This window comes from Paraburkholderia dioscoreae (assembly GCF_902459535.1).
Classification (GTDB): Bacteria; Pseudomonadota; Gammaproteobacteria; order Burkholderiales; family Burkholderiaceae; genus Paraburkholderia; species Paraburkholderia dioscoreae.
The window spans coordinates 1256068-1313738 of sequence record NZ_LR699554.1 but is presented as its reverse complement, the minus strand read 5'-3'; the positions used below and the strand labels follow the sequence as shown (position 1 = coordinate 1313738).

Here is a 57671-nt window from a genome sequence, read left to right as displayed (position 1 = left end):
GCGAGCGCGCTGGCAGGCGCGCGCGCCGTCGCGGTAAAATCCCGGCATGCCCAACACGCCGCCTCCTGTCCCACCGCTGCCCGCCGACTCCGGCGACCCGGCCAGCATCACGCCGCGCAACGAATACACCGTCGACGAACTCGCGCGCGTCACCGACACCACCGTGCGCAACGTGCGCGCCTACCAGGACCGGGGACTGCTCGCACCGCCGGAAAAGCGCGGCCGCGTCGGCGTGTACGACGACACGCACGCATCGCGTCTGAAGCTGATCAACCATCTGCTCGCTCGCGGCTATACGCTCGCCAACATCCAGGATCTGATCATGGCCGTCGACGAAGGCCACGATCTGCGCTCCATCCTCGGTCTGGAAACGGCGATCGGCGGCCGCTGGTCGCGCGAGCGGCCGAAAAAATACTCGCTGATCGAACTGCTGCAAATGTTCGGCGACAAAGCCTCGCCGAGCGCGCTCGGCAAAGCGGTCGATCTCGGCCTGCTGGAACGTCACGGTCTTTCCTTCGTATCAGGCAGCCCGACCGCGCTGGCCGCCGGCGCCACAATGGCGAAGGAAGGCATTCCGCTTGCCGACCTGCTCGACGCCGTGGGCATCGCGAGGCCGCATTTCAACGCGGTTGCCAAAGCACTGGTCGATCTGGTGGTGCGCCAACTGGACCGCTACGACGCCGACGCACTGCCGCCGCCCGCCGATGTGCCCGCTCTGGTCGACGCCATCTGGCGCGTACGGCCACTGGCAATGGTGCTGGTGGAAAGCGAAATGAACCGCGCTCTCGAAGAAGCGTCCGGCGATTATCTCGGCGACCGCGTCGCAGCCATCATGGCAAAGAAACTCGGGCATCCCGCCGAAAGCACGACCGCCTCGAAGAAGAAAGACAAAACGAAAAAGTAACTCTGCGTGCGGTCCCGGCCCGCGTTCGTACTTATGCAGTCGTTACGCACCGCTCGCGCGGCGAGTACGGACGAAATCGTGCGCTCGCAGCAAATCGTCGCGGACGCGTTCTACGGCGCCAATCTGATCCCGCAGAAAATCACCGTGAAAGACAGCGTCTGGCAGAACCGGGAAGTCGCGGCGGCGCTGGCCGCCAAGTGAATCGCCGCGTGCATCCGGGCCTAGAGGGGCGCGTCTAACCGCCTCCTTGCGTCATCCGTTACCAGCCTATATTGTTACATCAAACAATGTAACAGTTAATAGAGTAAATAAAGGAGACGGATCGGATGAACGCACGCATGCCCCACGACAGCGCGGCGCCCGGCGCGTCCGCGCCCGTCGAGACCGACATCGCCATCATCGGGTCCGGCTTTGCCGGCCTCGGTATGGCGATCCGCCTGCGCCAGGCCGGCATCTGCGATTTCATCGTCGCCGAAAAGGCCGATTCCGTCGGCGGCACGTGGCGCGACAACCACTACCCCGGTTGCGCGTGCGACGTCCAATCGCACGTCTATTCCTTCTCCTTCGCCCCGAATCCGCGCTGGAGCCGTATGTTCGCGCGCCAGCCGGAAATCCGCGCTTACCTGGAAGACTGCACGCAGCGCTTCGGCGTCCAGCGGCATCTGCGTTTCGGCCATGAACTCGCGAGCGCGATCTACGACGAGACGCGCCACCGCTGGCAACTGAGCTTCGCGAACGGCCAGCAATGGTCGGCGCGCGTGCTGATCTCGGGCATGGGCGGCCTGTCGCGCGCGGCCATGCCGACCATTCCCGGCATCGAAAACTTCAGGGGCAAAACGTTCCATTCGCAGCACTGGGATCACAGTTATTCGCTGGCAGGCAAACGCGTCGCCGTGATCGGCACCGGCGCGAGCGCGATCCAGTTCGTCCCGCAGATCGCGCCGCGCGTCGCGCATCTCGATCTGTTCCAGCGCACGCCGCCTTGGATCATGCCCAAGGCCGACCGCCGCGTGAAGCCGCTCGAACAATGGCTGTTCACGCACGTGCCGGTCACGCAGAAGATCATGCGCTCGGCGCTCTACTGCATGCTCGAATCGCGCGCATTCGGCTTTGCGATTCATCCTTCGCTGATGAAGACGGCACAGAAAGTCGCCGAGAAGCATCTGCGCCGCCAGGTGCGCGATCCACAATTGCGCGCCAAGCTCACGCCCAACTATACGATGGGCTGCAAGCGCATTCTGATTTCGAACGACTACTTCCCCGCCCTGTCGCGCCCGAATGTTTCGGTGACGACCACCGGCATTGCCCGTATCGAGGAAGACGCGGTCGTCACCGCCGACGGCGCGCGCCACCAGGCCGACTGCCTGATCTTCGGCACCGGCTTTCAGGTGGCCGACCCGTTTCCGCGCGGCGTGGTGCGCGGGCGCGGCGGCGTCGATATCGTCGATACGTGGCGCGACGGCGCGCATGCGTATCTCGGTACGGCATTGCCTGGTTATCCGAACTTCTTCATGATCGTCGGACCGAACACCGGTCTCGGCCATAACTCGATGGTGTTCATGATCGAGTCGCAGGTCGAATACATTCTGCGCGCACTCAAGACGATGAATGCGGAACGCGCCGATGCGATCGAAGTGCGGCCGCAAGTCGAGCGTGCCTACAACGAGCAGATCCAGCAGAAACTCGGCCGCGCGATCTGGTCGACGGGCGGCTGCAAGAGCTGGTATCTCGATCCGAAAACCGGCAGGAACACCACGCTGTGGCCGGGATTCGCCTACAAATTCCGCCAGGCCACCAGTACGTTCAGCATGGGCGATTACCTCGCGTATTCGCCCGCACCGCAGCCGGCAAGCGCGCCGGTGGCCTCGCCGCAACTTGTGCATGCTCACGGCAGCGCAACGGCGTCGGCCGAAGCGACCTGAGAGGACATAACCATAACGACAAGGCACGGTTCAGAGAGGACAGCATCAATCTTGCATGGGATGAGAGACAAGCCAATGAAGAACTTTACCGACAGAGTGGCCGCGATCACCGGCGCAGGCTCGGGCATGGGCCGTTCGCTCGCGATTCAGCTGGCGCGCGAAGGCTGCCACCTCGCGCTCGCCGACCGCAATGCCGCGAGCCTCGCTGAAACCGCGCAGCTTGCACAGGCCGCGGCACCGCAGATCGTCGGCGCGCCGCTGCGCATCACCACGCGCGTGCTCGATGTCGCGGACCGCGCCGCCATGTTCGACTGGGCCGCCGAAACAGCCGCGCAGCACCAGCGCGTCAATCTGGTGTTCAACAACGCGGGTGTCGCGCTGTCGAGCACTATCGAAGGCATGGATTACGCCGATCTGGAATGGATCGTCGGCATCAACTTCTGGGGCGTGGTGCACGGTACGAAGGCGTTTCTGCCGTATCTCAAGGCTTCCGGCGCGGGGCATATCGTCAATACGTCGAGCGTGTTCGGGTTGTTCTCGCAGCCGGGCATGAGCGGCTACAACGCGACCAAGTTCGCGGTGCGCGGCCTTACCGAAGCGCTGCGCCAGGAACTCGATTTGATGAAGTGCGGCGTTTCGGCGACTTGCGTGCATCCGGGCGGTATCCGCACGGGCATCGCGCAATCGAGCCGTATCTCGTCGAATATGGTCGGCTTCATGCTGGAAACCGAACAGCAAGGCAAGGACGACTTCGAGAAGTTCTTTATCACCACCGCCGACGAAGCAGCGCGCGTGATTCTCGACGGCGTACGCAAAAACAAACGGCGCGTGCTGATCGGGCGCGATGCGCGGGCCGCGGACTGGCTGGCGCGCACATTGCCGGCGGCCTATCAGGCATTGGTGGTGATGCAAACGCGCCGGATGAAACGCATCGCGGAGAAACGCGCGCGCCGCGCCGCGCAGGTGGACGGCAGGCGCGCTTGAGGGGCCGGCCATCAAGCAGCAGGCAGCGCCCTGCACGCCATTCGATCAGAACGCACAGCAACACATAAAGCATCTCAAGGAGAAAGGCCATGATGCCGGTTCGCCGCGACCTCCGTTTCAACTTGCCGCAGGAACGTGCCTGCGATTGGCACGTGCAAGGCTCGCATGTGACACACTTCTTCAATGCGCTTTCGCTACTGTTCCCGGCCGGCGAGCGTTTCTTCATGGATAGCGTGCGCCACTACCGCGACCAGATCGACGACCCTGTACTGAAGAAGCAGGTGCTCGGCTTCATCGGCCAGGAAGCCATGCATACGCGCGAGCATGTGGAATACAACGATCTGCTGCAGCAGGCAGGCTTGCCCGCGCATAAGCTCGACAAACGGCTTTGGGTGATTCTCAACTTCGGCCGCAAGATCCTGCCGCATTCGTATCAGCTCGCGGTGACCGTCTGCCTCGAACACTACACGGCGATGCTGGCGGGCCTGCTGCTGCAGGACGCGACACGCATCGGCGGATCGGTTGAGGGCTATACGCAGATGTGGACCTGGCACGCGCTCGAGGAAACCGAGCACAAGTCCGTTTCATACGACGTGTGGAACGCCGTGCTCAAGCCGGGGCTCGGCCGGTATCTGCTGCGCACGGGCACCATGCTCGCCACCACCGTGACGTTCTGGCTGATCGTGTTCGACTACCACGTGCGGCTGATGATCGCCGACCGCAAACGCGGTGGCAATCTGCGCGGCATGTGGCGCGTCGTGAAGTATCTGTACGGCCCGCGCCACGGCGTATTTCCGCGCATCGCCGGTGAATGGCTGAGCTTTTTCCGGCCCGGCTTCCATCCGTGGGATCACGACAACCGCACGCAACTGGCTCGCATCGACGGACTGGTCGCCGCGGTCGATGCCACCAACGCGGCCACGCCGAACGCCCGCAAGGCCACGCGGCGCGGCGTGCAGGCGGCCGCGTGATACGCGACACGCTTTCGGTCGAAGCCGGCGGCGTGCGGCTCGCGGTCTACGTGAGCGGACCGCGCGACGCGCCGCCGATCGTGCTGGTGCACGGTTACCCCGATTCGGCGGCAGTGTGGGAACCGGTGCGCGCGCAACTGGATGCGCACTATCGCGTGATCGCCTACGACGTGCGCGGCGCGGGCGCGTCCGAAGCGCCGGCCACGCGCCAGGCTTACCGGCTCGAACACCTCGCCGCCGACCTGGCGGCGGTTGCCGACGCGACGTGCGGCACACGGCCGTTTCACCTCGTCGGGCACGACTGGGGCTCGATTCAATGCTGGGAAGCAGTGACCGACCCGGCGTTCAAAGGCCGCATTGCGTCGTACACGTCGATCTCGGGGCCGTGTCTCGATCACGCGTCTTTCGACCTGCGCGGCAACGGCGGCGGCGGCGCTCAAACCGCACATCAGAGAACAAAGCGCCCGTTCGGCAGAGGCGTGCGGCAAACGCTCAAGTCCTGGTACATCTTCTTCTTTCATTTGCCGTGGCTGCCGGAGTTGGTGTGGCGCGCGGGCGGCGCGCGCCTGTGGCCGCTGTGGCTGCGTGTGACCGAACGCGTGCGGCCGGCGCCCGACCCGGTGCAGATGCGCAATGCGATCAACGGCCTGAATCTCTACCGCGCCAATTTCATCGACAAACTGCTGCACCCGCGCGCGCGTCATGCCCACGCGCCGGTGCAATTCATCGTGCCGCTACGTGACCGCTATGTCGGGCCAGCGCTATCGCTCGGACTGGAAGGCTGGCTCGGCGCGTACGAGCGCTTCGAGATCGATGCCGGCCATTGGGTCGTGCTACGCGAACCCGAACGGATCGCGGCAAGCATCGAGCGCTTTGTGGAGCGGCACCGGGCTGATCACGGCGGCTCCGCCGCATCAACCGTCAATGCTCGCGCGGCAGGCGTGTGAACAACGTCGGATAGTCGATCACGAGACCGTCTTCGTCCACCTTCAGGTCCGCCGTGAAGTCGCGGAAGATGCCCTCGTAGCGATACTCGCGATGCAACGCGATGCACGAATAGGCCTGCCCGGCGCGCGTGACCTGTAAATCCGGCGTGGAAATATACGCCACTGAAATGGGGCGACGCTCGCCTTCGGCCAGTTGCAAACGGCGGATCGGCAACGTGTTGGTGAACGGCGTGGCCGCAATATCGATGTCGATGCAACCTTCGATCGCGCTCAGCACGAGCCCGTGACCATCGCGCCAGTGACCGTCGCCATCGCCATGCAATTCCAGTTCGCCGCCACCGACGATCTTCAGCCACGCATAGCGCGTGCGCCATTGCGCGTCGCAGCGCACCTTGTAGTGCAGCCCATATGGCTTGCCATAGCGCTGCCCAACGACGACGCTTTCTGCGACGAAACCGTCCTCATGCGAATCGAACGCCAGATGTTCGATACCGTCGCCCTCTTCCGATGCCCACCGTAATTCGCGCATCTGCCTGTCTCCTCGTGAAGCGGCACGCCGGTGCGCCGGTGCGCCGCCGATGCACATATCGTAGCGCGAAAGCTTTCGGCTCGCCGAGGCGAGCTTGCCATTGTGGACATGTGCGATGCTCGGCGGCGTGGCTTTGTCGGTCATGCTGCAGGCGGCGGCCGCCTGTTTCGGCTGGCCGGCCATGACGGCGCCCTTCGTCCTCACGACGTGGAGTGTGCAATGGCTCAAGCGCCCGCCCGGCGCACGGTGCATCCACGGCCGAACCGGCGCAACGCACGGACACCGGGCGCGCCACGACGACCCCGGTTCCAGCCAGACGCATGAGTCAGGCGTATTCAAACACGCATCGCGTGGCGGCGCAGTCACACGCCGCCACCAGGTTACACCATCAGAACTTGTGGATAATGCCCACGCCCGCGGCAAACTGACTGCGTGACGAGGACGGCGCACCGTTCTGACCGTCACCGATATCAGCCGTCGCGTTGATGATGCTCACGCCGTTCGTGGCCAGCGTCTGGCCGCTCGCGCGTTGATACGCTTCGAGCGCGTACAGACCCGTGCGCTTGGAGAGGCTGTAGTACTGCGAAAGGTTGAACTGCTGGTAGCGAGCCGAACTCGAAATGCCGTTCGCTTCAGTTGCGCGCGTATAGCTATAGCCTGCGGCCAGATCCAGCGCCGTCAAAGGCTTGAAGTGCAGCACGGCGCCGCCCGTGTTGAAGATCGCCGTAGTACGGAACGGCGAGTTGATGCCCGGAATATATTGCACGTTCGAGTACGAGAACGAAACATCCCACTGCGCGTTGAATGCATAACCGCCGGTCACCGCCACGCGCTGCTGCGCCTGTGCGCGTTGATAGCCGTTATTGATGCCCGACACGCCCGCCTGCGCACCCGCGTTCGATGTCGTGGAATCCGCGCCCCATGCGCCGCCGCCAGGCGTCGAGTTGTTGATGCGCTGGAAGCCCGCTGCAATGCCGAACGGACCGTTCAGGTACTGCAATGCCGCGCTCCACGTCGAACCCGCGTTGAAGCTGCCCGGCACGCCGCCGAGCGAATACGAACCGCTCACCGTCAGGCCATACATGGTCGGCGACGTGTACACCAGCGAGTTATTGGCGCGATACAGAGTATCGAGAGAATCGATATCGCCCGGGTGTGCGCCGTAGGCGCCCGTGAGCCACGTGGTCGGGCTATACGGCGCCAGCAGCGTGTAATACGACGTATATTGGCGGCCTGCCGTCAACGTGCCGTAGGTGGCGTTCGCCACGCCGACATAAGCCTGGCGGTTGAACGCGAGGCCGGAAACGGACTGCGCGCCGGTCGCGCTGTTAAAGCCTTCTTCCAACTGGAAGATTGCTTTCGTGCCGCCGCCCAGATCCTCGGCGCCCTTCAGGCCGAAGCGGCTGCCGGCCCAGACGCCGTTGACCATCTTCACCGCCGAACGGCCGCCGGAGGTCGAACCAAGCGACGTCTGGCTGCTCTGATAGCCGATACCGGTATCGATGATCCCGTACAACGTCACGCTGCTCTGAGCGTGCGCGCCGAGGGCGACCAACCCAAGGGCGGAGGTTGCTAATGCCTTTTTCATTTCTGCTCCTCTTTAAAAAGTTGTTCTTTGTTGCTGCATGGTTCGAGCGCCACTAAATTCCCCAAAAGGGACTTTCATACAGGCGTCAATTAAGGATTTCAAAATACCGGGTGGCCATTGATGAGGCTAGGCAGCCACGTGGAAAACATCGGCACGTAAGTCACGATGTTGATCGCGCTGAAGATCGCCAGGTAATACGGCCACGCCACCTTGGTAGTTTCACCAATCGACACATTGCCGATCGCACAGCCGATGAACTGCACCGATCCGATCGGCGGATGCACCAGACCCAGTGCGCAGTTCAGCAGGATCATGATCCCGAACTGCACCGGACCTACGCCCGCGTGCATCGCCATCGGCAGGAACAGCGGCGTGGTGATCAGGATGTGCGCCGCCATATCGACGAACGTACCGAGGAAAATCTGGATCAGGTTGATGTACAGCAGCATCAGCCAGGGCAAGCTGGTCGCGCCGTCGAGCATGTGTTCGATCGCATCCGGAATCTCCAGATAAGCCATCTGGTAGCGCAACATGTTCGACACGCCGATCAGCAGCAGCACCACGCCGGTAGTTTTAGCCGCCTTCGAGAGCGCATGAAACAGCTTCTTCATCGTCATCGAGCGATACACGACGATCGTCAGCACCAGCGAATAAAATACGGCTATTGCGGCGGCTTCCGTCGCGGTGGCAATACCCTTTGCCACGCAAACCAGAATGATCGCGATCACCATCAGGCCGGGCAATGCGCCGAGGAACGTGCGGGCCACGGCGTACCAGCCTGGGAATCGCTGCAGTTCGGTCGAACCGTCCGGGCGACGCGGATAGCCGTATTTGACTGCTTGCCAGTACGCGGCGAGCAGCACGAACCCCATCACCCATAACACCGGCAACAGACCGGAAAACAACAGATCGCCGATCGACACTCCGCTCATCGGGTGTCCATTCAAGGTGCCGGTAATGCCCTGGGCCGCGAATGCATAGATGATCATGTTGGTCGACGTCGGCATCAGCGCGCCCGCCAGCGACGAGTGTGTCGTTACGTTGACCGCGTAGGCCGCACTGTAGCCTTCACGCTTCATCAGCGGGATCACCACGCCGCCCATTGCCGACGTATCCGCCGAAGGCGAACCGGAGACCCCGCCGAACAGCGTGCATGCGACCACGTTGGCCATACCGAGGCCGCCGCGAAAATGCCCGACCGTGGCTTGCGCGAAACGCAGGATGCGATCCGCGATGCCGCCGTGCAGCATCAGTTCACCTGACAGAATGAAAAACGGAACCGCGAGGAATGAAAAGCCGTTGATTCCCGAAATCATCGACTGCATGGCGGTGGCCGCGGGCAAGCCCTCGTACAGATAAGTCAGGACACACGAGAGCCCTAGCCCGAAGGAAACAGGAACGCCGAGAACGAGAAAAACGAGAAAACTGACGGAGAGGATGGCGAGTTCCATGATGGCTCTATTTTTGTTTCTGTGCGAAAAGCGCCAGAAGGTTCTCTACCGAGAACATTGCAATGCAGACGCTGGCAATGACCGGAATGCAATAACGCAAAGATTCAGGCAAGCCGATAATGGGAATCCGGTCTTCCGCGGTCGCCTCGACCATCTGCAGACAGCCGAAGAAAACCGCGGCCGCGAAGACGATCAGGCAAATGTGCTGAAACGCCGTCGCGACGAGTTGGCCCTTCGGCGGCAATTTCTTTACGAGCGAATCGAGTCCGATATGGCCGCCTTCGCGAACCTTGAGCGCGGCGCCGAACATGGCGATCACGATCACCAGCAGGAGCGCGATGGGCTCGACGAAATCCGGCGCATCGCTGAAGACGTAGCGCATCACGACGCTGTAGATCACCAGCAGGCTGAGCACGGCGAGACTTAGCGACGCTACGATAACCAGCGCGCGGAACAGAAAATCATTTGGGCGCTTCATGAAGCTCATTGACCCCATCCTTGCATACGACCGACCTGTCTTTAATAATCAGCAATCCTGTTCGATCCTTCGGTTCGGTAAGCACGCAGCGGCCGGGCACGCGAGTCTTCTCGCCGCCCCTTCCGCCGCTGCGATACCTCCACTCAGCTGAACCTTATTTGACGGCCTGAATCTCGTCGACGAGCTGCTTCATTTGCGGGGTCTTTTCGTACTTCGCCCAGACCGGCTGCATGGCCTTGACGAACGCAGCGCGATCGATCTGCGACGAGGCGACAATGGTCGCGCCGCCCTTCGTGACCGTCTTGCTCGCGTCGGCTTCGCGCGCGGTCCACAGCTTTTCGTAGTACGGCACCGAGTCGGCGGCCGCCTTCTTGATGATGTCCTGTTCCTGCGGTGTCAGCGTGTCCCACACCTTCTTGGAGAACACCAGCACTTCGGGGGTCATCGAATGCTGGGTTTCGGAATAGATCGGCGCGACTTCGAAGTGCTTGGTTTCTTCGTACGACGGCAGGTTGTTTTCAGCGGCATCCACCAGACCCGTCTTCAGGCCCGTGTACACCTCGGCGAACGGCATCGGCGTGGGCGTGCCGCCCATCGCCCTGATTTCGTCGACCATCAGATCGGACGGCTGCACGCGGACCTTCAAGCCCTTCATGTCAGCGGGCGAATGAATCGGCTTCTTCGTATAGATCGAACGTGCGCCGCTCTCGTAGAACGTCAGCGCGATCATGCCCTTCGCCTTGAAGGCGTCGAGAATCTTCTGGCCTTCCGGGCCGTACATTACTTTGCGGAAATGGTCGATATCGCGGAACAGGAACGGCAGCGACGGAATCATCGATTCGGGAACGATTTCGTTGAAGGCCGCACCGTTGGCGCGCGCCATGTCCAATGCGCCAATGCGCACCTGATCGATCGTGTCGTTTTCCGAACCCAGCGCGCTATTGCCAAAGACCTTCACGGAATCCTTGCCGCCGGTTGCCTTGTTGATCTGCTCTCCCATGTATTTCACGGCCATATTGGTCGGATACGTGTCGCCATGCACGTCCGACACGCGGAACACTCGCGCTTGCGCCGACACGGTGCTGAAGGCCAGCATCGAGGCTGCGACGATCATCGAAACACGGGAAGAGGCGAACTTCTTGTTCATCGTGAGATTCCTTGAAAAATTGACCATCCAATCGATTGCGGAAGGCCGCTCGCGGATGCGATATGGTTTTGCTGCGTCTCCGGCGTTACGCTTGCCACCGTTCGCGGTCACGCACGCTTTGCCGTGCTGGTCTGTGCAACGTCCCCGGCGCAGATGCTCAGCACTCCTGTCAGACAATCCGACTCTTTTACTTTTGCTTCAACTGCTTCGGCGTGCGTGTCGTGGGCGATTGGTCCCGCACGTTCACGCTGCCGTGTTCATACCGGTAACGCGAAATCTATAGAAAGGAATTCGTTTGGGCTCATATGTTGTACGACGACATATGAAGTCTATAAAAGGCGGTTTGAGTTGTACAGACGGTATTTACCCGCACCACGAAGCACCCGGCATCGATGACCGAATCAGGCTGGCACAGAGCCACACGTCAGCCAGCACGGTGCTGTCGAGGCAAACGGGGATCCCCGTCTCGCACGGTTTTGCTAGATAGAATGGTGGAACGACCGTAGTCTTTACACCACATTGTTGTACGATGAGTGATGAATTTACGACGAGTAAACAAAGGGCGCCGGGCATGACGAGATGCCCGGCGCCCTTCTCGCCAACGCTCCGCTTACAGCTCGCCCGCGAATTCCGGCTCGGGTAAGCCGGTGACACCGGGGCGCACGGCGAACAGATGGCCGTCGTGCTCACTCGCGTTCGCCGCGGGACGAATCGACGTCACGAACAACGTATCTAGCTCGCGCCCACCGAAAGCGCACATCGCCGGCTTGATAGCCGGCACGGCAATCCGCCGGTCCAGCTTGCCTTGCGGTGTGAAGCGCAGCAACAGGCCCGCGTCGTTGGCGCAAATCCAGTAGCAGCCGTCGGCGTCCACCGCGGCTCCGTCGGGACGGCCCGCATGATGATTCAGATCGGCAAACACGCGGCGGTTGCGCGGCTCGCCGGTCTCGCCGTCGTAGTCGAATGCCCAGATCTGCCGACGCAAAGGATGCGAGTCCGACAGATACATGGTCGTGCCGTCCGGCGACCACGCGAGACCATTCTGCGTGATGAGCCCGTCGACGACCGGCGCGGAGAGAACGCCGCGCGCATCGAATCGATAGAGCGCACCGGCCGGGTTGGCCGCCGCCATGTCCTGCACCATCGTGCCGGCCCAGAAGCGCCCTTGCCGGTCGCAACGGCCATCGTTGAAACGCATGTCGCCGCATGCGAAGTCGGGCGCGGCGAGCTGGCGCCCTGTCACCTGCACGGCTTCGCCGCTGGCCGTGGCCTCAGTGAGCGTAACGGCGAAGAGCCCCGTCTCGCAACCGGCCAGCACCGTGCCGCGATGATCGAACGCGATGCACGCCACTTTCTCCGGCAACAGCCATTCGGAGCGTTCGCCCGAATCGATCCGCAAGCGCACGATCTTCTGCGCCGGAATGTCCACCCAGTAGAGCGCCTGTTCCGCTATGCGCCACACCGGACTTTCGCCGACCGAAGCCGGCGCCTGCCCCACCGCGCCCACGCGCTCCACTCGCGGATTCGCCGCGGCGCTCATCGCTTCGGCTCCATCGGGCCGGCGAGCACGAACGGGCCGCCTTGAAAACGCTGCGTCGGATCGTCGAGTTCGACCGTGGGTGCCGTGACCGGAAATAGATGCTCGAATTCGACCGAACTGTCCTGCGGACGAAAGCCAAGGAACGCGGCTTTGGTGTTGTCCACCCACTTGGTCCGGTTATCCGACACGCCGTAGACGATCGCATGACCCACGCGATTGGTGAACAGCGAGCAGCGCACCAGTTCGATGAAGTCGCGATAGCTCAGATAGGTCACGAGCATGCGCGGATTTTTCGGTTGCTCGAACGACGAGCCGATGCGCAGGCACACCGTCTCCAGACCGAAGCGATCGAAGTAGTAACGCGACAACGATTCGCCGAAGCACTTGGTCACGCCGTACAGGCTGTCGGGCCGCAGCGGCGCGTCGATATCGACCACCTCCGTCACGGGATGGAAACCCACCGCGTGATTCGAACTCGCATACACGACGCGCTTCGCGCCCTGCTTCTGCGCGGCCGAATAGAGGTTGTACAGGCCGCGAATATTCGCTTCGAGCAGCTCTTCGAACGGCGCTTCGACAGAAATGCCGCCGAGGTGAATCACCGCATCCACGCCTTCGAGCAGCGCGTGAACCGCGGCTTGGTCCGCGAGATCCACAGTCGACGCTTCTTCGTGCGCCGCCACGTCGCCGAGCGGCGCGATATCCGTGACGCGCACGATATCGGCCCACGCGGCGAGCGCGCCGCGCAACTGCTTGCCGAGGTTGCCGGCCGCGCCGGTGAGCAGCAGACGGCGGAAAGGTTTTTGTGCCGCGCTGCGGTCGAGGTTCGAGTCAGTCATGTTTCTATGTTGGTGTGAGTGCGATCAGATCGGCGTGATGAAGCGGAACCTGCGGATCGGGCGACCCATCAGGTCACCGGCGCCGGATTGAACAGCACCAATGCATTGTGGAGCTTGAGTTTTTCCGCGCAGGTCTGTTTGCGGCCGCTGGCGACGTCGAGCATCAGACGGAACAGTTCCCAGCCCACGTCTTCGATGGTCGCCGCGCCGGTCGCGATGGTGCCGGCGTTGATATCCATCAGGTCATGCCAGCGGCGCGCGAGATCCGAGCGCGTCGCGACCTTGATGACCGGCACTTCGGCGAGGCTATACGGTGTGCCGCGGCCGGTGGTGAAAACATGCAGGTTGATACCCGCAGCTACTTGCAACGTACCGCAGATGAAATCGCTCGCCGGCGTCGCCGCGTAAATCAGGCCTTTCTGCCTGACCTTTTCGCCCGGCGACAACACGCCGGAAATGGCCGAATTGCCCGACTTGATGATCGACCCCATCGCCTTTTCGACGATGTTCGACAAGCCGCCTTTCTTGTTGCCCGGCGTGGTGTTGGCGCTGCGATCGGCACCGCCGCGCTTCAGATAATCGTCGTACCACTGCATCTCGCGGATGATCGCCGCGGCGACGTCCGCGTTGGCCGCGCGCGCCGTCAATTGATCGACGCCGTCGCGCACTTCGGTGACTTCGGAGAACATGACCGTGGCGCCGGCACGCACCAGCAGGTCGGTCGCGTAGCCCACTGCGGGATTCGCGGTCAGTCCGGAGAACGCGTCGCTGCCGCCGCATTGCACGCCGATCACCAGATCGGACGCGGGGCAAGTCTCGCGCCGGCGATTGTTAAGGCGCTGCAGATGACCATCGGCCATTTTCATGATCGACTCGATCATCGACTGGAAGCCGACATGCGCGTCGTCCTGCAGCACCACGACGTCACCGTTCAGATCAGCCTCGATATCGCCGATGTCCGCGACCTCCGCCACATTGGCAGCCGCGGCGATCGGAATCGTGCCGGGCGGCATCAGGCGCTCCGGCTGCAGCTTCTCGCAGCCGAGGCTGACCATCATCACCTCGCCGCCGAAATTCGGATTCAGGCTGATATTGCGCACGGTGCGGATCGGCACCATCGCGTCGGGCGCGTCGATCGCGACACCGCAACCATAGGTGTGGCCGAGGCTCACCACGTCGTCGACATTGGGGTACTTCGGCAGCAACTCGGCCTTGATGCGGGTGACCGCATGCTGCACGACATCGGCCACGCATTGCACCGTGGTCGTGATGGCGAGAATGTTGCGCGAGCCGACCGAGCCGTCCGCGTTGCGGTAGCCCTCGAACGTGTAGCCCTCGAGCGGCGGCATCTCCGGCGCCCTGATCGTGGCGATCGGCAGATCCTCGAGCCCCGGTGGGCTCGGCATGCGGATCACGTGTTCGTTGATCCAGCTGCCTTTCGGCAACGGCTTGAGCGCATAACCGATCACCACGTTATAGCGGATGACCTCGTCGCCCTCGGCCAGATCGGCCAGCGCGACCTTGTGCCCTTGCGGCACGCGCTCGCGCAGCGCGAGACCATCGGGAAATACGGCGCCCTCGCCCAGGCCGCCGTCGTTGACGACGATCGCGACATTGTCATTGGGGTGAACGCGAATGTAGAGCGGAGATTGTTCCATTGCATCGATCCTTATGGCGCTGCACGCCTGGTGCGCCGACTATTCATACGTCATCCTACAACATGAAAGATTGCGCGGACGTTCCGTATTTACCCTATGACGGGCATTATGCCGCTAAATGATCGTTGAGTTAGCCGATTTGTTGTTGTACGATGACGTATAAGAAATCTCCGTTTCTACCCATCGAACCACTCGCGAACCATCCCGACGCACTGGATACTCATCATGACGACACCGCAGGAACTGAAGCAGATCGTTTCCGAAGGCCTCCTGTCCTTCCCCGTTACCGACTTCGACGAACAAGGTGATTTTCGCGCCGACACCTATGCCGAGCGCCTGGAATGGCTCGCGCCTTATGGCGCTTCGGCACTGTTCGTTGCCGGCGGCACGGGCGAATTCTTCTCGCTCACGCACAGCGACTATTCGAACGTCGTGCGCACGGCCGCTGAAGTCTGCAAAGGCAAGGTGCCGATTCTCGCCGGCGCGGGTGGCCCGACGCGTGTCGCGATCGCCTACGCACAGGAAGCCGAGCGTCATGGCGCAAACGGCATTCTGCTGATGCCGCACTACCTGACGGAAGCCTGCCAGGAAGGCATCGCGGCGCACGCGGAAGAAGTCTGCAAGTCCGTGCCGAACATGGGCGTGATCATTTACAACCGCGCGAATTCCAGGCTTAACGCCGATATGCTCGAAGGGCTGGCAGAGCGCTGCCCGAACCTGATCGGCTTCAAGGACGGCGTGGGCGAGATCGAGAACATGGTGTCGATCCGCCGCCGCCTTGGCGACCGTTTCTCGTATCTCGGCGGCCTGCCGACCGCCGAAGTGTATGCCGCGGCGTACAAGGCGCTCGGCGTGCCGGTGTATTCGTCGGCGGTGTTCAACTTCATTCCGAAGACCGCGATGGACTTCTACCGCGCGATCGCCGCGGACGACCATGCCACGGTCGGCAAGCTGATCGACGAATTCTTCCTGCCGTACCTGGCGATCCGCAACCGCCGCGCGGGCTACGCGGTCAGCATCGTCAAGGCAGGCGCGAAGCTGGTCGGCCATAGCGCCGGTCCGGTCCGCGCGCCGCTGACCGATCTGACGGAAGAAGAAATGGCCAGGCTGGACGCGCTCATCAAGACGCTCGGTCCGCAGTAATCCGGCTGGGGCGCATCGGACGCAGACAACACCCGGCGGCCTTGCGAGCGAAGGCCGCGCAAACGGCACCGCAAAGAGCGCCCGGCACGGCAACGTCGCCGGGCGTTTTTGTGCTGCACGAATGTATCGACAAGGTCCGCGACTGCTAGTTGCGCCGCGACGGCGCCTCGACGCCAGGGAGCCCGCTCCCATGCATAAGAAATTCAGGAGATGACCATGGAAATGAGCCGCGCGGCGAGTGCCGCCCACGTCGCGAAGCGCACCCGAGTCCGCTACGCCATCCTGCTGCTGATCTTTCTGATCACGACCTTCAACTACGCGGACCGCGCCACGCTGTCGGTCACCGGTTCGGCCATGCGAGCCGAGTTCGGTCTCGACGCGATCCGCATGGGCTACATTTTCTCCGCGTTCAGCTGGGCGTACGTGCTGTCGCAACTGCCAGCCGGCTGGCTGCTGGACCGCTTCGACGCGCGCCGCGTCTACGCGGCGAGCATCTTCTTCTGGTCGTTATTTACGTTGCTGCAAAGCTCCATCGGCTTGCTGGGCAGCGCGGCCGCCGCCGTCACCGCGCTGTTCGCGCTGCGCTTTGCGATGGGCGCGGCCGAATCGCCGGCCTTCCCCGCCAATGCCAAGGTGGTAGCGAGCTGGTTCCCCACCAACGAACGCGGCACGGCATCGGCCATTTTCAATTCGGCGCAATACTTCGCCGCCGTGGTGTTTACGCCGTTGATGGCGTGGCTCACTCACGCGTTCGGCTGGCACATGGTGTATGTCGTGATGGGCGTGATGGGATTGCTGCTCGCGCTCACCTGGCTGAAGGTGATGAAGAACCCCGCCGACCATCCACGTGTGTCGCGCGCCGAACTGGAGTACATCGAACAGGGCGGAGGCGTGGTCAACGGGCCGAAGAAAGCCCGAGCCATCGACAGAATCGAAAATACCGGCGGCTGGTCTCTGGTGCGCCAACTGCTGAGCAACCGCATGCTGCTCGGTGTCTATCTCGCGCAGTACTGCATCAATGTGCTGACCTACTTCTTCCTCACCTGGTTTCCGATCTACCTCGTGCAGGCGCGCGGCATGACCATTCTGCAAGCGGGCCTCGTGGCTTCGCTGCCGGCGATCTGCGGATTCTCCGGCGGCGTGCTCGGCGGCATTCTGTCCGACGGGCTGATCCGTCGCGGCCATTCGCTCACGATCGCGCGCAAGGTGCCGATTGTCGGCGGCATGCTGCTGTCGGTGTGCATCATCGGCTGCAATTATGTGTCGACCGATTGGGTCGTCGTCGCCCTCATGTCGCTCTCGTTCTTCGGCAAAGGCATTGGGGCGCTCGGCTGGGCCGTGGTCGCCGATACGTCGCCGAAGGAAGCACTCGGCCTGTCCGGCGCGATCTTCAATATGTTCGGCAACGTGGCCGGCATCGTGACGCCGATCGTGATCGGCTATCTCGTCGCGAAAACCGGGTCGTTCAACGGCGCGCTGGTATTCGTCGGTATCAACGCGCTGCTCACGGTGTTCAGCTATCTCGTGATCGTCAAAGACATCAAGCGGGTGGAACTGCGCCGGCGCTAGTCACGCGGCGGTTATCGTACTTCTACGCGATGGTGCGATCTGGCCGCCATTGCGGCGCAAGACGCCTTGAACGGCGCGCCGATGCCAGTCCGCACGCCGGCTCGCAAAATGATTCGGCGTCTATATAATCAGTCATCAGACGACGGTATAATCAAACGCATGAAGTCTCTGCAACTATCTGATTCGAGGGGCGTTTTCGATGGCTACACCACTGGCATCCGCGGCACCGCCACGACGCGCTCGTAATCTTGCCGAGTTCGTCGTCAGCTACGTCACCGAGCAGATTGCGTCGAACGCCTTGAAACCCGGCGACAAACTACCCACCGAGTCCCAGCTCATGGTCACGCTGAGCGTGAGCCGGACCGTCATTCGTGAAGCCATCTCGCGTTTGCAGGCGGGCAAGATCATCGAGACGCGGCATGGTATCGGCAGTTTCGTGCTGGAACCGCCGCGCGAAAAACTGGGCATCGACATGGTGCCGGCCACCACCTTGCGCGACGTGCTGTCGATCCTGGAACTGCGCATCAGCCTCGAAACGGAATGCGCGGGGCTGGCCGCCCAGCGCGCCAAGCCGGACGACCTCGCGCGCATGCGCACCGCGCTCGATGCGATCGAAGCCACGCGCCACAACGGGCTGGACAGCGTCGACGCCGATCTGCAGTTTCATATCTCAGTGGCACGCGCTACCGGCAACCGCTATTTCGTCGATATCCTCACGCAAATGGGCAGCGCGCTGATTCCGCGTAACCGGCTCGACTCCGCAGGCATTGCGCGCGCGGAACCGGACGCGTATCTGTCGCTCGTGAACCTCGAACACGAAAGCATTCTCGAAGCGATCACCCGGCACGACGCGGAAGGCGCGCGCGCGGCCATGCGCATGCATCTGTCCAACAGCCGCGAGCGCTTGCGGCGTGCGAACGAAGCGGCTGAAGCGAATAGCTGAGTCGATTCGTCACCGCGAAGTCATCGCGCGGTGGCCGTGAACACAAAAAGAAATGGCCGAGATCGAATAGACCCCGGCCATTTTTCATTTCACACGATCACCGATCGCGAATCACCCGGCACTCAGCTGCGCGTGATCTCGCCATCGCGGCGGCGCCACAGGTTCAGCGGGTTGCCGTCGGCGAGCGCCTCGGGCAACAGATCGGCCGGGAAATCCTGATAACACACCGGGCGCAGGAAGCGCTCGATCGAAGTCGTGCCGACCGAAGTCGCACGGCTGTCGGATGTAGCCGGGAACGGGCCGCCATGCACCATCGCGTGCGAGACCTCGACGCCCGTCGGGAAGCCGTTCACCAGAAGCCGGCCGGCTTTGCGTTCGAGAATCGGCACCAGCTTCTTCGCCGCCGGCAAATCGGCGCTGTCCATCTGCACCGTGGCGGTCAACTGACCGGCGAAATGTTCGGCGACCGTGAGCATTTCCTGCTCGTCCCTGCAACGCACGATGGTCGACGCCGGGCCGAACACTTCGTCTTCCAATGCGGGCGTGGCGAGGAACGTCGGCGCATCGGTCACGAACAGCGCCGCGCGAGCCTGCGTCGGGCCGGTTCCTTCGACGCCGTGCGCCACGGCCTCCACGCCTCTCGTCGCGGCCAGCTTGCCCTCGCCCTCTTCATAAGCGGCATGGATGCCGGACGTCAGCATGGTTTGCGCGGGCTTGCCGCTCAGCGCGTCGGACGCGGTTGCAACGAAGCCCTTGAGCGCGTCGCTGTCGATTGCAATGGCGAGACCCGGATTGGTACAGAACTGACCGGCGCCGAGCACCAGCGAATCGACGAAGCCACGCGCGATGCTCTCGCCGCGCTGAGCCAGCGCATTCGGCAGAAGGAACACCGGATTGATGCTGCTCATTTCCGCGTAGACCGGAATCGGCTCGGCACGCGCCGCCGCCACGCGCATCAGCGCGATCCCGCCCGCGCGCGAACCCGTGAAGCCCACCGCCTTGATCGCCGGATGCGCGACCAACGCCTCCCCCACAGAGTTACCGGCACCGACGATCAGCGAGAACACGCCTTCAGGCAAGTCCATTTCCTGCGCGACACGCTGGATCACCCGTCCGACCATCTCCGAGGTGCCCAGGTGAGCGCGGTGCGCCTTCACCACCACCGGGCAGCCGGCCGCGAGCGCCGCGGCGGTGTCGCCACCCGCTACCGAAAACGCGAGCGGGAAATTGCTCGCGCCGAACACGGCGACCGGGCCGAGCGGAATCTTCTGCATACGCAGATCGGAACGCGGCAACGGCTTGCGCTCCGGCAGCGGCGAATCGAGCGTGGCGGCGAGCCATTGTCCGGCGCGTACGACTTGCGCGAACAGTTTGAGCTGGCCCGTCGTGCGGCCGCGCTCGCCTTCGAGACGCGCCTTTGGCAAGCCCGACTCCTGGTGCGCCCGCTCGATCAGCGCATCGCCCAATGCCGTGATGCCGTCGGCGATGCGCTCGAGAAATTCGGCGCGCACTGTCAGCGGCAACTGACGGTACGGATCGAAAGCCTGCCGCGCGAGCTCACAGGCCTCGCCAACGTGGGCGACAGAGCCGCTGCCGAAAACCGGCTCCGCGATGTCCGATCCCGTGACAGGATTGAACGCATGCAATGGTTCTTCCTCGCCGCGTACCGCTTTGCGACCGATCAGCATTTCGCCGGTGATAGACATTTCGCATTCCTTGGATAGAGACCTAAGATATAGGTCATCCTACAACATATCGAGATGTGCGCGCAACCGAAACGCTTGTCTGGCGAGGAATTCGGGTTTACGTGGCCGCCACCAGCGGTAAGGCCAATGCCAATCTGAAAACCTAGATATACGACGACCTATAACAAACTTTGACGGTCGTTGGAGCTAGCCGATCCATCGTCGTTCGAGGAAAACAGCCCATGCCTGCCCTCACGCCCTATCAGCCCTTACCCAATAGTTTTCGCCGAGCGGTGCGCGGTGGCGAAACCCTGATCGGCTGCTGGGCGTCGCTCGCCAGCCCGATCGTGACTCACTTGGCCACCGCGCTCGCCTGCGTCCAGCGCGGCTCGGGCGTCCTGTCGGCGCCTTTCGCCAGCAGGCACACCACCGCCGCCGCGATAATGTCGAACACCGCCAGCACGACGAACAACGGGCTGTAGCCGATCTGCGTGACCAGCACGCCGAACAGCGCCGTGAACGCCGCCGCGCCCAGATAGCCCGCCATGCCGCCCATGCCAGTCGCAGTAGCGACTTCATTCTTGCCGAACATATCGGCCGTAATTGCATACAGCGCACCCGACAAGGTCTGATGCGCAAACCCGCCGACGCACAGCAGCGCCACCGCCGCATACGGGCTCGCCACCAGACCGACGCAGGCCGGCCCGATCATGCACAGCGCGCCGACCACGAACACCATCTTGCGCGACGTGAAGAGCGACACTTTGGCGTACTTGTGAAACAGCGGACTCAGATAGCCGCCCAGCACGCAGCCGATGTCAGCGGCCAGAAACGGCATCCACGCATACAACGCGACTTCCTTCAGATTCATGTGACGCTCGGTCATCATGTACAGCGGAATCCACGCGTTGAAAGTCTGCCAGGCCGGTTCGGAGAGAATGCGCGGAATGCCGATTGCCCAGAAGTCGCGGCTGCCGAGCATGGCGAACCAGCTGCGCTTCGCGGCGCCGGCGTCGCTGTGCTTTGCTTCCTGGCCGCTGAGAATGTAGTCGCGCTCGGCGTCGCCCAACAGCTTCTGCTTGCGCGGATGTTTGTAGAGCACCATCCACAGCACGCTCCAGATAATCCCGGCCACGCCGACGATCACAAAGGCCAACTGCCACTCGCCATGCAACAGCGCCCAGACCACCAGCGGCGGCGCCAGCAGCGCGCCGATCGACGAGCCGATGTTGAACCAGCCGATCGCCACCGAACGCTCCTTGGCCGGGAACCATTCGCTCGTCGCCTTGACGCCGGCCGGAATGCCGGCCGCCTCGGCAAGACCGAGCACACCGCGGAAGAACGCGAGGCTGCGCCAGCCGGTCGACCACGCCGCCGCCGCGCACGCCAGCGACCATGCCAGGGCGAACGCCGCAAAGCCGATCTTGGTGCCGATGGTGTCGATCACATAGCCGGCGACCGGCTGCATGAATGCATAGCAGAGCTGCCAGGCCACGACCACGTGCGAATACTGCTCCGTGGTGATGTGGAGGTCTTTCATCAACGTCGGCGCGGCTACCGACAGCGTATTGCGCGCGAGGTAATTGATGATGAGCCCGGCCGCGACCAGGCTGACCATCCACCAGCGGATGCCCTTGATCTTCATTACTGCGTCTCCTCGTAATTCTGGACCGCTCAAACAGGCCGCGTGGCGGAAGCGGCCAGGCCGTCCGGGCCGGCGTCATCGCGCGAATAATCGATGCCCACAAAGCCGCCACCCTGGAAGCGCTGGCCCAACGCGTCGAGCGGATTCGGGCGCGCGAGAATTTCTTCGGCGTAGACCTCGGCGTTTTGCGCCGGCTGATAGCCCAGACGCTCGGCGCCGCTGTTGTCCCACCAGCTGCGCGTATTGGCCGACACGCCCCAGATGGTCAGGAAGCCTATGTTCTCCGCCTCAACACAACGGTCGAGAAAATGCAGCAGATCGCGATGACCGAACCAGGTGCTCAGATGGCGGGGCTCGGTCGGCCGCTCGAGGCAACTGCCGATGCGCACGCAAACACTCTCGATGCCGTGCTTGTCCCAGTACATTCTCGCCAGCGCTTCACCCCACACCTTGCTCAGGCCGTAAAAACCGTCCGGGCGCAGTTCGCAGTCGAGGCTGAGATGCTCGGTAACGGGATACATGCCGATGGCGTGATTCGAACTGGCGAACACGATGCGCCGCACGCCTTGCCGGCGCGCGCCCTCGTACACTTCGACCAGCCCGCGCAGATTGTTTTCGATGATCTCGGGCAGCGGACGCTCCACGCTCGTACCCGCGAAATGGATCAGAACGTCGACACCTTCGAGCAGCCGGTCCACGACCGCGGGGTCGCGCAGGTCGCCGTGCATCACGTCCTCGCCTTCCACGAGCGGCACGAGGGCCTTCGAGCCCGCGGCCGAGCGCAGCGGCGTGCCGCGCGCGACCAACGCAGCGCGTACTACTGAGCCTAGCTGGCCGCCTGCTCCACTCAGAGCAATCTTTTTCATAGGGTTCCTTTGCTGCACCGCGCGCGATCGAACTTGGATACTGCAATCGCTTCGGTCATGACGGCATGCTCTGCCGAGCTTAAAATAGTTGTACGATAACGTACTATCATCGATGCGGAAGCTAAATTCAATTAGGCACTTACCCTTATTTCAGCCTCGACACATCCAATTCTCTCCTTGCAAACAACGCACTATGCCAATTTAATTTATGTGACGTCATATAACTTGAGGTATGCTTTTCCATCTGAATTGGGCACATGGGAGCCCCCGCGTGCCAGCCCCGCACTGCCGTCCCTCAAGGGCGCGTAGACCTGAACGCAAACGCTCACGCGCGAGCCGAGCCGCCAGCGATGAACCGGCGCCGCGCCTTCTTCGATTCCGTCGATTCCATTTGCCAGCCCCGCACACCACCCATGCTCACAGCCCACTGTTCCGTGCAATCCGTCGCCCTGCCGGCTGAATCGGGCGTCGCCCGTCTATACCAGGCACCGGACCTCGCCGACGCATACGCGGTCCGCCTGCCCGACAATGCCATCGACGATCCGGAATCGCTCGCGCGCTTCGTGTTCGGGCATCAGGCAGCGTGGGTCGCGAAGCTGATGGGATTGCGCGATGCGATCGTCGCGCGTTTCGGACTGAAGACCTCGACGCAGTTGCGCACTCGCGATCCGGCGAACGCAAAGGAGCGCGTCGACATCTTCAGGATCTACACGCGTAGCGCACACGAGATCATCCTCGGCGAAAACGACCGTCATCTCGACTTCCGCGTGTCGCTACTGCAGCAAAGCCGAGACACCCGCGAAGGCCGCTCGCGCTATCTGATCCTGTCCACCGTCGTGCATTGCCACAATCGACTCGGCCGCTTCTACATCCTCGCGATCGCGCCGTTCCACCGGCTGGTGGTCCGCTCGTCGTTGCGACGAGCGGCGCGCGTCGGCTGGCCGACTGTCTGAGCAGTCCGGGACGCGGGCACCTCATCAAGCATGGCCTGCGATTCGGCCTGCGATTCGGCCTGCGGTTCGGCCTGCGGTTCGGCCTGGAGCGCGGCTGGGCACGCCGGCCCATCCACCGCCCGCCGCACCCGTAACGTCAACGCATTACTACGATCCGATGAACTCCAGCAGATCGGCGTTCACCTTGGGTGCCTCGACGGTGCACATGCCGTGCTGTCCGCCCGGATAGACCTTGAGCGTGGCGTTCTTCACGATCTTCGCGGTCAGGCGGCCGGCGGCGTCGATCGGCACGATCTGGTCGTCGTCGCCATGCAGCACCAGGGTGGGCACGTCGATCTTCTTCAGATCCTCCGTGTAGTCGACTTCGGAGAACTGCTTGATGCAGTCGTAAAGCCCCTTGATCGAGCCGGCCATGCCCTGGACCCAGAACGAATCGATCACGCCCTGCGACACCTTCGCACCCGGACGGTTGTAGCCGTAGAACGGCAGCGCGAGATCCTTGAAGAACTGCGAACGGTCGTCTTCCACGCCCTTGCGGATGCCGTCGAACACCTCGAGCGGCGTGCCGCCAGGATTGCTTTCGGTCTTCAGCATCAACGGCGGCACCGCGCCGATCAGCACGGCCTTGGCCACCCGCTGCGTGCCATGCCGGCCGATGTAATGCGCGACTTCCCCGCCACCCGTGGAATGGCCGACGAGCGTGGCGTCCTTCAGGTCGAGGTGTTCGATCAGCGCCGCGAGATCGTCGGCGTAGGTGTCCATGTCGTTGCCGTCCCACGGCTGTTGCGAGCGGCCGTGACCGCGCCGGTCGTGTGCGATCACGCGAAAACCTTTGCTGCCCAGAAACAGCATCTGCGCGTCCCAGGCGTCCGCGGTCAAAGGCCAGCCATGCGAGAAGACGACCGGCCGGCCCTTGCCCCAGTCCTTGTAGAAGATTTCCGTACCGTCTTGCGTCTTGATCGTGCTCATCTGCGGACTCCTTTCAGGTGAAGTCTGCCGTTGCCGGCAGGTGGATGAAGCGTGCTCTCAAACCATTCGCGTGGCAGGCGGCACAGCATGCGTTACACCACACGCCGATGACGGATTCGCGACACACCCAGGCAATCAGACCGGAGGGTCGGCTTTGACTATTTCGAAGCGGATAACGGGAAAAAATACGGGAATGGCTATACGGCTTATGCGTGTGAGTAGCATGCGCTCTTTTGAAAAACGCTGCCGTCTGGCTACCGGCAAGTCAAAACGCTCGACCACGCCCCTGCGACGTTGCTGCGCCGCGGTCGATTGCCGCAGCTCCGGCCCGTCGCGCGCCGACGCCGTGCGCGAAGGCAATCAGGAAAACTTGATGCCCATCAACGGTTTGCTGTCTCAAAAAAGAAAATCAGCATAAAACAAGGTGGTTTTTTGACGCACATCGCACCGCAGCAAAGTTTCCCCTCATCCCCTACTCTTGCGCCATCTGCCCAGCGCAGTGCGCACCGACAACGGTCGACGCGCGTAGCCCGCCTTCGCGGTCATCACGCACTTCACGCTCATGAACTCCGCTCTATCGGCATTCGATCTCGCCCGCATCCAGTTTGCGTTCACTGTCTCGTTCCACATCGTTTTTTCCGGCGCTCAGCATCGGTCTCGCCAGCTTCATTGCCGTCCTCGAATGGCGCTGGCTGAAAACCGGCAAGGCGTACTACAAAGACCTTTGCCTGTTCTGGTCGAAGATCTTCGCGGTGGCCTTCGGTATGGGCGTCGTGTCCGGCGTCGTGATGAGCTATCAATTCGGCACCAACTGGTCGGGCTTCTCCAGTTTCGCCGGCCCCGTCACCGGGCCTCTTCTCATGTACGAGGTCATGACCGCATTCTTCCTCGAAGCGGGCTTCCTCGGCATCATGCTGTTCGGCTGGCAGCGCGTGAGTGCGCGCGCGCACTTCGGCGCCACGCTGATGGTGGCGATCGGCACGCTGATCTCGACCTTCTGGATTCTCGCCTCCAATAGCTGGATGCAAACGCCGCAAGGCTTCGAAGTCGTGAACGGCCGCGTCGTGCCGCTCGACTGGTTCAAGATCGTGTTCAATCCGTCGTTCCCGTACCGGCTCGCGCATATGGCGCTCGCGGCGTTCATCGTCGCGGCGCTGGTGGTGGCGGCGGTGGGCGCGTGGCATCTGCTGCGCGGACGGCGCGATCCTGCCGTGAAGAAGATGTTCTCGATGGCGCTCTGGCTGCTGCTGATTCTCACGCCGATCCAGGCTTTCGTCGGCGATCAGCATGGTCTGAACACGCGCGAATATCAGCCGGCCAAGATCGCCGCGATCGAAGGCCTGTGGGACACCGAAAAAGGCGGCACCGCGCTGAACCTGTTCGGCATTCCCGACATGCAGGCGGAAACCACGCGCTATGCCGTGTCGATTCCGCATCTCGGCAGCCTGATCCTCACGCATAGCTGGGACGGCGAGATTCGCGGCCTCAAGGAATTTCCGCCGCAAGACCGGCCGAACTCGACCGTGGTGTTCTGGAGCTTCCGCATCATGGCGGGCCTCGGCGTGCTGATGATCCTGATGTCGGTCGCCGCCTGGGTGCTGCGCCGCCGGGGCAGCCTGTTCGAATCGAAGTGGTTCCAGCGCGTGGCCGTGGCGATGGGCCCGACGGGCTTCATCACTCTGCTGGCCGGCTGGGTCACGACCGAAGCGGGACGTCAGCCGTGGGTCGTGTACGGCGTGATGCGCACCTCGCAGGCCGTGTCGCCGCTGACCACGCAGCAGGTCGGCATCTCGCTGATGGCCTTCGTAGTTGTGTACTTCCTGGTGTTCGGCACCGGCATCTACTACATGCTCAAGCTCATGCGCACGGGCCCCGCTCTGCCGGGACACACGCCGCATGGCGCGCCGGAACAACGCTCACCGAACCAGACCGCGCGCCGCCCGCTCTCCGCCGCCGATCACATGATCGACGCCGCCTGAACCCACCCTGCTTCAGCAGCTACTTGCGATAGAGAAAGAACATGGACGTAACCGTAGTGTGGGCCGCGATCATCGCGCTGGGCCTTTTCATGTATGTGGTGCTGGATGGCTTCGATCTGGGCATCGGCATCGTCTTCCCGTTCTTCCCCGATGAGAAAGAACGCGACCTGATGATGAACACCGTCGCGCCGGTATGGGACGGCAACGAAACCTGGCTGGTGCTCGGCGGCGCCGGTCTGTTCGCGGTATTTCCGGCGGTGTATTCGACCGTGCTGTCCGCGCTGTATCTGCCGCTGATCTTCATGCTCGTGTGCCTGATCTTTCGCGGCGTGTCGTTCGAGATTCGCGCCAAGGCCAATCGCACGAAGCATCTGTGGGATCTGGCGTTCATCGGCGGCTCGGCAGGTGCGACGTTCTTTCAGGGCATCGCGCTGGGCGCGTTCCTGCAAGGCATTCCCGTGATCGATGGTGCGTATGCGGGCGACGCCTTCGGCTGGCTCACGCCGTTCAGCCTGCTCACGGGTCTCGGACTCGTCGTCACGTACGCGCTGCTCGGCTGCTGCTGGCTGGTGGCGAAGACCGAAGGCGATCTGCAGCGCCGCCTGCATCGCGTGGTCTGGCCGCTGACGATCGTGCTGCTCGGCTTCATCGCGATGGTGAGCCTCTGGACGCCGCTGCAGGATCCGAATATCGCGCAACGCTGGTTCCACGACGGCCTCTTCTACCGTCTGCTGCCGGTGCCGTTCCTCGTGGCGGTCTGCGCGTTCTTCATGTATCGCGCGGTGCGTGAGCGGCATCACAACACGCCGTTCGCGCTCGCGCTGCTGCTGGTGCTGCTCGGCTACGCGGGGCTGCTGGTGAGCCTGTGGCCGTATGCGATTCCGTCGAGCATGACGCTGTGGGAAGCGGCCGCGCCGCGTTCGAGCCAGATGTTCACGCTGGTCGGCGCAGCGGTGATTCTGCCGATCATCATCGCCTATACGACGATGGGTTACTGGGTATTTCGTGGCAAGGTGCGTCATGGCGACCAACATCACTATCACTAAGCAGGCCGGCTCCGGCGCAACTCGAAGCGGGACTCACGGCGCATCGCCCGCGCCGTCGCGCAAACTGCCGGGCTGGCTGTGGTTCATCGCGCTGTGGTGTTTCGGCGTGGGCTCGGCCATGTCGCTCGGTTTCGCATTCAAGATTCTGATGAATGCGACGTTATTTGCAATCAAATAGCAACTGCTTTCGTGTGATTCGATCCGGTGCGCATAACCTTCGGAATCCTGCATGGCCGGCTTCAAAAAAGGGGCGTTCGGCTCGTCTACCATGCAAGCCGGAACCTATGCGCGGGAGACCTGCCTTAGACATCATGCAGTGCATCGGACCAGATGGCGATTTAACAAATAAGCAGTCACATAAGCGGCAAACCCGAAGGTGCGCCGCGCCACCGGTCGGGCATATGATCGCGGGGTGGGCAGCAATGATGCGATTCACGAGGCTAGAAGTAAAACGAGACCCTATAACGGCGGCAGCCCACATTGGGCTGGCCCGACTCGCGGAGCCATCATGAAGTTTCTCGTAGCCGACGACCATGAACTGATCCGCGAAGGCGTCAAGGGCATGCTGCGCGGACTCGATCCCGACGCCCAATTCGACGAAGCCGACAACTGGGAAACGCTCGCGACCCTCGCGCGTCCCGACGCCGATCACGATCTTGCCATCGTCGATCTGCATATGCCCGGCATGAGCGGCGCCTCGTCGCTCGAAGTGCTGCTGAAGGCGAACCCCGCGCTGCCGCTCGTCGTCCTCTCAGCGGAAGAATCGCCCGACGAAATGCGCGCGGTGCTGGCCGCCGGCGCACTCGGCTTCGTGCCGAAGCGGCAGCCCGCCAGCGTCATGCTCAAGGCGATCGAACTGGTGCTCTCAGGCGGCGCCTACGTGCCGATGGAAGCCCTCAGCCTGCTAGGCACGCGTGACGCGCAGGCCGAAGCGGGCGCCAATCCGTCGCTGCAAGGCATGGTTGCGGGCGGCGCGCAAGCGCCCAGCCAGGCCGGCGCCGCGCTGACGGAACCCATCGCGCAGATTCAGGCGTTGCAGCCGCACCAGCAGCATCTGCTGGAAAACCTGTCGCCGCGTCAGCAGGACATCATGCGGCTCGTGCATCGCGGCTGGACCAACAAGATGATCGCGCGCGAGCTGGGCGTCGCGGAAGGCACGGTGAAGGTGCATCTGTCGGTGATTTTCCGGGCGCTCGGCGTGCACAACCGGTCGACGGCGATCGCCGTGATCAACGGCTGGCTGGAAGCCGGGAAAACCCTTTAGTGCGAGACCGGCGACAGGCGGTGTTCGCGCCGCCTGTTCGCGTCTACGTGTCTACTTTTGCGGTTCGCTTTGCGACGGCGCGCTTTCGTACCGAGTGCTCTGGGACTGGCTCTGCGATCCCATTCCCGCTCCACCTTGCGGCACGCTCGCGGCAGCCTGCATCGCGCCACTCGCCGGCCAGCCGCCCACCTCTTTTCCCGTCGGGTCCGCGCGCAGTTCCGGCGCGGCCGCCGCCCGCCCCTTGTCCAGTTCGGCCTGCTGCCACAGCATCTCCAGCGTGCGCCGCAGGCGCGCCGGCGTGACCGGCTTGTGAAGTACCGGAATCCCCTGCAAGGCGAGCGCCGCCAGTTCCGCCGACGCCATGTCGCCCGTGATGAGCAGCGTCACCACGTTGTCGTGCCCCGCATGCGCGAGCGCGTTGCGCACCGCCGTCAACGCCTGCGCGCCGGTGCGGTGATTCGCCAACTGGTAATCGCACAGCACGGCATCGGGCACGAAGCCGCCTTCGAGCGCCGCGAGCGCGTCGGCCTCGTCGCGCGCGCCGAGCACGCTGCAACCCCAACGGCCCAGCAGACTGACGAGGCCTTCGAGAATCGACGGATCGTCGTCGATGCACAGCACGCACCGCCCTTGCGCCGAGGGACCGCCCGCCACGGCTTCGTTCAGGCTCGCGACGATACCGCCCGCATCGCCCGCCTGCACCGGGAAGCGAAACGCCGAACCCCGCCCCGGCGCCGAGCGCAGTTGCAGCTTGCCGCCGAGCATCTCGACGAGCCGCTTCACCGTCGGTAAGCCCAGACCGTGACCCTGGCGCGCGTCGCGTTGCGGATTGGCGACCTGATAGAACTCCTCGAAGATGCGCTCCTGCTCCTCGACGGGAATGCCGATGCCCGAGTCGCGCACCTCGATATAGCCGCCCGCCGGCCGCCCCGCGCGGCGCACGCCCAGCCAGATCGCGCCTTCTTCGGTGTAACGCACCGCGTTCGAAAGCAGATTGCTCAGTACCCGTTCGAGCAGCACGGGATCGTCGTGCACGACCATCGTGGTCGGCGCGATGCGCAGCGCCAGGCCTTTAGCGGCCGCCTGCGGGCGGTACTGGCTGCCGACCCGTTCGAACAGTTCGGACAGCCGGAAATGCAGCCGGATCACCTGCGTCACGCCGCTTTCGAGCCGCGCCAGATCGAGCACCTGATTGAACAGCTGGTTCAGCGCCTCGACGTTGTAGACAATGTGCTCGGCGGTCTTCGCGTGCTGCGCGGGCGTCGCCGCCGCGTCGTTGAGCGAGGCCGCGAGCAGGCCGATGGCATGCAGCGGCTGGCGCAGATCGTGACTGGCGGCGGCGAAAAAGCGCGTTTTGGCGAGGCTTGCTTCTTCGGCCACCTGTTTCTGCGCGGCCAGCGACTCCGCCAGATACTGCTGGTCGACGCGCGCCTGCACGACCTGCTGGAACAGCTTGCGGTAACTCAACGCATAGACGTTGATCGCGCAGAAGAAAAACGCGAGGACGATAGCGAGAATCGTGCGGTCGAACGTATGCGTGCCGAAATGCATGACGATCGAGGGAAACAGCAGAAACGGAATCGCGGTCGAAAAATTCAGCAGGTCGAAGCCATTCGACATGAACACGCCCGCGGCCAGCGTCACGAGCATGACCGTATGCAGCAGCGGCAAATCGGTTTGCGGGCTCTGGAACGCGAACCACACCGCGATGCCCGGCGCGCTGTAGAGCAGCACGCCGCGCAGCGCATGCAGATAGATCCAGCCGCGCGGCGAGACGAGCTCGGGATAGCGGCGATTGCAGATCCACAGCGCGAGACTGCCGCAATTGGCTGCGGCATAAAAACCGAAGCAGGCGATAAACAGCGGCGGCGACGGTATGTTCGGCCAATAAATCGCCACCAGCACCGCGATCGAAAACCAGTGCGAAAAGAAAGCGATCGGATCTTGTGCGTACAGCACGCGCACCAGGTCTTCGTCGATGGCACGCTGGATCGGGTCAGCCCGCATTACGCGGTCTCCTGTTGTCGATCGTCGATCGGAGTTGGCGCTCCGGCGCCTGCTCTGGTCCCGTGCACCGGACAGCTCCGGCGCAACCCCTTTCTCTTCAGACGAATAAGATGCATTTTTCCGGATGGTTTACCCGGCAGTTTACCCATCAGCTACCACTTAATCCATATAGGCGAAGCCGCCGCCGGAAACCATACTGGGCTCACATTCTCCAGCGCGGCTTCAAAGCTCCACCATCCACACCCCGCCTGCAGTTCGGGCTCACCGCGCTCGTTGCCTTACCCCTTCTGGAGGTTTTCATGGGCGCAGTTCCTAGCCACGAGTTCGTCCGCAATCTCGACGATGCGATTCTGCCGGATTTGTGGCGCCGGCGTACCCGGTTATCCGGCGACGAAATGGTGTCGATGGTCGAACTGGTCAAGCGGGCATTGCGGACCTATCGCCCGCTCGAGTTGCAGGCGCTCGGCGAGGACAAGGAAGAACTGGTCGCCCAGTTCATCTACGCGAAAGTCCTGCGCCTCGCGCCCGGCCATACGGAAACCCGCGCCTGCGCCGACAGCGCGCCATCCAACGGCTACGCACTGTGCGCGTATTTCCGCCGCTATCTGATCGACTGCCTGCGCAGCGCCGGCCATCAGCGCAACGTATCGATGGAAAACGAAGGCATGGCGCAGGAAATCGATCTGCATGCGCAAGCGCTGGAAGACCCGGTAGAAAGCGTGCTGCTGCAATACGGCCTCGACGAACAGCGTGTGCGGCTCTCGGCACGCGCCTTTATCGAGAGCCTCGACGAGCCGGAGCGGATCGTGCTGGCCGGCAGCCTCGGCTGGTGCTCGGAAGGCAAAGGCGGTCTTTCTGCAGTCGCAGCGCAGCATCGGGTGCCCTCTTATCACTATCGCGCCGTCAAGCTCGGCGTCACCATGAAGAAGACGGCCGGCGCCGAGGATTTTTCCAATACCAAGATCGGCCGCTGGCTCGCGGACGAGCTCGGTATCGAGATCGACGTCGACAATCGCCCGGCTATTCTGCTCGCGCTGAACCTGCTCGCCGCCGAATCGAGCGACAGCGAAATGAACGAAGCAGCCGCCTGACAGCATGCGGCCACGCGAGCGCCGGCCGGCCGCGCCGTCTCAAGAGACCGCGGATGCGGCACAACAGAGTCGTGCGCCACGTACGATGCGCCTTTTTTTGTTCGCGCGCACCACCTAGGATAAAAAAGCCGTCGCCGCACGCCGTCTTGCTTCCGAAGTCCTGGTTGTCTTTCCCCGCACTCCATTCCAGACGAGGTGGTCGTGATGAACCGCTTATCGAGCGCCGTGACCGCAATTCAATCGCATTACGACGTGGTCGTGGTGGGTTCCGGCTACGGCGGCGCGATTGCCGCGTGCCGCATGGCGCGCGCCGGGCGCCGCGTATGCGTGCTCGAACGCGGGCGCGAATTCATGGCCGGCGAATTTCCCCGTACGCCGTTTCAGGGCGCCGCACAGGTGCAATACAACACGGCGGTGGCCCATATCGGCTCGCCGCTGGCATTGCTCGAAGTGCACGTGAACGAAGACGTGAACGCGGTAGTCGGCTGCGGTCTGGGCGGCACCTCGCTGATCAACGCGAACGTCGCGCTCGAAGCCGACCCGCGCCTGTGGGACGACGCACGCTGGCCGGCCGCGTTGCGTGCCGACAAGGCCGCGCGCGACAAAGGCTATGCGCTTGCCCGTGCGATGCTGCAACCGTCGCCGGTGCCGGAGGATTATCCGGCCTTGCCGAAACTGCAGGCGCTCGAAAAGTCGGCGCGGGCGCTCGGCATGGAAGACCGCTTCACGCGCCCGGATATCACCGTCACTTTCGAGGACCGCGTGAACGCCGCGGGCGTCGAGCAGAAGGCTTGCGTCGGCTGCGGCGACTGCAATTCGGGTTGCAATTACGACGCGAAGAATTCGACTCACATGAACTATCTGCCCGACGCCGTGGCCCACGGCGCGCAGATTTTCACCGGAACCGCCGTCCATTCGGTCCGGCGCGACGCGGCCACGCGGAAATGGATCGTGGGCTACCAGTTGGTGAGCCTTGGCCGCGAAAGCTATGGCGCGCCCGATCTGTTCGTGAGCGCCGATATCGTGATCGTGTCGGCCGGCACGATCGGCTCGACCGCACTGCTGCTGCGCTCGCGCAATCAGGGGTTGAGCGTCTCCGGCATGCTCGGCAGGCATTTCACCGGCAATGGCGACGTGCTCGCCTTTGCGTACAACACCGAGCCCGTGATCAACGGCGTTGGCTGGGGTTCGCACGAGCCGGGTGATATCCCGCCGGTCGGGCCGACCATTACCGGCCTCATCGATCATCGCAATATGGCCAACGTAAGGGACGGCTATGTGATCGAGGAAGGCTCGCTGGCCGGTCCGGTGGGCGCGGCGCTCGTCGGCCTGCTCGGCGCCGCCGCGCCGCTCGAAGGCGTGGATGTCGCGCCGCGTTCGTTGCCGGAACAGATCGCTTACGACGCCCGGGTGTCCGAGAGCTTTCTGCGCGGCCCCTATCACGGCGCGCTCAATCACACGCAAAGCTACCTCGTCATGGCGCATGACGACGAAAACGGCCAGATCGACGTGGACGACAAAGGCCAGCCGCGCATCGTGTGGGAAAACGCGGGCAAGCAGCCGATCTTTCAGGTGGTCGAGGAGGCGCTCAAGCAGGCCACCGTGCCGATCGGCGGCAAATACCTGCGCAATCCGATCTCCACCGACATTGTCGGCAACCGCACCGTCACCGTGCATCCGCTCGGCGGCTGCGGCATGGGCGAGGACGCGGAGCACGGCGTAGTCGACCACATGGGCCGCGTGTTCAGCGGCGCCACGGGCACTGCGGTGCACGACGGTCTGTACGTGATGGACGGCGCCGTCATGCCAATGTCGCTCGGCGTCAATCCGCTCCTCACCATTTCCGCGCTGGCCGAACGCAATTGCGAGCTGCTGCTGGCCACGCATCCCGTGACCGCCGACTCGGCCGACGGCGCGGCCGCCGCGCCGAGCTTGCCGCCTGCGCCGACGCCGGAGCTCGCGTCGTCGTCGTTGACGCCGTCCTCGCCGCAGAAGATCGGTCTGCAGTTCACCGAAACGATGATCGGCACCTACACGCCGGTCGCGGCGGGCGAGGTCGGCGCGATTCCGATCGAGTTCACGCTGACGGTCGAATCGGAAGATCTCGCCGATATGATCAGCAATCCGCAACATCTGGCACGAACCGCCGGCACGCTGACCTGCCCCGCGCTCTCCTCGCAGCCTATGACGATCTCCAACGGCACCTTCAATCTGTTCGTGGTCGATGAGTCCGACGTGGACGAGCGCAACATGAATTACCACATGACGCTCAATTCGACCGAAGGCAAGACGTACTATCTGAGCGGGCAAAAGATCATCACGCGCACCTCGCCGATCAATTTGTGGGAGCAGACCAACACGCTTTACGCGGAGATTCGCGAATCGGCGCAAGCCGATGCACCGCTGCTCGGCAAGGCGACGCTCATCATCACGCCCGAGAATTTCCTCAAGCAGCAACGCACGCTCGAAGTCACCCATGCGCCCGATCTAAAGACCCGCCTCGAGTGGACCCTGAAATTCGGCAAGTTTTTCGCGGGCGTGCTGTTCACCGAATATGGCGGCGTGGCCGCGCCCTTGCAGTACTACGACCCGAAGGCCGAGCCGCGTCTGAAGCGCGCGCTGCGCGCGCCGGCGCCGCAGGTGGTCTTCTTCGACACGCCCGATGGCACGACGCTGAGGCTCACACGCTACCTCGATCCCGCGCTCAAAGCCGCGCGCCCGGTGCTGCTGATTCACGGCTCCGGCGTATCGAGCCGCATCTACTCCACCGACCTGATCGCGACCAACATGGTCGAATATCTTTGCGCATCAGGCTACGACGTGTGGCTCGTCGATCTGCGCGTCAGCATCGAAATGCCGAGCGTGCTCGTGCCGACCAACGTCGACAAGGTCGCGCGCGAGGACATTCCGGCCGCGGTCGCCAGAATCCGCGAACTGACCGGTGCGCCGGAAATTCAGGCGCTGGGGCACTGCATGGGTGGCCTGGCGTTGAGCATGTCGTTGCTGTACGGACTTGAAGGCGTGCGCTCGGCGGTCATCTCGCAGGTGTCGGCGCACCCCGTGCCGGGTACGTTGCAGAAGATCAAGGCCGGCCTGCATATTCCCGACATCATGCAGCATCTCGGCGTGCGCGACCTGACCGCCTATACCGAACACGAGTCGTGGCCGCAAAACCTGCTCGATGAAGCGCTCAGGTTCTACCCGCTCGATCACGACGAGGGTTGCGGCAATCCGGTCTGCCACCGCGCAACGTTCCTGTACGGCCTGCTCTACGAACATGAAAAACTCAACGAGACGCTTCATGCGAACCTGCAGGAATTGCTCGGCGTGCACGACGTTTCGGTATTCAAGCATCTCGCCGCGATGGTGCGAGCCGGTAAAGTGGTCGATGCAGCCGGCGAGGACGTCTATCTGGCCGGAGCGGACGGCATGAAGGGGCTGGAAGGCATGCGCCGGCCAATCGGCTTCATTCACGGGGAAAGGAACGAAACCTATCTGCCGGAAAGCACGCTACGCACTTACGATCTGTTAACCGGGCATTTCCCCGAGCAGCCCTACGAGCGGCACATCATTCCCGGCTATGGACACATCGACTGTATCTTCGGCAAACACGCCGCCGTGGATGTCTATCCGGTGATCGCGAAGTATCTGGACGCGCATTGACGAAGAGCGGGCGCGCCGTCACCACACGCGCAGGCGCAGGCCGCTCAGAACAGCTTGCCCGGATTCAGAATGCCGTGCGGGTCCAGCGCGTGTCTGATCGCGGCCATTGCAGCCAACTCCGCCGGCGAGCGCGAAATCGGCAAGAACTCGCGCTTGAGCAAACCAATCCCGTGTTCCGCCGACACCGAACCGTGCAGCGGCCCGAGCATGTCGTAGACGAACGCGTACACCGCATGATGATCGACGCCGCGGATCGAATGTCCGTCCACGGTGACATGCAGATTCGAATCACCAATATGCCCGAAGAAATACGACGCATTGCCCGGCCAGCGCTGATCGAGCGCCGCGCGGCAGCGGTCGACGAAGGCGCCGATCTCGCCGATCGGCAGGCTCACGTCGAAGTTGATCGCATCGAGCCGCACCGGAAACTCCGCCGTGCATTCGCGAATCGCCCATAGCGCGCGCACGTCGGCCACCGACTGCGCGATCACGGCGTCGCGGATCGCGCCGGCCTCCAGCGCTGCGGTCAGCGCGGCGGAAAAGCGCTCGCCGCCGTCGTCCGAATCGAAGCTCGCGTGTTCGATCAATGCATAGAGCGGATGCCCGTCGGCGAACGGTGAGCGCGTGCCGGTCAGCTTCACTCCGAAGTCGTAGAAGTCCGGCCACATGATTTCGAACGCGCCGATATCGTTGCCGAATCGCGTGGACAAACGGCGCAGCAGGTTCACGGCGGCGTCGTAGCCGTCGAGCGCAACCAGCGCGGTATGGCGCGCGGCACGCGGCGGATGCAATCGCAACACGGCGCGCGTGATCACGCCAAGCGTGCCCTCCGAGCCGATGAACCAGTGTTTGAGGTCATAGCCGGTATTGTTCTTGACCATCTTGCCGAGCGACGTCAACACGTCGCCATTGGCCAGCACCACTTCGAGACCGAGCACCTGGTCGCGCGCGGTGCCCGACTGGATCACCCGGTTGCCGCCCGCGTTGGTCGCGAGATTACCGCCGATCTGGCAGGAACCGCGTGCGCCGAGATCGAGCGCGAGTTCGAAGCCGGCTGCGGCGGCGGCTTCCTGTGCGGCTTGCAAGGTCGTGCCGGCGCGCACGGTCAGCGTGGCGGAAGCGGCGTCCACTTCTTCGACGCCGTCCAGCCGTTCGAGCGACAACGCAATGTCCGTGGCACGCGCAATCGCGCCGCCCGCGAGGCCGGTCATGCCGCCTTGCGGCACCACCGGCTGATGGGCCGCGTGACAGATGGCCAGTGCCCGCGAGACCTGCTCCGTGGTGCGCGGCAGGAGCAATGCCGCGGGCCGCGTCGGCTCGTGGCGTGTCCAGTCGGTCATCGCGCGTTCGCTGATCTGCTCGCCCACGCGTACGCTGTCTTCACCGAGCGCGGCGCGCAGCGCATCGAGTGTTTCGCCAAGCGGTGCTGCGTGATGCGCGGTACTGTTGTCTGTCATGCAGGGGTTCCTTGCGCGCCTTCGGCGGCGCGCTTCTTCCGATAGCCCATCGAGTCGTTGATACGCCCGAGAATATAGTCGCCCGCTGCGACCGGCTGATACTTGAGGTCGGTTTCGTTCGTACCGAGATCGCGCGGATCGACCAGCGCACCGTAAGTCGGATCATAAAACGTCGCGATCGAATAGCGCTCGCGCCCCGACGCATTGATCACGCGATGCAAGGTGGAACGGAAGCGGTCGTTGGTCCAGCGTGCGAGTAGATCGCCGACGTTGACCACGAAGCTGCCTTCGACCGGCGGTGCATCCACCCACGTATCGTTGGCGATTTCCCGCACCTGCAGGCCACCCACCTGATCCTGCCACAACAAGGTGATGCAGCCATAGTCGGTATGCGGCGCGACACCGAACTGATCTTCGTCCGATTGGGGCGGCTGCGGCGGATAGTAGACCATCTGCGTGCGCTGCATCCGTTTGGTATAACGCGGCGCGAAGAATTGTTCCTCCACGCCGAGGCTCACCGCCACCGCGCGCAGCAGATCGGCGCCGCACGCCCCTACCGCTTCATAGTAACCGTACAGCGCGGGACGCAGCTCCGGCATGAAGTCCGGCCAGTTATTCGGTCCGCGCAGCGCCTGACCGGCCAGCACGTCGGGGTCGTCCTCCGGCAATTCGAGGCCGATGCTGAAGAACTCCTTGTAGTCGGGACGTTTGGCCTGGTACATGGTCGCGTCGCCGAGCGCATTGAAACCGCGATGCCGGTGATTGACCGCCGCGCGCCGCTTGGTCTCCACCGGAAACGCGAAGAAGCGGCGCGCCGCCTGCGCGGCGGCGTCGATCAGCGCTTGCGGCACGCCATGATTGACGATGTAGAAGAAGCCGATCGTCGTGCACGCTTCACGAATTTCCTGCGCCACGCGCTGTAAAGCCTGCGGGTCGCCCGCGCGAACGCCGGCGAAATCGATGATCGGAATGCGGGTCACAGGCATCGCATTGCTCCTGAAGGATCGGCTGAATCGACTGATGAAACAGGCACATGAAGACGCACATGAGGCGGGCGCATGAACCGTCTGTTGAAAGACGCCTTCCGCCTCACGCATTGCTGTTGTATATACCGCCAAAAGCGCACTCGCAAGCAGCTTGTCAGCCCCTCGCATAAGGGCTTTTCTCTACTCGCGTGTTTATTTATTTTGCGCGAAAACTGCGGTATATACTGCCTCGCATGACTCGCGCCGAACCCGCTTTCGTGCACCACCTTCGCGCGACACCGCTTTGCCAACCGGAGAATCCCATGAGCATCCTTGCAGGCTGGAAGTGTCGTTTGGTCATGCTGGCGTTGTGCGCGGCAAGCGTCACCGCCCACGCGGAAGACCAGCTCGCCAAAGTGAAAAAAGCCGGCGAACTGGTGGTCGGCACCGAGATGCAGTTCGCACCTTTCGACTTCCTTGAAAACGGCCAGCAAGCGGGCTTCAACAAGGATCTGTTCGCCGAGGTCGGCAAGGAAATGGGCGTGAAGGTGCGCTTTATCGACTTGCCGTGGCCGAGCGTGCTGCCCGGACTGGAAGCGGGCAAGTTCGACATGGTGGGCGGCCCGCTCACCGTCACCAAGGCGCGCATGGAGCGCTACACGTACACGCTGCCGATCGCGGACGCCACCGACGCGCTGCTCAAACGCGCGAACGACTCGTCGCTCAAGCAATCGTCGGATATCGCGGGCAAGACGGTCGGCGCCGGCAAGGGCTCGGCACAGCTCGACCAGTTGAAGGCCTACGTTGCCACGTTGCCGAAGCCGCCTGAGATCCGCGAATACGTCGACAACAATCAGGCTTATGCCGATCTCGCCGCGGGCCGGATCGTGGCGGTGGCGAACTCCATGACCAACATTGCGTATGTGGCCAAGCAGCGGCCGGAAACATTCGCCGTGGTACAGCCGCCGTTCGGCGCCAAAGTGTACTTCGCCTACTGTTTGCGTAAAGACGCGGACAGCAAGCCGCTCGCCGACGCCTTCAACGCCGCGCTCGTGAAAATGCATAACGACGGACGCCTTGCCGCGTTGCAGAAGAAATGGTTCGGCGTCGCAATGGACGCGCCGACGACCATGCCTGCGCCGAACTATTGAGCCTGTTTATCGCTCCACGCTTTGTCAGGCTAACGTTCTGATTTCGATGCACGCGTTTTGATGCAGGCGATGCGGCCCGCGCAATGAGCCGCATCGCTCTTCCGTTCTACCGAGTGCGAAGCTTATGTTCAGCACGACCGTCTTCCTCCAAGGCTTTCCGCTGCTGCTGCACGCGGCGCTCGCCACCATCGGCATTTCGCTGACGGGTCTCCTGATCGGTTTCTTCGTCGCGATCGGCGTGTGCGCGGCGCGGCTTTCGCCGAACCGCGCGGCGCGCATGTTCGGCGGCGCCTATGTGTTCTTCTTTCGCGGCGTGCCGATGCTGGTGCAACTGCTGCTGGTGTACTACCTGCTGCCGTTTGCGGGTATAAACGTGTCGCCGGTTGTAGCGGCGATCAGCACCGTGTCGCTATGTTCCGCGTCCTATATCGCCGAGATCCTGCGCGGCGGTTTTCTCAGCATTCCGCCGGGCCATCTGGAAGCGGCGCGCATGCTCGGCCTGTCGCCGTTCGACATGCTGCGCCGCATTCTCGTGCCGCAAGCATTCCGTTTGACGCTGCCTTCGCTCGTCAATGAAATGGTGCTACTCATCAAGGCTTCGTCGCTGATTTCGGTGGTGGGCGTGGCCGAGTTGACGCGCACCGCGCAGAACATCGCCGCCAGCACCTATCGGCCGCTGGAAGCGTACCTTGCCGCCGGGCTGATTTACTTCGTGATCTGCGGTGCGCTCACACTCGTCGCGCACGCTGCCGAATACCGCTTGCAGCACGCCTGAGCGGCCCTGCGTTCGACACCGAATCCACGCCATGCAAAAGCTCGATCCCACCGTCATCACGCACAATCTTCAGCCGATCGCGGCGGGCCTCGCCACGACGCTCGGCACCTGGGCTGCGGGCGTCGTGATCGGCATGCTGATCGGCTTTCTGATTGCGGTGCTGCAACTCTTCTGCGGCCGCTGGGTGCGCGGCATCTTGCGTGTATATATCGAACTGTTTCGCGGCACGCCGTTTCTCGTGCAACTCTTTTTGCTGTATTACGGCGGGCCGTCCTTCGGCCTCACGCTCGAACCGATGACCGCCGGTGTGCTCGGTTTGGGCCTGTACGGCAGCGCGTATTTCGCCGAAGCCTTCCGCTCCGGCTTTCAATCGGTGCCACCCGGTCACCTCGAAGCGGCGTCGTGTCTCGGCCTCACGCGCTGGCAGGCGGTTCTGCGTATTCAGGTGCCGCAAATGCTCGTGCTGATCGTGCCCGCGCTGACCAATCTGATCATCGTGCTGAGCAAGGAAACGGCCGTATTGTCCATCGTCACCGTGCCCGAGCTCACGTTCGTGCTCACCGGTATCGGCTCGGCAACCTTTGCCTTCGTCGAAACGCTGCTTGTGCTGTGCGTGTGCTACCTCGCGCTGGTCGAACTGACTTCGCGCGCGGGCATGTGGGCCGAAGCCCGCATCGCGCGCTTCATGGCGTGAACGGAAACGGGACTCTCTTATGACCATCATCACCGACATGCCCTCTTCCGCGTCCACTGCCCATGTCGAATCAACGTCCGGTGCGCCGTTGATCGAAGTGCGCGACCTGCGCAAACGCTTCGGCGAAGTCGAAGTGCTGCGCGGCGTCGATCTCGAGATCGCGCGCTCTGAAGTGGTGTGCATCATCGGCCCGTCCGGCTCGGGCAAAAGCACGCTGCTGCGCTGCCTCGCCGCGCTCGAAACCTACGATCAGGGGGACGTTCGTATCGAAGGCGAACTGCTCGGCTATAGCGAGCGCAACGGCAAGCGCGTGCGCGCCTCGCAAAGCGAAATCAACCGCGTACGGCGCAACGTCGGCATGGTGTTTCAGCAATTCAATCTGTGGCCGCACATGACAGCGCTCGGCAACGTAATGGAATCGCTGCTGCGCGTTCGGCATCTGTCGCGCGACGAAGCGCGCCGCCGCGCCAACGCGATGCTCGAAACGGTGGGCCTCGCGCACAAGGGCGACGCGTATCCGGCCAAGCTCTCGGGCGGCCAGCAGCAGCGCGTGGCGATTGCGCGGGCACTCGCAATGGAGCCGCACATCATGCTGTTCGACGAGCCGACCTCGGCGCTCGACCCGGAACTGGTCGGCGAAGTGCTGCAAGTGATGAAACAGCTCGCGCGCGACGGCATGACGATGGCCGTGGTCACGCATGAAATGGGCTTCGCCGCGCAGGTCGCGGATAAAGTCATGTTCATCGATCAGGGCCGTATCGCCGTGCAAGGCAAACCGCGCGATGTCTTTCACGACGCCGGCCAGCCGCGCTTGCGGCAGTTCCTGCAGAACTACTTCGACCGCAACGCGTTCTGGACACGCGGCCCCGACGACGCGCAGCCGCTATGAGCGCGCGCCGCTTTCCGCCTGCCTCACGCGGACACTGACGCAAGGGCCGCCGATGTCCTCCACCGTTCGCAGCCGGGCTCATGACAAGCCGCTTTCCGCCGCGGCGATGAAGGCCGCGCGCGCCGCGACCGACGCGCCGGCCGCGCGCTACGAACAGGTCAAGAGCCATATCCGGCACATCATCGAATCGGGCGAGCGCCACGCGGGCGACCGCCTGCCGTCCGAGCTCGATCTGGTCGCGACGCTCGGCGTGTCGCGCATGACGGTCAATCGCGCGCTGCGCGAGCTCGCTGAAGAAGGGCTCGTGACGCGCGTCTCCGGGGTCGGCACCTTCGTCGCGCAGACCAAGCCGCAATCGACGCTGCTGATGATCGCCCATATCGGCGACGAGATCCGGTCACGCGGCCACGAATATCGCTGCGACACGGTGCTGTTGCAGCGCGAAACAGCTTCGGTGATCGTGTCGAACGCGTTAGGGCTTGCGCCGGGCGCTTCGGTGTTTCATGTGATCTGCGTGCATCGCGAGAACGGCTTGCCGGTGCAGCTCGAAGATCGCTATGTGAATCCGGCCATTGCGCCGGATTTTCTGCTACAGGATTTCTCGGCGATCAGGCCGTCGGAATATCTATTCGAGATCGTGCCCGCGCACGACGTCGAGCACGTGGTCGACGCGGGCCTGCCCACGCGTGCCGAGGCCGAACTGCTCGAAATGCGCGTCGAGGAGCCGTGCCTTACGCTGATGCGCCGCACGTGGACGAGCGGTGTGGCGGTCACCTTCGCGCGTTTCGTGCACCCCGGCTCGCGCTACCGGCTAGGCTGCCGCTTCTCGCCGGATCTGTCGCAACGCCAGGGTTGAAAACGCGCTTCGTGTCGAAGCACGCTAGACGTTCCCCGCCAGATGAAAACGCGACGCCGGATGCCACAGTTGCACCGACGTCGCCACGTCGTCACCCACCCATGTGCGACGCCAGAGTTGCAGGCACGGCTCGCCGATATCCATCATCAGATGCCGGCGCACGTATGCGTCCGGCTTCTGCGCATAGATGCGGAACTCCGCGCGCTGGATCGGCGCGAGCCGCACCATGTAGTGATTCGGCGTTTCGATCGTGAAGTCCTGTTGCAGATAATCGGGGAACACCTTCGGGTTGACGTAGCGGTCCTCATACTGGATCGGCTCGCCCTCCTCGCCGTGCACGATACACGAGTGAAACGCCGGCCCGCTGGCGAGACCGAGCGCTTCGAGCGCGTGCGGGTCGTCGCTCGGTTCGAGCGTCAGTACACGCGCCGAATGGCGGTGCCCGCGCGCGGCGATTTCGTCGGCGATGTTGCGGATTTCCAGCACCGTCGATTCGTAGCGCTGCGGCGCGACGAACGTGCCGGAGCCTTGCACGCGCGTGAGCACGCGCTCGGTGGTCAGTTCGCGCAGCGCGCGCGACACCGTCATGCGCGCGACGCCGAATTCCTTGACCAGTTCCGCCTCTGACGGGATCAGGCCACCCGGTTTCCAGTCTCCTTCGCTGATGCGCCTGATCACGTAGCGTTTGATCTGCTCGTAGGCAGGCATCGCTTTCACGGGTGTCTCCTGCTTGCGATCAGGGCGGCCCTGCATCTCTGCGCCTGGCGCGTTTGTAGTTGTGTTCACTCCGACCTCGTGGGTGGTACGCGGGTTGTACCTGGCTGGTACAGCCCGGCCGGCTCGCCGGCGGGTAGCCCGCTCACCGGCACTGTTTCGATCATGCCATGTGCGCGGCGGCCTGCCCGTCGTTGACGGCGATACTCACCGCCGCGCGGACGTGGCCCGCGGCCGCCAGGCTCGTGATCGTGGCGGGCGTCGCCATGCCCAGACCCTCGGCGGACGTGGCCGGCCGGGGGCCAATGTTACCAGGGTTCGGCAACGGCGGCGGCGCTTCGTCGGCGATCATGCGAAAAGCGATGCTCATGTCGTCCGCGAGCGGACGGTCGTCGCGGTAAGCCGGTACGACGCGACGCACGCGCTGCCAGAGGGCTTCGGTGTGCGGTGCGCGCGGCGCGTCGATACTTTGCAGGTCGTAGGCTTGCGCCGCCGCCAGCAATTCGATCGCGACGATGCGCCCGGCGTTGTCGATGATTTCCAGCGCCTTCAGCGCGGCGGGCGTGGCGTGGCACAGGTGGTCTTCCTGCAGGCCCGAAGTGACGCCGCCGTCGAGGCTCGCGGGCAGCGCGAGACGCCGGTTCTGCGCGACCAGCGAGGCGGCAGTGTACTGCGCGATCATGAAGCCCGAGCAGGTGCCGCCCGGCTCGGCGAGAAACGCCGGCAGGCCGCTGACCAGCGGATTGACGAGGCGATCGAGGCGCCGCTCGGCCATCGCCGCGACTTGCGCGATCGCGGTGGCGAGACTGTCCATCGCCAGCGCGATCGAGGCGCCCACCGCGTGCGCCTGCGAATACACGCGCGGCTCTTCCGGCGTGCCGGCGACGATCGGGTTGTCGGTAATCGACGCGAGTTCACGATCGACCACGTCGGCGGTCGCGGTGAGCACGTCGCGTGCGGCGCCATGCACGTGCGGAATGGTCCGCATGCTCAGCGGATCCTGCGTGCGATGGCCGATTACCGCCGCGAGAATGCCGCTGCCGGCCAGCGCGGTGCGCATCCGCTCGCCGACCTTGTTCAGTCCCGGCGAGATGCGCAAGGCGAGCGATTCCTCGTCGAACGCCGCGAGCTGGCCGCGCAGATTCTCGAAGCTCATCGAGGCGACCATATCGGTCCAGTCGAGCAGGCGTTCGGCCCGCGCGAGCGCCAACGCGGCGAGACCGGTGACGCACGGCGTGCCGTTGACCAGGCTCAAGCCCTCCTTAGCTTCGAGCACCAGCGGTTCGAGGCCGATACGTTGCAGCGCGTCGCGTCCGTTGAGCCGCTCGCCGCGAAAGCGCGCATAGCCCTCGCCGATGCAGACGAGCGCGATATGCGCCATATGGCTCAGATAACCGACCGAGCCGAACGCCGGCACTTCCGGCAGGCAATCCGCGTTGAGCAGCGCCATCAGTTGGTCCGCGACTTCGAGGCGAATACCTGAGTGTCCATGCGCGAAGTTGTTGACTGCCGCCGCCATGACCGCGCGCGTTTCGGCGGCGCCGAGCGGCGCGCCGACGCCGACCGCGTGGCTCATCAGGATGTTGCGCGACAACGTGCGCTGTTCGCCCGGCGAAACGATGACGTCGCACAGTGCGCCTACGCCGGTATTCACGCCATACGCGCGAATCCCTCGCTCGACGATCTGTTCGACGAGCACGCGCGCCGCCGCGATGCGCGCGCGGGCGTCGGCGGAAAGTTCGAGCGGCTCGCCGGCGGCAACCGCTGCCACCTGAACCCAGTCGAGAGGACGATTGGAACGGATCACGGCCATGTCAGTGCTCTGGTTGGTCAATTACCTGGTGATGCTGATCAGTTGGTGGTGCGGTCCTGATGGCTCGATACGAACTGGCGGAAGCGATCCGACTTGCATTCGACGAATACTTCGTCCGGCGTGCCGTCGGCCTCCACTTGCCCCTGATGCAGGAACATCACGCGATTGGACACGTGGCGCGCGAAACCCATCTCATGCGTGACAACCAGCATGGTGCGGCCCTCTTCGGCCAGCGAGCGCATCACGCGCAGCACTTCGCCCACCAGTTCGGGGTCGAGCGCGGAAGTCGGCTCGTCGAACAGCATGACTTTCGGATGCATTGCCAACGCGCGTGCAATCGCCACGCGTTGCTGCTGGCCGCCCGACAGATGCGCGGGATAGTGGCCGCGCTTTTCCGCGAGGCCGACTTTCGCGAGCAGCGCCTCGGCCTCTTCCACCGACTCGGCGCGGCTGCGTTTTTGCACGCGCATCGGCCCTTCGATCAGATTTTCCAGCACCGTCATATGCGACCAGAGGTTGAAGTTCTGGAACACCATGCCGAGTTGCGAGCGCACCCGGTCCACCTGGCGGCGGTCGCTCGGTTGCAACCTGCCGTCGCCGCGGCGCTTCATTTTCAACTCTTCGCCGGCCAGCGCGACCGAGCCGTCGTCGGGCGTTTCGAGCAGATTCAGACAGCGCAGGAAGGTGCTCTTGCCGGAGCCGCTCGCGCCGAGAATCGAGATCACGTCGCCCTGGTGGGCGTCGAGCGAAATGCCTTTGAGCACGTGATGATCGCCGAACGATTTGTGAATGTTCTTGACCGACAGTGCAACGGGTGCCGTAGCGTTCATGGGATTCTCCAGATTCATCCAGGATGGGCGGCCGTTCAGGGCGCGGCGCGGCGTGCTTCGGTGGAGGTGGAAACCGGGCGGCTCGCCGCGGCCTGCGGGCGTGCCGCGCGCAGGTGGCGCGACAGACGCGTTTCGAGCAGGCCCAGCAGGCGCACGATCACGAAATTCAGGAACAGATAGATCAGCGCGGCGCAGATGAAGACTTCCGTCGTGCGATAGGTTTGCTGGATGATCTGCTGCGCGACGCCGGTCACTTCCCACACGGTGACGAGACTCGCAAGCGCGGTGGATTTGACGAGCAGCACGGCTTCGGTCGAATACGCGGGTAAGCACTGGCGCAACGCGATCGGACCGATCACGCGGCGCAGCAGCGCGAAGCCCGACAGGCCGATCGAATAACCGGCCTCGATCTGGCCGACCGGCACCGCCATCAAGCCGCCGCGAATGATTTCGGCGGTATAGCCGGCCGTGCATAGCGCGAGCGACAACACCGCGCACATATAAGGCTCGCGCAGCACAGGCCACAGAAAGCTCTCGCGGATCACGCCGAACTGACCCATGCCGTAGTACACGAGGAACATCTGGATCAGCAGCGGCGAGCCGCGAAACACGAGGATATAAGCGCGCGCGAAGCGGTTCGGCAGCCAGTGCGGCGACACGCGCATCGTGACGATCACGAGCGAGAGCAGGCCGCCGAGAATCAGCGAACAGAAGAACAGGCCCAGCGTGGTCGGCACGGCCGCGAGCAGTTGCTTGAGCGTGTCGAACAGGAAGTCGAAGTCGAAATGCATGGTGGCCGCCCTCGTCAGTTACGCGCGAAGTTGCGCTTGAAGGACCGGCCCACGCGCGCTTCGGCGCGATTGAAGACGCGGTTCGAGATGCTGGTCATGAGCAGATAAAGCGCGCCGCCCACCACGAAGAACGTGAAGTATTGATGCGTGGACCCCGCCGCCACCTGGCTCGTGCGCAGCAATTCGGCGAGCCCCGTCACGGAGATCAGCGCCGAGTCCTTCAGGCTCAGTTGCCAGACATTGCCGATGCCGGGCAACGCGAACCGCAGCACTTGCGGAATCAGGATGCGGCGCGCCATCGTCAGCGTCGGCATGCCGATCGCGCGCGCGGCTTCGAGTTCGCCGCGCGACACCGCCAGCACCGCAGAGCGGTACACCTCGGCCTGATAGGCGCCCGAAATCATGCCCACGGCCAGCGCGCCGATCACGAACGGCGGCACGCCGACGAAACCTTCCGCGCCGAACCACTGGCCGACTGTCGTGACGAGCGTCGAGCCGCCGAAATAGAACAGATAGATGACGAGCAGTTCAGGCACGCCACGAAACACCGTGGTGTAGATATCGCCGATCACGCGCAACGTACGCAAACGCGACAGCTTGGCCGCGGCCACCAGCGCGCCGAACACGGCGCCGACCGCGAGCGCCGCGAGCGTGAGCGCGACCGTCATCAACGCCGCGAGCAGCAATACGCCGCCCCAGCCTTCCGGCCCGAAGCCGAGCATCTGTATCAGAGCCATTTTCTACCTCTCATCCATGACGGCGGATCGAACCGGCCGGCGCGCGCCGCATCGTCTGAACGCGCTCAGGAAAACGCCGGGCTGCCCGCAGGTTGTGCCGCGCGCGAAGCGAGCGGCCCGCGGGCGCCCGCTAAATCAAGGCGTGACGTCGGTCTTGAACCACTTGTTGGAGAGCTTCTTGACGGTGCCGTCGGCAAGCGCGGCGCTGATCGCGGTGTCGAACTTCGCTTTCAGATCGGCGTCCTGCTTGCGGAATGCCAGACCTTCGCCCGGCCCCCAGATCGGGCCGCCGATCTTCGGGCCGGCCATCACGATCGACGCGGTTTCTTTCTTGTCGATGTTGGCCGCGTAGTACGTCACGTCGTCGAACGAAGCGTCGATGCGGCCGTTGGCCAGATCCAGATCGCGCTCGGGCGAGGTCTTGTAGACTCGAATCGTGGCGATGTCCTTGAAGCCGTCATTGATAAATTTGGTGTAGACCGTGCCCGACTGGATGCCGATGGTCTTGCCCTTCAGTTGCTTGCGCAAAGCGTCGACGGTCGGCTGGTCGGTCTTCGGATCGCCCGTCAGCTTGACGACGCCCGCGCCCGGCGCGGCTTTGGGCAGAATCTTCGCGTCGGCTATGGCGAACGTGGCGGGCGTGGCGGCGTATGGCTTCGAGAAGGCGATGATCTTTTCACGCTCCGGCGTGATCGAGATCGCATCCATCAGGACGTCGAATTTGCCTGCCTGCAGACCGGGAATCATGCCGTCCCAGTCTTGCGCCACGAGGTTGCATTGCAGCTTGATGCGCTCGCACAGGTTGGCGACCAGTTCAGGTTCGAAGCCGCCCAGCTTGCCGCCCGGCAAGGTCAGATTCCACGGGGCGTAGCCGCCTTCGAGCGCGATCGTCACCGTCTTCCAGTCTTTGGCCTGCACCGGTGCCGCGAAAATCGCTGCGGCGCCGATCACGGCGCCGATCAATGCTTTTGCTGCCGTCGTGCGCTTCACTTTCACGTCCAAACTCCTTTGATTGAGGAAACCGTCGAACTGAGTGTTTCACCGCTGCTTAATTTGTATAGACAAGTCTGCATGAGTCAAAAAGCCGTCGCAAGAAAATTTGTGGAAAATTGACGGGGTCATCGGGTAAGCCCCTAGGCGATGCGGTACGACGCGGGTTGACGGGGAGTTTTCAACGTGTGCAACGTGATTGGCATGCGCCGCCGCATGGGCCGGCGCAGTTTGTTTTGTCTAGACAGGTTGATGCGTGACAAGCCGACACGCGGGCGGCAACGGCGGCCCGATACGGCCTACCAGACGAACGGCACGAACCGGTAACGCACGCGCGACATGTAGTCCGCGTAACCGTCGAGTTGCGCGGCCAGCATCCGCTCTTCGCGCACCGCGCGCCAGCCGATGGCGAGCACCATGACCGGCACGAAGGCCAGACCCCACCACGATCCCAGCAACAACGGCGTGCCGACGAACATCAGCAGGGCGGCGGAATACATGGGATGACGGACATGCGCGTAAAGGCCGGTGTCGATCACCTTATGTCCGCGACTCGTCTGGATCTTGACGACCGGCGCGGCATAGCTATTGGCCTGGAACACGAAACGGCACATGAAGAGGCACAGGAACACGCAGAGCGAGCCAAGGCTGACCAGCGCGACCGGCAGTGGCGCGGTCCAATGAAAGCGCATCGCGTCGAACGCCATCAGCACCAGCCAGCCGCACCACGTCACCGAAACGCCCACCATGAAAATGCGGTCCCAGCGGCTTTGCTGCTCCTGCACGAACGGCGACAACCGCTCGGCAAGCAAGCCGGGATCATGGCGCGCCAGCCACAAACCGATCCACAGGCTCAGCACGCCCAACTCGATCACGTACCACCACGCGGCCGGCCATGCAAAGGTGCCCGCCGCGCCGAACAGCAGCACGCCCATGCCCACCAGCCAGACCACGGTTTGGAAAATGAGGCGTGCGATCATGGCCGTTCGTTGCTATGCGGTTGCGACCGGCGTGCGCACGCGCTCGAATATCTCTGCGATGTCGAACTCGCCGGTGTTCAAGCCGAACAGATCGCGCAGACACGCGGCAAGTTCACCCGCGCTCCTGAGTTGCCGCTCGCTGATGAGCCGGCCGTCCGCGGCGCGCTCGCTCAGTTGATCGTTGAGCAATGCGAGCCGCGCTTCGGGCAACACGCGGCACACGATCAGGGTGCTCGCAAAAACCGCTTCCGGCGAGGTCGACGTGTACCAGTTCGAGGTTTCGTAATCGATCCACTCCACCGGATGCAGATCGAAGCGGTACACCCTCGCCCAGCTTTCGTCACGCGCCTGCACTTCCAGATAGAGCGCCTCGCGCGATGCATCGGCAAGACGGAACGTGCCGAGTTCGGTGGGCTGCGCGAGGCCCGCGGTCAGCCGCAGCGGCGCGGTCAGCGTCACGCTGCCGAAGCCGACGTCGGCGATCCAGGCTTCGTCGTTCAGGTCGATGCGCAAAACCATATGCGTGCGCGGCGGAACGTCGTCCGATTCGCGGCCCCAGAGCACACGACCGAGCAATGGCGTGACCGTGAAGCCCAACTGAAGCAGCACGTCGGCGAACAGCGCGTTCTGTTCGAAGCAGTAGCCGCCGCGATGCCCGGTGACGAGTTTGCGCTCCACCGCCTCGAGATCCAGTTTCACAGGACGCCGCGTGAACGGGTTCAGGTTCTCGAACGGGATCGCGCGCGGGTGCAAGCGGTGAAGCGTGTGAAGCACTTCCAGCGTTGCCGCGCGCGGACCGTCGTAGCCTATGCGGGCGAAGTAGTTTTCCAGATTCACTGTGTGAGACATCGGCAGGCTTCCGGTATGGTTTTGGGCGCCGGACGCTGATCCGTTCTGTGCGACCGTGCGGTTTCGGGAATCGATCATAGCCGCTTTTGTGGCCGGCTCGCTGCCGCGGTCCTTCGCTGTTTTCGTAGCACCGGCCGGCGCCGCCCGTGCGAGGGCGGCGCTTATCTCCGAAGCCGCGTGTTACTGTCCGCCCTTTAACGCCGAGGTCGCAATGGACGGCACGCTGATGCCGTGGCTCGACGCGAACTGCACGGCCGAGCTCAGCGTCGACATCAACGATTGCAACTGGCCCGGCGCCGATTGTGCGATGTACGAGGCGCTCTGCGCCGTCTGCGGATTCATGCCCGCCTGCAGCAGCGACGACGGACTCATCTGGCCGATGCTGCCGAGCCCCGACTGCAGGCTGGAGTACTGGCTCACGCCCTTACCGAGCGAAGACAAACCGTCAGTAAAGGCCTCCTTGTTGATCGGCGTAGCCGACGCCGTGCCGCCTGCCCGGCTCGCGAAGGCCTGGGTCAGCGTTTGCGAGAGCGACTGCTGCGTGCTGCCGACCTGGGTCAACTGACTCACCGAAGGCGTGCCGCCGCTCAGCAATCCCGCCGCCTGCTGCGCCTGTCCTGCCGCACTGCTCATACCCATCGCGGAGGCAAGACTCGACTGCCCGCTGAGCACCTGCTGGTTCGCGCCCACATAGGTCTGCAACAGTTGCGACACGCCGCCCGACGACGCCGTCGCCCCAGCGCCCGCCGAACTGTCACCGCCGCCTATGCCGAACTGCTTGAGATTCAGCTGCGCATTCGACACGCCGCTCACCAGCAAACCGCCGCTCGCCAGCAACGAAATCAACACCATGCGTTTGTTCATATCTATCTCCTGAATGGGCGTTATGGGTAGGTGTGCGGATTCGACAGCACACCCCGCAACGCGTTCGATAGGACCACCACCATACGGTTTCATTACGATCACATTCACCGCGAATTACATGCAAATAGCCTTTCGTAGCAGTGCGTAAAGAGCAAAGTTATATGTCAGTAATATTGATGCGAATCGTTCTCATTTGTGTTGACGCACCTATTTCGCATGCGTACGATCTCGCCATCTGCTGCAGTTGGTGTCGCGAACCGATGCGGCAAAATCGCGGACACGCGGCGACGTGCCGCAACGGTTCAAATCAGTCGATACAACACCAATAAGGATTTCGATGAAGTTCGCCCATTTCAACGGACCCCGCGTGAAAGCGCGTCCGTTTCGCGATTCCGTGCCACGCGCCAGTGCGGCGCGCCGTTCGCGCCTCGCCTGTTTGCCCTCCATGCGGCGCGCCGCGCTTTGCACGGCGTTCGCGTGGGCTTCGCTGACAGCCGGCGCGGCCATGGCCGAAGCCAATCCCGACGCCACGCCGGAAGCGCCCGAGGCCGACCTGAAGATTCAGGCGACCCAGACGAACCAGTGGACCGGCTTCTGGAATCGACAGCAGATGCTCGGCGACATCGGCGGCCTGCGCCCCTGGCTCGGCAAATACGGCGTGACCTTCACGCTCACCGAAACCAGCGAAGTGCTCGCCAACCTGCGCGGCGGTCTCGCGCACGGCGCCGACTACGACGGCCTGACGACCGGCACCGTGCAACTGGACACGCAAAAGGCATTCGGCCTGCCGGGCGGCCTGTTCAATGTCAGCGCGTTGCAGATTCACGGCGCCAATCTCAGCGCCAACAAGCTCGGCACGCTGAACACGGCGAGCGGCATCGAAGCGGACGACGCCACTCGCCTGTGGGAATTGTGGTATCAGCAGTCGTTCCTGAACAGGCGCATCGACGTGAAGATCGGTCAGCAAAGTATCGACCAGGAATTCATCACCAGCACGTATTCGGCGCTGTTCGTCAACACGATGTTCGGCTGGCCTGCCCTGCCCTCGTATGACATGCCGTCCGGCGGCCCGGCGTATCCGCTGTCCGACCTCGGCGTGCGCGTGCGCGGCCAGATCACGCCTTCATTGACCGCGCTGGCCGGCGTATTCGACGGCGATCCGCTCGGCAACAACCCCGACAACAAGAGCGGCACCAACTTCAACCTGCACAACGGCACGCTGTTCATCGGCGAATTGCAGTATGCGATCAACCAGCCGGCCGACGGCGAAATGGTCGGCGCGGGCGGCGGCGGTTTGCCCGGCACCTACAAGCTCGGTGTCTGGTACAACAACGGCAGCTTCGCGGACCAACGCTACGACAACACCGGCCTGTCGCTCGCCAGTCCGGCCACCAGCGGCGTCGCCCAGAATCATCACGGCGACTACAGCATCTACGCGGTGGCCGACCAGATGATCTGGCGTCCGGACCCGGACGAGGCGCGCAGCATCGGCGTATTCGCGCGCGTGATGGGCGCGCCCGGCGACCGCAACCTGGTGAGCCTCGCCGCCAACCTCGGCGTGGTGATGAAAGCGCCGTTCGCCGGCCGCGACAACGACAGCGTGGGCCTCGCGCTCACCTACATCAAGGTCGGCAACCACGTGAACGGCCTCGATCTGGACAGCCGCGCATTCAGCAACGGTCCTTATGGCGTGCGCACCAGTGAAACCACGCTCGAGGCGACCTACCAGTATCAGGTCAATCCGTGGTGGCAACTGCAAGCCGATGCGCAATACACCTTCAACGCCGGCGCCGGCCAGAATCCGAACGATCCGACGCAACCGCTGCGCAACACGTTCGTCATCGGCCTGCGGACCAACATCAATTTCTGATGACACCCGCGCCCAATTCACACGCTACCGACAATATCGAATCCCATGCTTTCGATCATGACCGCAACCCCCGCTTTGTGCGCAGGCACGGAGGCTCAATCGTGAACAACCCCACGCGCAAGTTTTCGCCGCGCGCCGCGCGGGCCCTGATCGCCGCCGCTGTCGGCGCAGCCGCATTCGTGAGCGCCGGCAGCGCGCACGCCGAACCGCAAGGTTTCCTCGAAACCGTCAAGCATCACACCACGCTGATCAACACCGTGCCGGGCAACGGCGACCAGAATCCGTACGCCGTGGTGGTCGCGCCGGTCACGGCCGGCACGGTCAAGCAAGGCGATGTGCTGGTCGGCAACTTCAATAACTCAACCAATCTGCAGGGCACCGGCAGCACGATCATCAACTATCACCCCGACACCAAAGAGATGACGGTGTTCGCCACGGTGCCGCGCGACCTGAAGGAATGCCCCGGCGGCATCGGCCTGTCGACCGCGATGACGATGCTGAAGTCCGGCTACGTGATCGTCGGCAGCACGCCGAGCAACGACGGCACCACCGGCACGAAGGGCGCCGGCTGCCTGATCGTGATCGATCCGCAAGGCAAGGTCGCCTCGACCATCAGCAGCCCGAACATCAACGATCCGTGGGGCAACATGGCGGTAGTCGACAACGGCACCAGCGCGACGCTGTTCGTCAGCATGGCCGGCTTCGGCGTGGGCGGCGCGGACGGCAATCCGCCGGTGTTCAAGCAGGCCACCGTGCTGCGTCTGGATCTCGACGTGCCGGCCGGCAAGCCGCCGGTCGTGAAGAAGGAAACGGTGGTGGGCAGCGGCTTCGGCGCCCAGGCGGACAAGGGCGTGTTCCTCGTCGGCCCGACCGGCCTCGCGCTCTCGGGCGATCAGAAACTGCTGTATGTCTCCGACGCGATCGGCAACCGCATCACCGAAATCGACGAACCCATGACGCGCGACACGAGCGCGGGCGTCGGCCGTCAACTGACCGCCGACGGCCTGCTGCACCGGCCGCTCGCGATGGTGACCGCGCCCAACGGCCACCTGCTCGTGACCAATGCGCTGAACGGCCAGATCGTGGAAATCGATCCGGCCAGCGGCAAGCAGATTTACGCGCGCTGGATCGACACCGACAAGGCGCAATCGCCCCCGGGCAACGGCGACCTGTTCGGCCTCGCGATGACGCCTGAAGGCGACGGTTTCTACTACGTGCAGGACGACGTGAACACGCTGGTGCTCGCGAAGTAAGTCGCGCATTCCAAAGCCAAACGAAGGTGAAGTAACCATGGCAAATGATCAACCCCCGCGGCCCTCACGGCGCGGGTTCCTCAAGGCGGGCGGCGTCGCGGTCGCGGCGGGCGCGAGCCTCGGCGCGGGCCTGGCTGCGCCGCAGAATGCGCTCGGCAAAACGCAGCCGCATGCCGCCGCCGATCCGCAGATGGCCGTCGAGCCGTTCTACGGCGCGCATCAGGGCGGCATCGTCACGCCGCAGCAAAGCCACACGTACGTCGCCGCACTCGATCTGACCACCGAGAAGCGTGACGACGTGATCGCCCTGCTGCGTGCGTGGACCGAGGCGGCCGCGCGTCTCACGCAAGGCGGCACGGCCGCGCCGCTGCCCACGGGCGATGCCGGCGACAACAAGGCCGCGCCCGATTCCGGCGACGTGCTCGGCCTCGGCCCGTGCGGGCTGACGATCACCTTCGGCTTCGGCCCCGGCCTCTTCACGCATGAAGGCAAGGATCGCTACGGCCTCGCCGCGCGCCGCCCCGCCGCGCTCGTCGATCTGCCGCGCTTTAACGGCGACCAGTTGATCAAGGAGAAAACCGGCGGCGACCTGTACATCCAGGCTTGCGCGAACGACGCGCAGGTTGCGTTTCACGCTGTGCGTCAATTGTCGCGCATGGCGTACGGCACGGCGGCGATGCGCTGGGGCCAGTCCGGCTTCCTGTCGGGTCCGCGCGGTCAGACGCCACGCAATCTGATGGGCTTCAAGGACGGCACCAACAATCCGTCCACCGCGAAGCCGCAGTTGATGAACCAGTTCGTGTGGGCCGGCGCCAGCGCCGACGCGCCGTGGATGGAAGGCGGCACCTACACCGTGGTGCGGCGCATCCGCATCACGCTGGAGCACTGGGACAACACCGAACTGGACTTCCAGGAACAGGTGTTCGGGCGCCACAAGTACAGCGGCGCGCCGATCGGCAAGAAGAACGAGTTCGACGCCGTCGACCTGAAGGAAGAGGACAAGGACGGCAATCCGGTGATTCCGGAGAACTCGCACGTGCGTCTGTCGAATCAGGCGAGCAACAACGGCGCGCAGATTCTGCGCCGTTCGTACTCGTATAACGACGGCACCAACTTCTATATCGAACGCTGGCCGCCATGGCGCCAGGAAACGGAGTACGACGCGGGCCTCATCTTCATTGCGCATCAGAGCGACCCGCGCACCGGCTTCATTCCGATCAACGACAGACTCGCGAAGTTCGACATGATGAACCAGTTCACGACGCATGTCGGCAGCGCGATTTTCGCCGTGCCGCCGGGCGCGAAGCCGGGTTCGTATATCGGCGCGGGATTGTTCGAGACCTGAAGCACGCAGGGCAGTCAACAAAACACAAATCAACTACAACATCACAACGGACTCTGAATCATGGCTTACAACTCGTTTGGCACTCGTCTGCGTGTTCTGGGCAGCGTGGCCGCGCTCATGCTGGCCGCTTTCGCGACGATGCCCTCGGCGGCTCAGGCCGCGTCGATCACGCTGTATAACGCGCAGCACGAGCAGGTCGTCAATCTGCTTGCCAGGGACTTCGAAAAACAGTCGGGCATCTCGGTGAAGATCCGCAACGGCGAAGGCCCGGCGATGGCCGCGCAGATCGTCGCCGAAGGCGCCGCCACACCCGCCGACGTGTACTTCACGGAAAACTCGCCGGAGCTGATGCTGCTCGAAGAGAAAGGCCTGCTGAGCAAGGTGGACAGCTCGACGCTCGCCACCGTGCCGGCGCGTTTCAGCTCGCCGAGCGGCGCATGGGTCGCGGTGACCGCGCGTGAAAACGTGCTCGCCTACAACACCACCAAGGTCCAGGCAGCGCAACTGCCGCAATCGCTGTTCGATCTCGCCAGGCCGGAATGGAAAGGCAAGATCGGTATTGCCCCGAGCGACGGCGACTTTCTGCCGCTCGTCTCCGCCGTGCTCGCGCTGAAGGGCGAAGCGCAAACGGTGCAATGGCTCAAGGGCCTGAAAGCCAACGCGCAGATTTTCGACGACGACGAAGGCGTGGTCGCCGCCGTGAACCGCGGCGGTGTCGCGACCGGCCTGATCAACAACTACTACTGGGCGCGTCTGCATGCCGAACTCGGCGATAGCAAAACCCGCAGCGCGATCTATCATTTCGGCAACGGCGACGCCGGCGCGGCGGTGAACGTGTCGGGCGCCGCGGTGCTCAAGTCCGCCCACAACGCGGACGGCGCACAGAAGTTTCTCGCGTACCTGGTCAGCGACCGCGCGCAACAGTTGATGGCGAACAGCCACGTGATGTTCGAATATCCGCTGCACGCAGGCATCGCACCGGATCCGATCCTCAAGCCTTTTGCCGAACTGAGCCCGCCGCCGCTGACGATCCAGCAACTCGGCGACGACAGCCAGGCCGGCAAGCTGCTGCGTCAGGCAGGCCTGCTGTAAATGAGCGAAGCTTTGTCAGCCGGCCCACCGGCTGTCTCCCCTATCCCGGCGCGCGCCCGTTCGCGCGCGCCGCGCGGTCTGTTCGCGGCAGCGGCACTCAGCGCTTTGCTGGTGTTGCTGCCGATTGCGTTTACGTTCTGGCGCGCAGCGAGCTTCGGCGCGGCCGAGGCGGTCGATCTGGTGTTCCGCCCGCTCGTCGGCGAGTTGCTGGTCAACACGTTGATGATCACCGTCTCGACCACGCTGGTTTCCGCCGTGATCGGCACGGCCGCCGCATGGTTCGTCGAACGCACGCACTTGCCCGGACGCCGCGCGTGGGCCGTGTTGAGCGCCGCGCCGCTCGCCATGCCGGCGTTCATCTCGAGCTATGCGTGGGTGTCGCTGAGCCTGGATCTGCAGGACTTCGCGGGCGCGTTGCTGGTGCTCACCTGCGCGTATTTCCCGCTCGTCTATCTGCCGGTCGCCGCCGCCCTGCGCAGCATGGATCCCGCGCTCGAAGAAAGCGCGCGCGCACTCGGCTGCAACCGATGGACGACCTTCATTCGCGTGGTGCTGCCGCAACTACGCCCCGCGCTGCTCGGCGGCATGCTGCTGGTGGCGCTCGGCGTGCTGTCCGAATTCGGCGCGTTTACGCTGCTGCGTTTTCGCACGTTCACCACGCAGATCTACGCGGAATTCCGCACCAGTTTCGATGGCGGCGGCGCTTCGCTGCTCGCGTGCCTGCTGATCGTGATCTGCCTGATCGTGCTGGCCTTCGAGTTTCGTGTGCGCGGTGCGGCGCGTTATGAACGCGTCGACCGCGGAACACGGCGCGCGGTCCTGCGCTACGACCTCGGCGTATGGCGCTGGATCGTCGTCGCGGGCTTTGCGCTGCTGTCGGTCACGACGCTGGGCGTGCCGCTCGGCATGATCGGCTACTGGCTCACGCAACCGGGCGCGGCCGCCGTCACGCCGGCCGACGTTTCGCCCGAACTG

At 63.7% G+C, this 57671-nt stretch carries 50 protein-coding genes and 2 pseudogenes (1 of these 52 running past the window's edge); 28 read left to right on the top strand and 24 right to left on the bottom strand.

The genetic code is table 11. The features are described 5' to 3' along the window. Positions 1 to 46: 46 nt before the first annotated feature. The 6 genes from PDMSB3_RS26100 to PDMSB3_RS26075 all read left to right on the top strand — a co-directional run bounded on the left by PDMSB3_RS26100 (position 47) and on the right by PDMSB3_RS26075 (position 5728). Positions 47 to 904, top strand: a complete 858-nt coding sequence (locus tag PDMSB3_RS26100) for a MerR family transcriptional regulator (RefSeq protein ID WP_165188173.1) — start codon at positions 47 to 49, stop codon at positions 902 to 904. Between the two features lie 78 nt (positions 905 to 982). Further along, positions 983 to 1105 (top strand): hypothetical protein, encoded by a 123-nt coding sequence (locus PDMSB3_RS37970; protein WP_405044904.1) that lies wholly within the window; start codon positions 983 to 985, stop codon positions 1103 to 1105. A 125-nt stretch (positions 1106 to 1230) separates the two neighbouring features. Further along, complete coding sequence (locus PDMSB3_RS26090) at positions 1231 to 2826, top strand: flavin-containing monooxygenase (RefSeq protein WP_007176913.1); 1596 nt, start codon at positions 1231 to 1233, stop codon at positions 2824 to 2826. 75 nt (positions 2827 to 2901) lie between these two features. Continuing rightward, a complete protein-coding gene (locus PDMSB3_RS26085) occupies positions 2902 to 3810 on the top strand; it encodes an SDR family NAD(P)-dependent oxidoreductase (RefSeq protein WP_007176912.1) in 909 nt (302 codons plus the stop codon). Positions 3811 to 3899: 89 nt separating this feature from the next. Further along, positions 3900 to 4781 carry a metal-dependent hydrolase gene (locus PDMSB3_RS26080; RefSeq protein ID WP_165188171.1) on the top strand — a complete coding sequence of 294 codons (882 nt, stop codon included), beginning with the start codon at positions 3900 to 3902 and terminating at the stop codon, positions 4779 to 4781. After that, positions 4778 to 5728: an alpha/beta fold hydrolase gene (locus PDMSB3_RS26075; RefSeq protein WP_007176910.1), complete on the top strand. Its 951-nt coding sequence runs from the start codon at positions 4778 to 4780 to the stop codon at positions 5726 to 5728. Before PDMSB3_RS26080 ends, PDMSB3_RS26075 begins: the two co-directional genes overlap by 4 nt. Here PDMSB3_RS26075 and PDMSB3_RS26070 read toward each other — a convergent pair. The 8 genes from PDMSB3_RS26070 to garD all read right to left on the bottom strand — a co-directional run bounded on the left by PDMSB3_RS26070 (position 5703) and on the right by garD (position 14958). After that, entirely contained in the window at positions 5703 to 6257 is a 555-nt protein-coding gene (locus tag PDMSB3_RS26070) for a putative glycolipid-binding domain-containing protein (protein ID WP_165189630.1), read from the bottom strand. The two genes, PDMSB3_RS26075 and PDMSB3_RS26070, sit on opposite strands and share 26 nt — an antisense overlap. A 388-nt stretch (positions 6258 to 6645) precedes the next feature. Continuing rightward, on the bottom strand, positions 6646 to 7845 hold the full coding sequence (locus PDMSB3_RS26065; RefSeq protein ID WP_007176908.1) for a porin: 1200 nt from the start codon (positions 7843 to 7845) through the stop codon (positions 6646 to 6648). Positions 7846 to 7943: 98 nt separating this feature from the next. Then, positions 7944 to 9296, bottom strand: coding sequence for a TRAP transporter large permease (locus PDMSB3_RS26060; RefSeq protein ID WP_165188169.1), 1353 nt, complete (start codon positions 9294 to 9296; stop codon positions 7944 to 7946). Between the two features lie 7 nt (positions 9297 to 9303). Then, positions 9304 to 9783: a TRAP transporter small permease gene (locus PDMSB3_RS26055; protein ID WP_007176906.1), complete on the bottom strand. Its 480-nt coding sequence runs from the start codon at positions 9781 to 9783 to the stop codon at positions 9304 to 9306. 145 nt (positions 9784 to 9928) lie between these two features. Next, positions 9929 to 10921, bottom strand: a complete 993-nt coding sequence (locus tag PDMSB3_RS26050; RefSeq protein WP_007176905.1) for a TRAP transporter substrate-binding protein — start codon at positions 10919 to 10921, stop codon at positions 9929 to 9931. A 610-nt stretch (positions 10922 to 11531) separates the two neighbouring features. Further along, positions 11532 to 12461, bottom strand: a complete 930-nt coding sequence (locus tag PDMSB3_RS26045) for an SMP-30/gluconolactonase/LRE family protein (RefSeq protein WP_007176904.1) — start codon at positions 12459 to 12461, stop codon at positions 11532 to 11534. Beyond that, complete coding sequence (locus tag PDMSB3_RS26040) at positions 12458 to 13300, bottom strand: NAD-dependent epimerase/dehydratase family protein (RefSeq protein ID WP_007176903.1); 843 nt, start codon at positions 13298 to 13300, stop codon at positions 12458 to 12460. The genes PDMSB3_RS26045 and PDMSB3_RS26040 overlap by 4 nt, the downstream gene beginning before the upstream one ends. Before the next feature lie 68 nt (positions 13301 to 13368). Further along, positions 13369 to 14958 (bottom strand): galactarate dehydratase, encoded by a 1590-nt coding sequence (gene garD, locus PDMSB3_RS26035; RefSeq protein ID WP_165188167.1) that lies wholly within the window; start codon positions 14956 to 14958, stop codon positions 13369 to 13371. Positions 14959 to 15183: 225 nt separating this feature from the next. Here garD and kdgD point away from each other — a divergent pair, with 225 nt between their 5' ends. The 3 genes from kdgD to PDMSB3_RS26020 all read left to right on the top strand — a co-directional run bounded on the left by kdgD (position 15184) and on the right by PDMSB3_RS26020 (position 18613). Beyond that, entirely contained in the window at positions 15184 to 16101 is a 918-nt protein-coding gene (kdgD, locus tag PDMSB3_RS26030) for a 5-dehydro-4-deoxyglucarate dehydratase (protein ID WP_007176901.1), read from the top strand. Between the two features lie 216 nt (positions 16102 to 16317). Next, the gene (locus PDMSB3_RS26025; protein WP_007176900.1) at positions 16318 to 17670 is read left to right on the top strand and encodes an MFS transporter; all 1353 of its coding nucleotides are present in this window, start codon (positions 16318 to 16320) and stop codon (positions 17668 to 17670) included. Between the two features lie 199 nt (positions 17671 to 17869). Then, positions 17870 to 18613, top strand: a complete 744-nt coding sequence (locus tag PDMSB3_RS26020) for a FadR/GntR family transcriptional regulator (RefSeq protein WP_007176899.1) — start codon at positions 17870 to 17872, stop codon at positions 18611 to 18613. 122 nt (positions 18614 to 18735) lie between these two features. Here the strand turns inward: PDMSB3_RS26020 and PDMSB3_RS26015 are convergent, their stop codons facing one another. Beyond that, entirely contained in the window at positions 18736 to 20319 is a 1584-nt protein-coding gene (locus PDMSB3_RS26015; protein ID WP_007176898.1) for an aldehyde dehydrogenase (NADP(+)), read from the bottom strand. A gap of 221 nt (positions 20320 to 20540) precedes the next feature. On the opposite strand from PDMSB3_RS26015, the pseudogene PDMSB3_RS37960 reads away from it, so the two are divergent. Then, positions 20541 to 20657 (top strand): annotated as a pseudogene (locus PDMSB3_RS37960) (2-dehydro-3-deoxyglucarate aldolase); the annotation flags it as partial. On the opposite strand, the gene PDMSB3_RS26005 reads toward PDMSB3_RS37960, so the two are convergent. Continuing rightward, positions 20651 to 21943: an MFS transporter gene (locus PDMSB3_RS26005; protein WP_165188165.1), complete on the bottom strand. Its 1293-nt coding sequence runs from the start codon at positions 21941 to 21943 to the stop codon at positions 20651 to 20653. The pseudogene PDMSB3_RS37960 and the gene PDMSB3_RS26005 sit on opposite strands and share 7 nt — an antisense overlap. Before the next feature lie 29 nt (positions 21944 to 21972). Then, positions 21973 to 22809 (bottom strand): NAD-dependent epimerase/dehydratase family protein, encoded by an 837-nt coding sequence (locus PDMSB3_RS26000; protein WP_007176896.1) that lies wholly within the window; start codon positions 22807 to 22809, stop codon positions 21973 to 21975. Positions 22810 to 23222: 413 nt separating this feature from the next. Here PDMSB3_RS26000 and PDMSB3_RS25995 point away from each other — a divergent pair, with 413 nt between their 5' ends. Beyond that, positions 23223 to 23762, top strand: coding sequence for a DUF2867 domain-containing protein (locus tag PDMSB3_RS25995; protein WP_035516565.1), 540 nt, complete (start codon positions 23223 to 23225; stop codon positions 23760 to 23762). Positions 23763 to 23909: 147 nt separating this feature from the next. Here the strand turns inward: PDMSB3_RS25995 and PDMSB3_RS25990 are convergent, their stop codons facing one another. Next, on the bottom strand, positions 23910 to 24731 hold the full coding sequence (locus PDMSB3_RS25990; protein WP_007176894.1) for an alpha/beta fold hydrolase: 822 nt from the start codon (positions 24729 to 24731) through the stop codon (positions 23910 to 23912). A 154-nt stretch (positions 24732 to 24885) separates the two neighbouring features. On the opposite strand from PDMSB3_RS25990, the gene PDMSB3_RS25985 reads away from it, so the two are divergent. The 5 genes and pseudogenes from PDMSB3_RS25985 (at position 24886) to PDMSB3_RS25965 (ending at position 29020) form a co-directional block, all read left to right on the top strand. Further along, the gene (locus PDMSB3_RS25985) at positions 24886 to 25149 is read left to right on the top strand and encodes a hypothetical protein (protein ID WP_157187692.1); all 264 of its coding nucleotides are present in this window, start codon (positions 24886 to 24888) and stop codon (positions 25147 to 25149) included. A gap of 144 nt (positions 25150 to 25293) precedes the next feature. Continuing rightward, positions 25294 to 26710 (top strand): annotated as a pseudogene (locus tag PDMSB3_RS25980) (cytochrome ubiquinol oxidase subunit I). Between the two features lie 41 nt (positions 26711 to 26751). Continuing rightward, positions 26752 to 27756, top strand: coding sequence for a cytochrome d ubiquinol oxidase subunit II (cydB, locus tag PDMSB3_RS25975; protein ID WP_007176892.1), 1005 nt, complete (start codon positions 26752 to 26754; stop codon positions 27754 to 27756). Next, entirely contained in the window at positions 27731 to 27934 is a 204-nt protein-coding gene (locus PDMSB3_RS37955) for a hypothetical protein (RefSeq protein ID WP_007176891.1), read from the top strand. The genes cydB and PDMSB3_RS37955 overlap by 26 nt, the downstream gene beginning before the upstream one ends. A 330-nt stretch (positions 27935 to 28264) precedes the next feature. Further along, positions 28265 to 29020: a response regulator transcription factor gene (locus PDMSB3_RS25965; protein WP_007176890.1), complete on the top strand. Its 756-nt coding sequence runs from the start codon at positions 28265 to 28267 to the stop codon at positions 29018 to 29020. A 51-nt stretch (positions 29021 to 29071) separates the two neighbouring features. Here the strand turns inward: PDMSB3_RS25965 and PDMSB3_RS25960 are convergent, their stop codons facing one another. Then, positions 29072 to 31027, bottom strand: coding sequence for an ATP-binding response regulator (locus PDMSB3_RS25960; RefSeq protein ID WP_007176889.1), 1956 nt, complete (start codon positions 31025 to 31027; stop codon positions 29072 to 29074). 299 nt (positions 31028 to 31326) lie between these two features. Here PDMSB3_RS25960 and PDMSB3_RS25955 point away from each other — a divergent pair, with 299 nt between their 5' ends. Further along, positions 31327 to 32118: a hypothetical protein gene (locus PDMSB3_RS25955; RefSeq protein WP_165188163.1), complete on the top strand. Its 792-nt coding sequence runs from the start codon at positions 31327 to 31329 to the stop codon at positions 32116 to 32118. Between the two features lie 204 nt (positions 32119 to 32322). After that, positions 32323 to 35781: an alpha/beta fold hydrolase gene (locus PDMSB3_RS25950; RefSeq protein WP_165188161.1), complete on the top strand. Its 3459-nt coding sequence runs from the start codon at positions 32323 to 32325 to the stop codon at positions 35779 to 35781. Between the two features lie 44 nt (positions 35782 to 35825). On the opposite strand, the gene PDMSB3_RS25945 is transcribed toward PDMSB3_RS25950, so the two are convergent. Then, positions 35826 to 37238: an FAD-binding oxidoreductase gene (locus PDMSB3_RS25945; protein ID WP_007176886.1), complete on the bottom strand. Its 1413-nt coding sequence runs from the start codon at positions 37236 to 37238 to the stop codon at positions 35826 to 35828. Next, a complete protein-coding gene (locus tag PDMSB3_RS25940; protein WP_007176885.1) occupies positions 37235 to 38224 on the bottom strand; it encodes an isopenicillin N synthase family dioxygenase in 990 nt (329 codons plus the stop codon). The genes PDMSB3_RS25945 and PDMSB3_RS25940 overlap by 4 nt, the downstream gene beginning before the upstream one ends. 302 nt (positions 38225 to 38526) lie before the next feature. Here PDMSB3_RS25940 and PDMSB3_RS25935 point away from each other — a divergent pair, with 302 nt between their 5' ends. From PDMSB3_RS25935 to hutC (PDMSB3_RS25915), 5 genes are all read left to right on the top strand, one after another. Then, complete coding sequence (locus tag PDMSB3_RS25935; RefSeq protein WP_007176883.1) at positions 38527 to 39354, top strand: transporter substrate-binding domain-containing protein; 828 nt, start codon at positions 38527 to 38529, stop codon at positions 39352 to 39354. A 124-nt stretch (positions 39355 to 39478) separates the two neighbouring features. Continuing rightward, positions 39479 to 40129, top strand: a complete 651-nt coding sequence (locus tag PDMSB3_RS25930; RefSeq protein WP_007176882.1) for an amino acid ABC transporter permease — start codon at positions 39479 to 39481, stop codon at positions 40127 to 40129. 31 nt (positions 40130 to 40160) lie between these two features. Next, a complete protein-coding gene (locus PDMSB3_RS25925; protein WP_007176881.1) occupies positions 40161 to 40823 on the top strand; it encodes an amino acid ABC transporter permease in 663 nt (220 codons plus the stop codon). A gap of 19 nt (positions 40824 to 40842) precedes the next feature. Continuing rightward, positions 40843 to 41712, top strand: coding sequence for an amino acid ABC transporter ATP-binding protein (locus PDMSB3_RS25920; RefSeq protein ID WP_007176880.1), 870 nt, complete (start codon positions 40843 to 40845; stop codon positions 41710 to 41712). A gap of 52 nt (positions 41713 to 41764) precedes the next feature. After that, positions 41765 to 42568 (top strand): histidine utilization repressor, encoded by an 804-nt coding sequence (gene hutC / locus PDMSB3_RS25915; protein ID WP_007176879.1) that lies wholly within the window; start codon positions 41765 to 41767, stop codon positions 42566 to 42568. Positions 42569 to 42592: 24 nt separating this feature from the next. Here the strand turns inward: hutC (PDMSB3_RS25915) and hutC (PDMSB3_RS25910) are convergent, their stop codons facing one another. The 9 genes from hutC (PDMSB3_RS25910) to PDMSB3_RS25870 all read right to left on the bottom strand — a co-directional run bounded on the left by hutC (PDMSB3_RS25910) (position 42593) and on the right by PDMSB3_RS25870 (position 51136). Continuing rightward, a complete protein-coding gene (hutC, locus tag PDMSB3_RS25910; RefSeq protein ID WP_007176878.1) occupies positions 42593 to 43321 on the bottom strand; it encodes a histidine utilization repressor in 729 nt (242 codons plus the stop codon). 124 nt (positions 43322 to 43445) lie between these two features. After that, positions 43446 to 45095, bottom strand: coding sequence for an HAL/PAL/TAL family ammonia-lyase (locus PDMSB3_RS25905; RefSeq protein ID WP_007176877.1), 1650 nt, complete (start codon positions 45093 to 45095; stop codon positions 43446 to 43448). Positions 45096 to 45133: 38 nt separating this feature from the next. Then, a complete protein-coding gene (locus tag PDMSB3_RS25900) occupies positions 45134 to 45925 on the bottom strand; it encodes an ABC transporter ATP-binding protein (protein ID WP_007176876.1) in 792 nt (263 codons plus the stop codon). Positions 45926 to 45960: 35 nt separating this feature from the next. Further along, positions 45961 to 46716 (bottom strand): ABC transporter permease, encoded by a 756-nt coding sequence (locus PDMSB3_RS25895; protein ID WP_165188159.1) that lies wholly within the window; start codon positions 46714 to 46716, stop codon positions 45961 to 45963. 14 nt (positions 46717 to 46730) lie between these two features. Then, positions 46731 to 47453, bottom strand: coding sequence for an ABC transporter permease (locus PDMSB3_RS25890; protein WP_007176874.1), 723 nt, complete (start codon positions 47451 to 47453; stop codon positions 46731 to 46733). A gap of 135 nt (positions 47454 to 47588) precedes the next feature. After that, on the bottom strand, positions 47589 to 48449 hold the full coding sequence (locus tag PDMSB3_RS25885; protein ID WP_007176873.1) for a transporter substrate-binding domain-containing protein: 861 nt from the start codon (positions 48447 to 48449) through the stop codon (positions 47589 to 47591). A gap of 293 nt (positions 48450 to 48742) precedes the next feature. Next, a complete protein-coding gene (locus PDMSB3_RS25880; RefSeq protein WP_007176872.1) occupies positions 48743 to 49423 on the bottom strand; it encodes a methyltransferase family protein in 681 nt (226 codons plus the stop codon). A gap of 12 nt (positions 49424 to 49435) precedes the next feature. After that, positions 49436 to 50272, bottom strand: a complete 837-nt coding sequence (locus tag PDMSB3_RS25875; RefSeq protein WP_165188157.1) for an arylamine N-acetyltransferase family protein — start codon at positions 50270 to 50272, stop codon at positions 49436 to 49438. Between the two features lie 180 nt (positions 50273 to 50452). Next, positions 50453 to 51136, bottom strand: a complete 684-nt coding sequence (locus PDMSB3_RS25870; protein ID WP_165188155.1) for a hypothetical protein — start codon at positions 51134 to 51136, stop codon at positions 50453 to 50455. A 337-nt stretch (positions 51137 to 51473) separates the two neighbouring features. Between PDMSB3_RS25870 and PDMSB3_RS25865 the strand changes: the two genes are divergently transcribed. From PDMSB3_RS25865 to PDMSB3_RS25845, 5 genes are all read left to right on the top strand, one after another. Further along, positions 51474 to 53006: a carbohydrate porin gene (locus PDMSB3_RS25865; RefSeq protein ID WP_165188153.1), complete on the top strand. Its 1533-nt coding sequence runs from the start codon at positions 51474 to 51476 to the stop codon at positions 53004 to 53006. 101 nt (positions 53007 to 53107) lie between these two features. Beyond that, on the top strand, positions 53108 to 54259 hold the full coding sequence (locus tag PDMSB3_RS25860) for an NHL repeat-containing protein (protein WP_035517134.1): 1152 nt from the start codon (positions 53108 to 53110) through the stop codon (positions 54257 to 54259). A 37-nt stretch (positions 54260 to 54296) separates the two neighbouring features. Further along, on the top strand, positions 54297 to 55604 hold the full coding sequence (gene efeB / locus PDMSB3_RS25855; RefSeq protein WP_007176867.1) for an iron uptake transporter deferrochelatase/peroxidase subunit: 1308 nt from the start codon (positions 54297 to 54299) through the stop codon (positions 55602 to 55604). 60 nt (positions 55605 to 55664) lie between these two features. Further along, positions 55665 to 56696, top strand: coding sequence for an iron ABC transporter substrate-binding protein (locus PDMSB3_RS25850; RefSeq protein WP_007176866.1), 1032 nt, complete (start codon positions 55665 to 55667; stop codon positions 56694 to 56696). Next, a protein-coding gene (locus tag PDMSB3_RS25845; RefSeq protein ID WP_007176865.1) for an ABC transporter permease crosses the window boundary here: on the top strand, positions 56697 to 57671 show its 5' portion. It continues 630 nt past the right edge of the window; the window shows 975 of its 1605 coding nt (coding positions 1-975); the start codon lies at positions 56697 to 56699; its stop codon lies off the right edge, out of view.

Bases quoted from the DNA above. Each gene is read 5' to 3' on its own strand.
- PDMSB3_RS26100 (WP_165188173.1), top strand. From the start codon at position 47: ATGCCCAACACGCCGCCTCCTGTCCCACCGCTGCCCGCCGACTCCGGC.
- PDMSB3_RS26090 (WP_007176913.1), top strand. From the start codon at position 1,231: ATGAACGCACGCATGCCCCACGACAGCGCGGCGCCCGGCGCGTCCGCG.
- PDMSB3_RS26085 (WP_007176912.1), top strand. From the start codon at position 2,902: ATGAAGAACTTTACCGACAGAGTGGCCGCGATCACCGGCGCAGGCTCG.
- PDMSB3_RS26080 (WP_165188171.1), top strand. From the start codon at position 3,900: ATGATGCCGGTTCGCCGCGACCTCCGTTTCAACTTGCCGCAGGAACGT.
- PDMSB3_RS26070 (WP_165189630.1), bottom strand. From the start codon at position 6,257: ATGCGCGAATTACGGTGGGCATCGGAAGAGGGCGACGGTATCGAACAT.
- PDMSB3_RS26065 (WP_007176908.1), bottom strand. From the start codon at position 7,845: ATGAAAAAGGCATTAGCAACCTCCGCCCTTGGGTTGGTCGCCCTCGGC.
- PDMSB3_RS26060 (WP_165188169.1), bottom strand. From the start codon at position 9,296: ATGGAACTCGCCATCCTCTCCGTCAGTTTTCTCGTTTTTCTCGTTCTC.
- PDMSB3_RS26055 (WP_007176906.1), bottom strand. From the start codon at position 9,783: ATGAGCTTCATGAAGCGCCCAAATGATTTTCTGTTCCGCGCGCTGGTT.
- PDMSB3_RS26050 (WP_007176905.1), bottom strand. From the start codon at position 10,921: ATGAACAAGAAGTTCGCCTCTTCCCGTGTTTCGATGATCGTCGCAGCC.
- PDMSB3_RS26045 (WP_007176904.1), bottom strand. From the start codon at position 12,461: ATGAGCGCCGCGGCGAATCCGCGAGTGGAGCGCGTGGGCGCGGTGGGG.
- PDMSB3_RS26040 (WP_007176903.1), bottom strand. From the start codon at position 13,300: ATGACTGACTCGAACCTCGACCGCAGCGCGGCACAAAAACCTTTCCGC.
- garD (WP_165188167.1), bottom strand. From the start codon at position 14,958: ATGGAACAATCTCCGCTCTACATTCGCGTTCACCCCAATGACAATGTC.
- kdgD (WP_007176901.1), top strand. From the start codon at position 15,184: ATGACGACACCGCAGGAACTGAAGCAGATCGTTTCCGAAGGCCTCCTG.
- PDMSB3_RS26025 (WP_007176900.1), top strand. From the start codon at position 16,318: ATGGAAATGAGCCGCGCGGCGAGTGCCGCCCACGTCGCGAAGCGCACC.
- PDMSB3_RS26020 (WP_007176899.1), top strand. From the start codon at position 17,870: ATGGCTACACCACTGGCATCCGCGGCACCGCCACGACGCGCTCGTAAT.
- PDMSB3_RS26015 (WP_007176898.1), bottom strand. From the start codon at position 20,319: ATGTCTATCACCGGCGAAATGCTGATCGGTCGCAAAGCGGTACGCGGC.
- PDMSB3_RS26005 (WP_165188165.1), bottom strand. From the start codon at position 21,943: ATGAAGATCAAGGGCATCCGCTGGTGGATGGTCAGCCTGGTCGCGGCC.
- PDMSB3_RS26000 (WP_007176896.1), bottom strand. From the start codon at position 22,809: ATGAAAAAGATTGCTCTGAGTGGAGCAGGCGGCCAGCTAGGCTCAGTA.
- PDMSB3_RS25995 (WP_035516565.1), top strand. From the start codon at position 23,223: ATGCTCACAGCCCACTGTTCCGTGCAATCCGTCGCCCTGCCGGCTGAA.
- PDMSB3_RS25990 (WP_007176894.1), bottom strand. From the start codon at position 24,731: ATGAGCACGATCAAGACGCAAGACGGTACGGAAATCTTCTACAAGGAC.
- cydB (WP_007176892.1), top strand. From the start codon at position 26,752: ATGGACGTAACCGTAGTGTGGGCCGCGATCATCGCGCTGGGCCTTTTC.
- PDMSB3_RS37955 (WP_007176891.1), top strand. From the start codon at position 27,731: ATGGCGACCAACATCACTATCACTAAGCAGGCCGGCTCCGGCGCAACT.
- PDMSB3_RS25965 (WP_007176890.1), top strand. From the start codon at position 28,265: ATGAAGTTTCTCGTAGCCGACGACCATGAACTGATCCGCGAAGGCGTC.
- PDMSB3_RS25960 (WP_007176889.1), bottom strand. From the start codon at position 31,027: ATGCGGGCTGACCCGATCCAGCGTGCCATCGACGAAGACCTGGTGCGC.
- PDMSB3_RS25955 (WP_165188163.1), top strand. From the start codon at position 31,327: ATGGGCGCAGTTCCTAGCCACGAGTTCGTCCGCAATCTCGACGATGCG.
- PDMSB3_RS25950 (WP_165188161.1), top strand. From the start codon at position 32,323: ATGAACCGCTTATCGAGCGCCGTGACCGCAATTCAATCGCATTACGAC.
- PDMSB3_RS25945 (WP_007176886.1), bottom strand. From the start codon at position 37,238: ATGACAGACAACAGTACCGCGCATCACGCAGCACCGCTTGGCGAAACA.
- PDMSB3_RS25940 (WP_007176885.1), bottom strand. From the start codon at position 38,224: ATGCCTGTGACCCGCATTCCGATCATCGATTTCGCCGGCGTTCGCGCG.
- PDMSB3_RS25935 (WP_007176883.1), top strand. From the start codon at position 38,527: ATGAGCATCCTTGCAGGCTGGAAGTGTCGTTTGGTCATGCTGGCGTTG.
- PDMSB3_RS25930 (WP_007176882.1), top strand. From the start codon at position 39,479: ATGTTCAGCACGACCGTCTTCCTCCAAGGCTTTCCGCTGCTGCTGCAC.
- PDMSB3_RS25925 (WP_007176881.1), top strand. From the start codon at position 40,161: ATGCAAAAGCTCGATCCCACCGTCATCACGCACAATCTTCAGCCGATC.
- PDMSB3_RS25920 (WP_007176880.1), top strand. From the start codon at position 40,843: ATGACCATCATCACCGACATGCCCTCTTCCGCGTCCACTGCCCATGTC.
- hutC (WP_007176879.1), top strand. From the start codon at position 41,765: ATGTCCTCCACCGTTCGCAGCCGGGCTCATGACAAGCCGCTTTCCGCC.
- hutC (WP_007176878.1), bottom strand. From the start codon at position 43,321: ATGCAGGGCCGCCCTGATCGCAAGCAGGAGACACCCGTGAAAGCGATG.
- PDMSB3_RS25905 (WP_007176877.1), bottom strand. From the start codon at position 45,095: ATGGCCGTGATCCGTTCCAATCGTCCTCTCGACTGGGTTCAGGTGGCA.
- PDMSB3_RS25900 (WP_007176876.1), bottom strand. From the start codon at position 45,925: ATGAACGCTACGGCACCCGTTGCACTGTCGGTCAAGAACATTCACAAA.
- PDMSB3_RS25895 (WP_165188159.1), bottom strand. From the start codon at position 46,716: ATGCATTTCGACTTCGACTTCCTGTTCGACACGCTCAAGCAACTGCTC.
- PDMSB3_RS25890 (WP_007176874.1), bottom strand. From the start codon at position 47,453: ATGGCTCTGATACAGATGCTCGGCTTCGGGCCGGAAGGCTGGGGCGGC.
- PDMSB3_RS25880 (WP_007176872.1), bottom strand. From the start codon at position 49,423: ATGATCGCACGCCTCATTTTCCAAACCGTGGTCTGGCTGGTGGGCATG.
- PDMSB3_RS25875 (WP_165188157.1), bottom strand. From the start codon at position 50,272: ATGTCTCACACAGTGAATCTGGAAAACTACTTCGCCCGCATAGGCTAC.
- PDMSB3_RS25870 (WP_165188155.1), bottom strand. From the start codon at position 51,136: ATGAACAAACGCATGGTGTTGATTTCGTTGCTGGCGAGCGGCGGTTTG.
- PDMSB3_RS25865 (WP_165188153.1), top strand. From the start codon at position 51,474: ATGAAGTTCGCCCATTTCAACGGACCCCGCGTGAAAGCGCGTCCGTTT.
- efeB (WP_007176867.1), top strand. From the start codon at position 54,297: ATGGCAAATGATCAACCCCCGCGGCCCTCACGGCGCGGGTTCCTCAAG.
- PDMSB3_RS25850 (WP_007176866.1), top strand. From the start codon at position 55,665: ATGGCTTACAACTCGTTTGGCACTCGTCTGCGTGTTCTGGGCAGCGTG.